This window comes from Dapis brunnea BLCC-M229 (genome assembly GCF_050015995.1).
GTDB lineage: Bacteria > Cyanobacteriota > Cyanobacteriia > Cyanobacteriales > Microcoleaceae > Trichodesmium.
On the sequence record NZ_JBNHEP010000212.1, the window covers coordinates 1 to 51327 of the forward strand.

Sequence of the window (51327 nt, forward strand, 5' to 3'; positions counted from 1 at the left end):
CTGGTATTTCCCTTCATCAAACCCAGAGTGCGATCGCTCTCACCTGAATCCTTACGGTAAACTTATCAAAAAATCCGGGTATCAAAACTACATTTGTAGATTAACAGAGCTGAGGCGAAAAGATAAAAGACATAGTAATTTTTGGGTAGGTATGTATGGTGAATTGTGGGTCATGGCTTGGGAATATTTAGTTGAACTCGTCACAGATCTGATGAATTTTAATCCTCAGAAAAAGTCGAAGTATCAAAGAGGATTAAAAGCTCTGTCGATATTAAATAATAGTTAATTATTTATACTCAAACTCTTACCATTCATCTGATTATTAAAATTTTTTAATGGACTTACATAAATGTTCTGTTGGACATTAATTGAACAATAGTTCAATATGGGTTGGTGGTGTGGGTGAGCGAAGCTCACCCACACCACCACTGAGAATGATTATTATTATCATAAAACCTGTCAATTTTTCTCCCCTGCTTATGCCCTTTAAACCCTTATCCCACAATACTTTTGAGTTGCTTGTCACCCCGTGAGCAGCATAGTTTGAGTGTGAATCTTGCAGATTTTGTATCACCTTTTATTCGTTTACCATTTGCTCTAGTTTCAATTAGAAAAACTTACTTTTGTTTGATGTATGCCAAGTTTTTTTTGCTTTAACAATTGGCATAATTTTTATGAAGATTATCTGAAGTAAGTATTCCTTATTCCCTACAAATGTTATTCCTTTTTATTGACTAATAATGTTTACTTATAGAACAATAATTATTCCCATTAAAGAGTCAAATGCTAGAGGTATTGTCAAATCAAAAAACTACTCTATAATAGGTAACAACAATTAATAATTAACAATTAATAATTAATAATTGTTAGTTGCCGATCATCTAATAATTTAGCTACATATCAGAGTTTTTCTACACTTAAAGTTCATTAATCCTTACTGCAAAATTAATTCCCTTTCTTTGAAAGGCACTCTGGCAATAATGCAAGGATTATAAGGAACTGTAATTAATTTCGGCACTATACTTATAAATTATTAATTGTTAATTATTAATTATTAATTATTCACAGGAGATATTTAATTATGCTTTTTGCTGGACTTGAAGAGGCTATTAATTCGACTACTAATTCTACTAGAGACTCCCTAGAATCTCGGATTGAAGAGCTAGAACGTCAGTTAGTTCAACTCAGAAATGAACAGGCTGCTAATGAGGAACGGCATCAGAATCAGAAGACTTTAAAGGGTGCTTTGGAGTCTGGTTTGGTTCAGATTATTAAGGCTGTTAATGCTACTAAGATTGCTGGAGAGGAAGAACTCGAATTAGGTTTTTGGCAAGAGGTGGAAAAGATTCGTTCAGGGGATTATGATTCTATTGATTTGAAGGAGTTGCCAGATGCTGATGATTTATCGGATACTCCTTACCGTCCTGATGATTCTAATGGTGGTGATGATTCTGGTTTAATTGATGTGATTACTGTTGAAGTAGAGTCGGATAGTAATGGTTCTTCTAGTGGGAATAAATCTGATGGTAATGGGTCAAAAAAAGGAGGTAATTATCAGGATTCTGTTCCTACTAATGGAGATAAATTATCTGATGAATATAGTATAGTTAAATCAAATGGTGATGGTAATAATCATCAGTCTAAGCCTAAGTCTGTAGGGGCTTATTATCTGCCTATTGAAGAACGAAATATTCAACAATTGAAAGATTTATGTAATGGGTTTGGTTTTACGAAGGAACAGCTACGAGAGTATGGTTCGCTGAAGCAACGCGATACTTATCTTAAAGCTTTAAAGTCTGTGAAAAATTTGTTGGGGGGTCAGCTAGAATAAGAGATTGATGCATTGATGATAAAGCACTCTTTTCCTGGCCAGTTGAGAGTGCTATTATTTATTATTTAATACCTTTAAATAAGTAAAAAAATTACAATCACGATTTTTTTACAATTAAAGTAGTAATCTGATAAAATACCAAGAATTTATTCTGACAAAATAATGATTTACTTGCTTCGAGAACGTGCTACTAAACAACAAATTAATGAAATGTTAGCTACTCTCAATAGTTATATTAAACTGGCAGTAGATATAGAAAAAGGTGTTTTAGCTGGCGGTGGAGAACTACACGCGGATTGTGAAGCTGTACTATTAGAAAACGGAAGTAGACAAGTAGATATTTGGGGAGCTGATTGGTATCTCGAATAATTAATAATGAATAATTAATAATTAATAATTAAAGGATTCAGATTGAAAACCTCTTTTTATAATAAATAATGAATAATTGAGGAACATAAAGCTAGGGAAATAGTCTTTTATCAATTATTAATGCTCTGGTCTAGAATTATTAATTGTTTTCCGTTTGTCATGCTTTCGCATTTTGCAGTCGCTGACATAAAAGTGTTAATTTAACTATTCTGGAGAAGTAATTATTAATTATTAATTGTTTTCCTCCGGAATGCTACGCAAACGGCTGTCGCCGACATAAAAATTGTTAATTACTAAAACAAGAGGTGGGTTATGAATCTCTAATTAATATCCCTCCTCGTCAAAACAATCGATCAATGGAAATTTAAGACCCAGTTATTAGAACGCGGGTTGCTCAAATTGTAGAACAGTTATTAGGAAATTTATGAGAAATTGGAATACTTTAAAAGACAGATATTTGAGAGATGAAATTCCTATACGCTTGGGAAATCTCGCCTCGAATTTAGCACGAATTAAATCTCGTTGTCAGTCTACAGCTAATCAAGAACTGGTAGAAAATTTGCTCAAAGAAAGTGAATTTTTTATTGAATGGACTGCACCTGATACAGAGGTGGAAGTTGCTGCTGAACTTGTTGATTTACAGATAATATTGGCACGATGGCAGTATAATTGGGAAAGTATTTGGAATGATAGTGAACTCCGGAGTGAGGTGAGTCATAAAGCTAATTTTTGGTCAGAAAAGTTGCTGAATATGTCTGGTTTATTAACAGAAAATTAGTAAGCATTCAACTATTAGCAATTGATTTTGAACCATTATAGCTAAAATTAGCTGATGATGTCCGCTTTTACCTAGACTTTTAATTCTCGCTCAACCTTAATTCTAATTCCTCCTATAAATGAAATAAACTCCGAACGCTGAGAGCATTCAGCTGACGGCTGAATGCTTACGAAAATCAGATGTTTTGGTTCTATTTTTTTGAGGTTAATAACTTTAGTAATTGAGACTTGTGTTTGAGCAAGTTAAGATATATTGTGATGAAGCAAAAAGGTGCAAACAAAGCAATAGCTAACAAAATTAAAAAATGGCTTCAAGTAATAGTTGAACTTAATCATGGAGACTTCACTTTTGCTCTGCCCATTACTCGTTTAACAAGTATCAAAAGTTTGAGCAAAAATGAAACGGCAGCAGAACAGTTTGCTCTCTATATTTCTCATTCATGTTCAGCAGAAAATGAATGAGGCTGAATGTTCTGAAGAGTTTAGTATTGAAGAATGGTCAACTCACCTTAGTTTGATGTCTGATGCTATTGCTCAAATGGAGGGTTATTTAGCAGTTCCTACTTATGAAAAAAAACAAATTCTCTGGGAATTATTGAGAGAAATTGATAGTTTACAAGGTGATGATTATCGTAATGTTCATTGGACTACTGTGCATTTTGTTCGGAGTGGTTATTTACTGAAGTTAGATTATGCTTTGCGTTGTTTCATTGAACATAATTTTCCTTACTGGGTTTATAAATTGGCTAGAGAATATGTAGAATGTTATGAACCAAGCTATGGCAGTGGATTAATTCCTGATTCTGTTCCGATGTTACTTGAAGTGGCTGATTTTTGGTGTAATTATTATTTTGATTGTTCTTTAAGTGAGAAGTTTCCTCAAGAATTTGTTGAAATTAAACAAGGAGGTTATTTCAGTTAACAGTTATTAGTTAACAGTTATCAGTTATTAAGTAGGTAGGCACGAAAAAATTAACTATTTAACAAAAAGTAAAGTAGCTCTAAAAGTTCTTCCCTTCTGCCCTCGGCATAAGTGCCTTCATATAACAATAAATTTTAACGCCTACCTACTTAGTACATCCCACTAAAGCTGGAGGCTTGAAATACTGAATTGAATATTTTTTTAATCCCTTTAAAAGGGGAAGCTTTAGACCTCCGAATTTGGTAAAATGAATGGGTAAATCGGATGTTTAGCTATTCACTGATATGTCGATTAACAAAAAAGAATTAATTAAGCGTGTCTCTCAACAAGTTAATTATGATAGTCAAGTGGTGGAAGAAGTCATTAATGCTACTTTAGATGAAATTTATCAATGTCTTAAGGAAGGAGAAAGTGTAAGGTTGCGAGATTTTGGTAGTTTTTATATACAAGTCAAGAAGGGAAAAACAAGTGTTTTTAAATTTAATCCTTCTCAAAAATTACGGAAATTATTTGGTTGGTCATCAACTTATAAGGGGGAAAATTAAATTTAATCAATAATTATTTTATTTCTAGCAATTTCTATACTGGCAAGGTACAAAATTCTTTGATTTTGGGGACATAAGAATAGGAAATATCAATTAAAATAGGTGTACTTTATTAGTATGAAAAACTGTATATATATTGGTATAATGTTATTAGCAGAAGTTCAAATTCAAGAAGCAATTTAGAAAGCAAAAACTGCTGTCTTTAGTTTACCATATATCATATTTTTTTTTCTAAATTCAGGCATTGAGTTGACAAAATAAAATATAATAAATCAAACAACTTTAGGAAAAATTACTAATGTCTGAAAATGATAAAAATCAAGAAAATATTCACTCTGCTACCAATCCTGAAGAATGTGAAAAAATGCAGCAGAAATATGGATGGAAACTCAAAGATGTTAGAATAAATAAAAAACAAGAAATTATCAAAGTTGATTGTATATTTGACAGTGAGCAAACATCATTCGAGGATTCTAGATATGACGACTGAAACTTGGATTGTATATAAAACTGAAAACCGAAATGATTATGGTTGGGAAGAGCGGATGCTTATGCCTAGAGAAAGTTTGACTAATATTCTTTGGGAAAACTGGAGCAGCGAAGAAAAACCTACCATTCCTCAAATTGGCGATAAAACTACGTTTCGCTGTCGCGATCGCACGCGCAATTATAAATCGGAATCTGAAAAAGGTTTAACCACACATGGTAGTGATGGAGACTGGGTTGTAACAAGGGTAGAACAATTTATTAGTCCAGATACGGGTAAGCAAATATTTATATGCTATTGTAAGTATGACCCAATACAACCACAATGGAGTCTGGTAAATCGTGGGGCGAACGCATCCGAGTTATTGAAATCGGAAGTAGAGGTTTAAAATTCAACTAACATAGAAACGCTCATCAATAACTCAGTCAACTATGATTCTCTTAAATGAGTTATCCGAACATCTCCAGATCGAGGACCCGGAAGAACGTCATACCATTAGTCCGGTGAGTTGGTCGCAATATGAAACATTATTGTCAACTCTGGGCGATCGCTCTTCCTACCGTATCAGTTATTTAGATTATTTAGATGGAGTTTTAGAAATTGTGGCCCCTAGTCGTCGGCACAAAAGTGGAAAAACCCGAATTGGAACGTTGGCGCGAAATTTACTTTCTGGAAACCAACACAGAATACTTTCCCACAGGTTCCACAACTTTTCGTAAATCTGAACAGTCAGCGGGAGGCGAAGCAGACGAGAGCTATTGTATTGGCACAGATAAAGAATTCCCAGATTTGGCCATTGAAGTCGTTGTCACCTCTGGTGGAATTAAGCGGAAGACGCAAGGGAACGCCCACCAAGAAGGCTGCGGGACTCGCAGTGTCAGCGCCAGTCGCTCATGGGGGAGACCCCCAAGACCGCGCTGGCTTGTCTGTGGAGCGACTGTAAGACCTAAAGGGAATAAATCTCGGAAGGCGGGTACTATGTTAGCGTTAGCGTTAGCGAAGCTCCTCTGCAAGAGGCAGCTCCTCTGTAAGAGGCAGCAGAAAGCCCCTAACAGTGATGTTAAGGAATCCCGCGCTGTCTCCTAGAGCAGCGTCGGGAGGATGTCAAACACGACATATAGCGGTACTGCGTAAGTCCCGATCTTTTTGCAACAGAACCTTAATATTTGCCATGAAATCCGAAAATTATCCGTCCAAATCAGATAATTATGTTGCGCTTCCCCTGCTTTATATTGAAGGTCAATCACCTGCAAAGATGAAGTTTGTGATGGAAGATATTGTCCAAATTATTGTTGAAGAAAGTTTGCACTTGCCAGCAATGTTCACAATTGTTATTAGAAATGATTACTTTTCAGGAGATAAAGATGAAAGAGAGTGGAAACATCAAGATTTGTTAGAAATTGGTAAAACAGTAAAAATTGGCTTTAGCGCAAGTACAACAGAATCTGAAGAGTTTAGCGAAGAAAAAAAAGACTATTTAATAGAAGGAGAAATTACAGCTATTGAAACCCATTTCACGGAACAATCACAAGCACCTATTGTGATTCGGGGTTACGATATTTCACATCGTCTATATCGAGGACAATGGAATCGTTCATTTCAAGGAATGACAGATACCGATATTGTCAAGAAGATTCTAGCTGAGGTTTTAATTGAACCGGGTCAAATTGATGAAAGTGGAATTCCCCATGAGTATGTTTTTCAAAATCATCAAACCAATATGGAATTTATGCGAGAACGAGCAGCTCGCATTGGTTTTGAACTCTTTGTTCAAGATGGTAAATTGAATTTTCGTCGCCCAACAACAACTCAACTCATTCAACTAAAATGGCTGGAGGATATACATAGTTTTCGAGTCCGAGTTACCAGCGCAGAACAAGTGAAAGAAGTTAATGTTAGAGCTTGGGACTATAAACAAAAAAAGCCAATTGTTTCGACTCAAAATTCTGAAAAGGTGTTAACAGAAACTGGTAATGGGAAAGGAAGTGGGGCAATTTCTGGATTCAAAGGAAAACCAATAAAGCCAACTGTTCATGTTATCGATCAACCGATTTCTACCCCTAAAGAAGCGGATGCGATCGCCTCTGCTTTATTTGATGAATTAGGTGGACAGTTTGTTTATGCTGATGCTCAAGCAGAAGGAAATCCTGAAATTCGACCCGGACGAAATGTGAGATTAGAAGATTTAGGGAAACACAGTGGTTCGTACTATGTAACCGAGACTCGTCATACCTACTTTGAACGGGTTTATACCACTGAATTTAGTGTTAGAGGATTACGCGGTGGTAATTTATTAACAACCCTTTCTCCCCCTACTCGTCTACAACCGGGACAAACTTTTTTAGTTGGAATTGTCACTGACAACCAAGATCCAGAAGGCTTAGGACGAGTCAAAGTTTGGTTCCCTACTCTGACACCTCAAACAGGAGAAAATGCTCACGCTAGCCACTGGGCGAGAATGGTAGCAATTGGTGCAGGAAAAGATCGAGGGTTTGACTGTTTACCAGAAATTAATGATGAAGTATTAGTTGCATTTGAACATGGAAATATTCATCGCCCTTATATTTTAGGTGGGGTTTGGAACGGTCAAGATGCGCCTCCTACAACTGTTAATGAAAGTGTTCAAGATAGTAATGTCCGGGTGCGAACCTTTAAAACAAGAACAGGTCATCAAATTCAGTTTATTGAAGAAGATCGAGGAAACAGTAAAGCTGGGATTTATATTGAGACAACAGACGGACATCAGATTCGATTAAATGATAGTGAAAAGTTTGTGGAAATTCAAACAAATGGTGGTCACGAATTACGATTAGATGATAAAAATAACTATATTGAATTGAAAACGCCTAGTCATACGATCAAGATGGATAATACAGGAATTAGCCTGGACTCAGGAAGCAATATTGATATCAAAGGAGTCAATATTAATATTAAAGGGGATGGAATAATTACTGTTGAAGGAAAATTAATTAAGTTAAATTAAAAATATTATCGCAATCGCGCAACTCCAATTTAACTAAACCATCAGGACTTACGCATTAGGAACACAATTTCGACGTTTGAGATTGCTTCGCTGTCGCTCGCAATGACAGAAATACGTTGTTTTGCGTAAGTCCTGACCATATTGTTCTATCAACGATAGATCGTAGTCATTAATAATTTCACCCATGGTTTAACCACCAATTAAGACACTCGAACAACCCCCGGCAATACTGTTAACAGAAACTGTTTCTTGAATCATATCTCCCTGACGACAAGCAGGTAAACCATTAATCAGTACCGTATTGCTACCTGTAATCACAACACCGTTTCCATGAGGAGGTGGAACTGGGGGAACTAAGAGTATTTCGCAAAAGTTCTGATCGACGGCAGCCATAATTTTGAGTGCATTGGAAATACCTTCTTGCATCTTTTTTAGAGCCTTTGCAGCGCCAAGGCCATTATTAGTATTGATTGCTGTGGTAAACTGGGCAACAGATTTCATGATTTTTGCGCTCTCCTGTGCCAGTTGAGCAGCACCTGCGGGGCCTAAGCCACGCCAAGCTGGTTTACCACCAATAAGAACATTGGAACTACCCGGACTAGGCTTAAGGATAGAACCGTGGGCTGTCATGTCTCCCGCCCGTGCAGCAGGTTTACCAACCATTTGTTGTCCTCCAATTTATCGAGAGTTTGAGAGGATGTTTTAAAAATCAAATGTGCTTACCTTGCCCTCTAAATCTCCCAATCCAGAGGGTCTTTTATCTGGCCAAAAATTGGAAGGTTAAGGGGGGCAGTTGAAATAGCAATCAAAACTTTTTAGACAACCTCTGAAGTATTGTAATCTTATTCTATAATAAAATGTTGAAAGAGAATTCCCGTTATAATCCTTGATTTAACGGTGTATAAAATCCGCATAATTACTATAGCCAAGTCATTGCGACTGGAACGGAGTGGAAGGAAGCAATCTCCGTGCATCCCTGAGATTGCTTCCTTCCGTCGCAATGACAACTGTTCAACCGGATTCTATATGAGAGTGTCAAACCCATCCCTTAACTTCTGTGTCAGTTAGAGGGCGTTCAAGTTTTGCATACTCACTTTCTGTGGCTTGCAAAAGATGTGCCATTGTTACAGGTTCTCCCAAATCTGCTGCTAAGAATGCTGCATTTAAAGCAATATTACGAATATTTCCCCCAGGAAGATTTAACTTTGCAAGTTTCCTGAAATCTAAACCTGCTGTGGGTGTTTCTTTGGGAAAAATTCGTCGCCAAATTTCTGTACGCTGAGTTACATCAGGTAACGGAAACTTCACCACAAATCTAATTCGTCGCATAAAAGCATTATCAATTGCTTCCTTTAAATTTGTGGTTAAAATTGCCAGTCCGCGATAAGCTTCCATGCGTTGCAGAAGATAGCTAACTTCTAAATTAGCATAGCGATCGCGACTATCTTTAACGTCACTCCGCTTCCCAAATAAAGCATCTGCCTCATCAAAGAGTAAAATCGCGCCTCCCGTTTCTGCCTTATCAAAAACCTGTCTCAAATTCTTTTCAGTTTCTCCAATATATTTACTGACAACAGAACTCAAATCTATTCGATATAAATCTAGACGCAATTCTCTAGCTATTACTTCTGCAGCCATTGTTTTCCCAGTTCCACTCGCTCCAGCAAATAACGCAGTAATTCCTAACCCTCGTTTCCCTTTTTGCACAAATCCCCAATGTTCATAAACTGTTATGCGTTGTTTTACATGGGTCGCAATATTTTGTAAGGTTTGTTTTTGGAGTTCAGGAAGCACCAAATCATCCCAACTAGCTACTGCTTGAATAGGTTGAGCAAGTTCATCCATTTGAGGTTGAGCGTGATCACGACAAATGTGCCAAATTTTCTGAGTAATTAGTTTATTTTGATCGGCAGATTCTAATGATAAATCAGAAGATATTAATGGGGAAATTTGTTGACTTATAGAATGAATTTCTGTTGCACTGAAATTAAACTGAGCCACCAGTCGATCAACAAAACCATCCAGATTAATTTTCTGTTCTCTGAAGGTTTGATGCCAAGTATGTCGTTGTTCTAAAGTGGTAGGTTTATTAACTTCAAACGTTATTACTTGACGATGTTGTTGAGGTTTTCTATCTTGACGACTAACAATTAAAGGACTATCAATTTCTTCAATAAAATAGGTAATGGCATTTTCTTGACTAATATCTATTGAAGTTACTTGATTAACTTCTAAAAATAGAGTTGCTTGACTTAATCTTGCCTCCCTTCGCCAGAGTTTAATTAGTTGATAGAGTTCATTCAAATTAGTGGGAATAACCTGTGATGAAATTTTGTATAGCTTGAGTTCTAACTGATAACAAACTGTAGCAGCTATCGCTATTTTGGCGCTTGTTTCATTACCATACAGTTGAATTATTGGTAAGTGTAATCCCTGCTTTATATGTATATCTAAATCATCTCCTTCCTTCTCAAATTTACTTAATTCTGGATAATTTCGAGTTACTTTTTTCCTAAAAAGTGAGGAGACAGAATCCAGGTTTTGCGACTTGAATAGATTATCTGTAGGGTTCAAGCTATAATTCCAAACAGAAATAATTTGGTTAACAATTTCCTGATGAGAATTAACTAAAGTTCCATTAGTTACGACAGGTTTAATAATGCTAATTAGTCGTTCATCTAACTGATTTGTTCCGACTAGAAAATGAAAAATTCGTTCATCAATTTTTAAAGGACTAAGGGTTAAGGATAACCCAGGTTCTACTTGTATTAATTTCCAGTATCGTAGCGGAGATTCTGGGGCGAATGCACCTGTATCAACTCTTTCAAAAATACTTTGAGCTAGACTAAAAGTGGGAAAATTATATTGGGGATTAACCTGAGCACCTGCACATTCAGAAGGCCAAAGAGGATCGAGTTCCATACCAACACAAAGTAATATAATTTCTCGCTCAAACTGAGATAGATTAAATCTATGACAAAGATAATTAAGAGTTGAGCATTCAGATAAGTGAGTTGAATTAGATTGTGATTTATCCGTTGTATTTAATTGTATGTTAGATTTACCTTGTAATTGATTAGCTCGTTCTTGTAGTTTTTGGCGAATTGGTTCTAACTGTGCCAATAAAGTTGAGTAGATATCCATAGAATTTTCAAAAGGAATAGAAGTCATGGAATGTGAATTAACGGCCCTGAATATCGGTTATTCTCAACAGTTAAAAAACTTTCTGCACCGTCAATTTGAACTCGAACTAGGTAATCGCCATTTTTTATTTTGGGGAGTGAAAACTGAATAGAATGAGAAGCTTGACGACGTTTTTTTCCAGGCAAAATCAAAGACTCTAAATTTTCACTTGACAGACTATTTAAAAGCAAAAATAATCGTTGAGTAGGTTCAACTATCAAGTCTACATAAATGGTTAATTTGCCTGAATAAAAATCGTCTCCCAAATTTTCTAAATCTTCTAAATCACCAATTTTTATCTCTGGACAAAGAATAAAAGGTAAGGCGTTAGATTCAATAACACGTTGAGGTTCTGACGTAGAATCAATTGATTTTAAATGAACAATTTGTAGCCCTTGTACTCCAGCTTTAAGCGGCTCCCGTTCTTGAGATGAAAGTGTGGAAAAATCTAGTTTTACTTCCGTATCACTAACAACTTGAGGAGTAACTCTAGCTTTTCCAATTTGTACTCTGACATTTTCATTTAAAAGTTGTTTCCCTTGAATAGTTAAAGTCTTCGTAATTATAATAGATTGCTTATTGCCGTCTGAACTTTCAAATTTGTCAATTGAGGGACGATTAAGCACCGTAGAAAATTTACGAGAACGCACTGGTAAAGATGCTTTACCCATTTTTTCCCCTTCTATTAAAACCGCAGTAGCTTTGAAGGCAAAAGAAAGAATATAAGGAATTTGAAAAAAAATAGACCAGATGCGGGAAAGCTCTTCTGAATTCATTTGAATTGGAACAAATTGTACCATTTGTACCTGTTCATCTAAAGTTGAGTCTGCTAAAAATCGGAAGGATGAACTTTCTGTAACACTGCGAATCATTTCAGGCGTTAATATAGGCTGATCGACAACAGTTTGGATGGCACTTCCTAATAAACGCTGCGGTTCTAATTCCTGTTCATTACCATAAAAACTTAATAAATAAAATAAATCAAGTCCCGCTTGAGCGTGTTTAATTAAATTTTCTTTGGGACGACGGGTGCGTAGATCTGTATTACGCCAGGCTGGACTAGGGCTAGCTTGATAAAGAAATATATTAACCCCTACATCAGGCATTCCACTCCCTGAGTTATCTGGTCGCAAGGTTGTAACTTGAGCACCTGGAACATCATCCACGACTCCCGTCTGTAACATTCGTTGCAGAACTGCGGTAACAGTGGCAATAGCAAGATGGTTGCTCATAAATTATAGGGAGTATTTAAGAAGTTTGTATCCAATTTCTGTATCCAATTTTGTAAACAATCAAGATTTAATCTCTTGACAACCTTTAATATTAAGATTTTTTACAAAGTTTGCTGCAATTAAGTTTTACTTTAAAATAAACTTAAGATACTAATTTTTTGAAAAAAATTTTAGCTGAATTGCCAAGAAGCGTCACGCCATAATCTTTGATTTGGTGTGAGATGAATCGCCGGCAAATTAAATAGGTTCGATGCCCATTCAATTCGCCAATATCCCAGCAGAAGCTTTCGCCTTGATTGAAAAACTTGTATGATTATCTTGCAATACCCCGGAAATTTTTCACCATGCGTACTGCCTACCAATATAAATTAAAGCCCAATAAGGAACAAATAGCCACAATAGAAATGTGGTTAAAATTGTTGCGTCGGCAGTACAACTATCGGTTGGGTGAAAGGTTCTCATGGTGGTCAGAAAACCGTTGTCCAGTTAACGCTTGCCCGTTGGTGATGCCAATTCCTCAACTAAGAGATAATCCAAATTATTACTCTCAAAAACGAGATTTGGTCAATACCAAAGACAAGTTTCCTGAGTACAAACTAATTCATTCTCAGGTGTTACAAGATTGCATAAAACGGGTAAAACTTGCCTTTGATAGATGGTTTAAAGCAGACAAAAATGGACATAAATTAGGAAAACCAAGGTTTAAGGGAAAAGGACGTTATCATAGTTTTACTTATCCTCAAATCAAACAAAACTGCATAGAAGAAAATCAAATTAATTTGCCCAAAATTGGAAAGGTAAAGCTAATTCAGCATCGTCCAATACCAGAAGGGTTGACAATTAAAACTGTGACGATTAGTCGTAAAGCTGATGGTTATTATGTAACCTTATCCCTAGAAGACAAATCAGTTCCAGCTTCGAGTTGTGAAGTTGAACCTACATTAAAAAATACTCTGGGAATCGATATGGGACTAAAGGAATTTTTAGTAACAAGTGAAGGAGAGTATGTGCCTATTCCTCAATACTATCTAAAATCTCAGAAGCGATTAAAAACTCTACAAAAACGTTTATCTCGAAAGAAAAAAGGAAGTAAAAGATGGCTCAAGGCTGTCAAAGCTGTTGCCAAACAACATAAAAAAATAGCTGATCGACGTAAAGATTTTCATTTTAAAACAGCCAATGAATTGTTATCAAAAGCGGATATTATTGCCCACGAAAACTTAAACATTAAAGGGCTAGCAAAGACTCGTTTGAGTAAATCAATTAACGATGCTGGATGGGGTCAATTCCTGTCTATTTTAACTATCAAAGCCGAAAATGCTGGACAGAAGACTATAGCAGTAAACCCCAAAAATACCAGCCAAGATTGCTCAAATTGTGGTGAAAAAGTCAAGAAAGAATTAAGCATACGAACCCATTCTTGTCCGCACTGCGGCATAGTAATAGACCGCGATGTAAACGCGGCGATAAATATAAAAAATAGGGCGGCAGGGCATTCCGTTCTTAAAGCTCGTGGAGCCCGATGCAATGGCAGGGCTGCGAAACGAGAAGCCTACACTATAGCGCCAGCTTAGTGTGGGAGTATGTCACACGATATTAAATCAAGTTATAGCAATTTTCAATTGCTTTAGGTGGAGGTTAGAATTTTGAGTCGAATAAGCTAAACTGTTCGACATTTAACATTAGAATTGTGAATTTTCCATCTTCTGCTCTTCCTTTGCTGTTTTGGGTATTCCAATCTGAATGCTAGACAGCTTAGTTCAAAAATAATGTCAGATTAGATAAGGACAATATTAGATATGGCTCGCCTAGACTACTCTGCGCCTGGTGTATATGTTGAAGAAATTGAGCGTGGCAGTCGCCCCATTCAAGGGGTCAGCCTGAGCGTTGCTGGATTTGTAGGGTTTACAGAAGATATACGGGGGGATGCACAACTATTTGAACCGCAACTAATTACCGACTGGAGTCAGTATTTAGAGTGTTTTGGTAAGCCTGGTTCAGATGGATTTACTGACTTTGGAGCTTATCTACCATTTGCTGTTAGGGGATGGTTTGAAAATGGTGGGGGTCGTTGCTGGGTGGTGAGTCTTGGCACTCAGTTGCCTTTACCTGCTAGTAAAAAAACTGCAACAGAGGAAAGGCCAGCTCTAACTGAAGTAAAAACAGTAAGTCAGAAGCCGTCATTATCCTTTAGTATTAAGCCCGATGAACAGGAAAATGGCCGGATTAATGTTCTTGTGCAACCTGATGAGCCGTTACCAAACGATGACCCAGATGAGGAACCCTTCGACACCGGAGAATACTTCAAGCTGACCCTGATACAGGGTGACAATATATTAAAGGAAGTGAGAACCGTTGAGGGACAAGAACAGGAAGTTGATGCGGTTTATCGTCATCTCTCCATGAGTACCGAACCAGAAGCAGGAGTTTTTGTAGAAACGGCTTTACAAGAATCACAATATATCAATGTTGAAGTGCTTTCTTCTGAAGGTATGGCCTTGTCTCGCCGCCCTGCTAATGGTTCCTACGAAGTTAGTCCTCCTCCAGAGGTTTATCCTGTTGACCAGCTTTACCGCAAGACCTATGGGGCGCGTAAAGGTAAAACCGGAATTCAAGGCTTGTATGAAATTGATGAAGTGGCAATGGTAGCCTGCCCAGACATGATGTTAGCCTATCAACGGGGAATGCTTAACCTAGAACAAGTTCACGGTATCATGGAAATGATGCTCATAGGCTGTGAAAATGCGGCTCCTAGTCCACCCTATCGTATGGCGGTGTTAGATGCTCCTCCAGTTAAGGTCAGACGGGGAGACGATCCTGTTTTACCAGAACAGAATAAGCCCCAGGATGTGAAAGATTGGTTAGATCAATTTGGCCGTCGTTCTCAATTTGCTGCTCTCTATTATCCTTGGATTCGGGTTCCTAATCCTAGAGATAATGGAAAAGGCATTTATGTCCCACCCTCTGGTCACATGATGGGGATTTGGTGTCAAACGGATGAAAGTCGTGGGGTTTATAAAGCACCCGCCAACGTAGTCCCCAAAGGCGTAATTGATATGGCCTACGACACCAATTTCCGGGAACAGGAAATGTTGAACCCCTTGGGAATTAACTGTATTCGTCGTTTCCCTAACCGTGGGATTCGGGTATGGGGGGCACGGACATTGGTAGAACCCGATAATATTCTCTGGCGCTACATCAGTGTAAGACGACTGATGAGCTATATTGAGAAGTCAATTGAATTGGGAACCCAATGGGTCGTTTTTGAACCCAACGATGAAGACTTGTGGGCGCGAGTCCGGCGTACTGTCAGCAACTTCCTAGAACGCATTTGGCGAGAAGGGGCCTTATTTGGTGGTTCACCGGAAGAGGCATTTTACGTCAAGTGTGATGGCGAACTGAACTCAGAAGATACCATGCGTATGGGTATGCTTTATATTGAGGTGGGTGTAAGACCAGTGCGTCCAGCAGAGTTTGTGGTGATTCGCATTAGTCAATGGGCACCGAACCAATAAAATACAGGTTGCTAATTAGTTATCAAAAGATTCAATCATTTTTTCTACGTTAAAAGGAGTTGAAGCATTATGGGTGAATTGCTGACTGCCTGTAAGTTTTACTTTGAAGCTGATGGCATTACAGAAAAACAAATTCTAGAGGTTGCAGGTTTGTCGGTTGAGTCTCCTGTCGCTGGAGATGGGGGTGTATTGGGTTCTACCAAACAAGGTAAAAAAACCCGTCAAGCTACACCGACTAACGAAAAATTTAGCAATGTCACAGTGAAGTTAGTGGCAACCACTGATAAAGACCTCTATACCTGGTACAAAGACTGCAACACAAATGATGGAGGAACTTCATCCTGGGATAGCAATCGAAAAGCAGCTTCTGTTAGTGCTTATGACCAAGGGGGAAATATTCAAGCCCGCTGGGAAATTGTCAATGCCTATCCCTGCAAATATGAAGGTCCCAGTTTTTCTGCTGGAGATACGAACATGGCAAATGAAAGCTTGGAAATAGTTCACGAGGGAGTCAAGCGAGTTCAGTAGAATGCCGAAAAACAACACTCAAGGATTAAACGGGGCTGTGGGTAAACTTCCGGAAATGCTAACAGCTTCCCGTTTTTATTTAGAACTCAAATTAGATGACAGTGAAGAACCTGTAGATGGAATATTTCTGGAATGTAAAGGATTTAAACGTTCTCAGGAAGTTGTTGAATTTTGTGAGGTTACGCCCCAACAATGGGGTAGTAAGCCTGCTAAAGTGGGCCGAATTGTTCGGACAAAAATTCCCGGTCATGCCAAGACGGAGAACATTGTTTTACGACGAGGTATGACTAATTCACTAACCCTTTGGAAGTGGTTTAATGCTGTGGAAGAGGGGAACTGGGGCCAACAATTGCGGGATGGTTCTCTCGTCATCTACGATCAAGCAGGTAATGAACAAGCTCGGTTTGAATTTAGAGGTGCATGGCCAACTCGTTATAGTGCAATGGATGTCAGTGCAAATAGTAGCGAGATTGAAATTGAAGAACTAGAATTAGCGGTTGAAATCTTGAGGCGAACCCAATAATTTCTGATGTGGCAAACCGAGTTTGAATTTACTTTACCGAAGGGATATTTAGATTCTGATGGCAATGTTCATCGGATTGGAATCATGCGTTTAGCAAAAGCAATTGATGAAATTGTACCTCTGCGCGATCCCCGTGTGAAGTTAAACCCTGCTTATGCAACAGTGATAATTTTATCAAGGGTTGTGACTCGTCTTGGTGCATTAGATGAGATTAATCCTGTGATTATTGAAAATTTATATGCTTGTGATTTAGACTATTTAATTAATTTTTATCGTAATATTAACGATTTAGAAGAAAATAATTTAAGTGCTGAAAAAGAAGATTGACACTCTGCAATTTTATGATAACTTCTTCAAACATACCCCCAACAGAATTTAACTTTACACTCCCAAAAGGATTAATTGATGAGGAAGGAAATATTCATCGTCAAGGCATAATGCGGTTAGCCACGGCCAAAGATGAAATGGTTGTTCAGAAAAATACTCGCGCTCAAACTGAACCTATATATAGTGTTTTAGTCCGCTTGTCGAGAGTGATTACTCTGTTAGGGACTTTATCCTCCTTAACACCAGAAATATTAGAAAATTTATTTACAGTGGATCTGGCTTATTTGCGGGAGTTTTATAATCGGATTAATCAACAAAATCACGCTTATTTTGGAGTTCAATGTCCTCAATGTAATCATGATTTTAGAGTTGATTTAGCACTATCGGGGGAGTCATAAGCTACCCCTCAGAACAACTCCGTGAGGAGGTAGCTTATATTGCTTTTCATTTTCATTGGTCTTTAGAAAATATTTTGAATTTAGAACATTCCAGTCGTCGAGAGTGGGTTAGAGAAATTAAAAGAATTAGTAAAACTAGAGAAACTCAAATTTAGTACCAACTTGTGCTTATTAGCCCAGATTAAAAAAGATGCACAAATCTTGAAAATGATTATTTTACATAACTAAAGGCTTTGATATGAGTCAAATTAAGGCTCTAGAAAAACCCTTAAATTTCGGTTTCTGGGCTAATAATTGAAGCTGACTCCCTGTTTGAAAAGATTTGTCATACAGGACTTACTCAGTACCACTATAATATAGCGTAAATTTTGTCATTATTTTAAGATGGAGCCACTATAATTAGTGCCGTTACGTAAGCACTGTTCATCTTATCATTCCCACACTTTCGCAAAGGCACTACCCAATATTCCAATGCTGCAATTCTTGTCTAGCAATATTTTGAACTATATCTATACCTTTTGAGAAAAATATTTTTGACAAACTTGGGAATATTTTCTGCGGAGCAACCGTTAATAGTAATAAGAGAGTTGAAGCATGAAGCACTTAAATGCCTAAATGTAGCGGCCAGCAATAATAAAGCCCCGGTGAATTGCTGGGGGAATTTTTTGAGTTAAAAATCTCAATGATTGCGAGTCGCTATAGTTAATTTCTGTAAAATCCGTTATCAAACGAAGTTATCCCGTAGGGAAAGCTATTTGCTTCATGTCAAGACCTGGAAGGCTAGATATATCTACTTTTCAGTAGCTTTGACTAGCCAACGAGTCGCACTAAAGTATAATCACCATGAAACGCACTATAAAAACAACTTGGCAATCAGCAACTAGACTGCTGGCGATCGCCACTCTCACGATACTATTGGCACTGGGACTGACATTATTCACATCAGGCAAGCCTGCGTTTGCTGCCCCAGTGGATGATCTCAATAACGTTGACTGGGCATCAATTCGAGGCTATACCAGTCAGCAGTTTAACAACTATTTCGATCAGAAAAAAGCCGAAGGCTACCGTGTGATTGACATTGAAGTAGACGAGATTAATGGTCAACCTCGTTATTCAGCAATTTTTCAATTCAACCCCGACAAACGTGGCTGGGCAAGCTTGCGGAATCTGAATCACCAGCAATTTTCCCAAGAATGGCAGAATTACGAAGCCAAAAGCTATCGTCTAATCGACCAGGAAGCTTACATGCTCAACGGTCAACGACGTTATGCTGGTGTTTGGGTTGAAAACAAAGAGAATGTTGGTTGGGTTTCCTATCGCAATGTCGATAGCGCTGAATTTTCCAACCGGTTCAAGACTTACACAGAGCAGGGTTACCGCATGGTGGATATCGAGGCGTATCCCAGTGAGGCTAAGACTTTGTATGCTGCCATCTGGGTTAAAGATGAACAGCTTCTACCGTGGGCAGTACATCGGGACATGACCCAGGCACAATACAAGTCGAAATTTGACTCGTTTAAGAATCAGGGCTACCGGGTAATGGATCTTGAGTCTTATCAACAAAATGGTCAGCAACGGTATGCTGCCATTTGGGTGAAAAACACCAATGGCAGAGGTTGGGCTGCCCGTCGGGACATGACAGCCAATGTATTTGGCAACTGGTGGAAAACCTATAAGGACGAAGGATATCGACTGGTTGACTTTGAAGCCTACCCAACGGCTCAGGGTACTCGCTACGCAGGTGTCTGGCGGCAGAACGGCGATCGCCTCAGTTGGTCTGGCAAAAAAGCGGTGGATAATGCGATCGAGGTATACAAAGATGCAAATAAGTTGCCTGGAATTAGTGTAGTGATTGCCCGCAATGGCAAGATCCTTTATTCCCGTGGGTTTGGCTTTGCCGATATTGAGAAGCAGAAGGTTGCCCACGCCGGTACGGTCTACCGACTGGCATCGGTTAGCAAACCGATTACTTCATTGTTGACGATGCGTTTGGTGGATCTGGAGAAAATTTCCCTTGATGAAGCTACTCGCACCTATGTCCCCAGCCTGCCAAATCATCATACCCATGAGGTCGATCAACTGATGCGCCACCGTTCGGGCATTCGGCACTACAAGGGTACCGATGGAGATAGTTGTGACGTTACAATTCCAAATAATCCGGCTTGGAAAGACTCTAGCGACACCCAATATCCAACTGCCACACAGGCGGCTAGTCTATTTGAGGATGATCCGCTGATGTTTTCACCGGGTTCTAAGTTTTGCTACAGCACCCATGCGTACACCGTGCTAGGGGCTGCTCTTGAAGGTGCTGCAAAAATGTCATTTCCAGCGTTGGTCAACCGCGAACTGACCCAACGGTTGAATTTGCCGACGCTACGACCGGAATTCCGCAATCAATCTAACCCTGAGCGCGCTAACATATACAAACTCTCCAATGGCAAGAATGTGCTGTCCTCTCGCGACAACCTGAGTTGGAAATATCCCGGCGGTGGACTTGAGTCCTCTGCGATGGATCTGGCTCGTCTTGGGATGAAGGTCTTTGATGGATCGGTAATCTCAGCCCAGTCACTTAATACTATCTGGCCGGAAAGTACATTCTTCCATGGTGGTGCTCAGAATGGCGCGAAGTCTTACTGGCAAATCGATTTCAATGACAAGACCGTGATTGCTGTCCTCTCCAATCAAAACAGGGGAAAACCTAAATACCTAACCGATACCCTCCGTAGCATTGTGAATAATAACTAGGAAACCTGATAGTTTCGGTTGTGACATACTCCCACACTTACTCGCAAGAGAAGTGTGGGCTTCTGGTCAGTGTGGGTTTAACAAGCTATACGATCCTTCTATTTGGCGTAAAACTAGAGAAGATACTGTTACTTCAATTGGATTTGGGATTTGGGTTCATACTCGCAAAGAAAATACTGCTGCACAAAGGGCTGGGTTGGCGTTGGCGGAGCCTAGCGGCAGCTATATCGCTCCTTGGAATTGGAACGACCTAATTACTTATCCCACACTTTGCTGATGCACTACCGATCTTTCTTGTAAATCCTAGGAAGTCCCTTAGCATCTGTGAAATTAACATTCTCTATAGCAACTTTATTGAAGTTAATTCCTTTTAGGTTTGCATGACTGAAGTTGGCATAGTTAACATTTGCATGACTCAAATCTACATAACTTAAATTCGCATGGCTTAAATTTGCATAACCAAGGTCAGTATATCCTAAATCAGCATAACTCAATTCTGCATGACTTAAATTCGCAATAAATAAATTGGCTCGTCGCAGTTTAGCATAGGTCAAATTTGCACTATCTAGTTTTGCCCCCTTCAGGTTTGCACCTTCTAAATTAGTTTTTACCAGTTTAGTTTTGCTGAAGTTAACATTCTCTAAATTAGCACCTGCTAAATTTTGACCGCTCAAATCCTGTGTCCAAACTTTTGAATGATTGACAATTTGCCAAACTAGATACCATTTTGGATCGACTAATTCTTCATTTAATTGAGTATTTCTGAGGTCAGCTCCTGCTAATTTTGCTTGGCGTAAGTCAGCATTTTGTAGATTTGTATCTCGCAGGTCAACATCTCGTAAATCAGCTTTTCGGAGGTCAGCATTCATCAAATTTGCCCCTCTGAGGTTTGCTCCTCTAAGTTTTGCTTTCCTTAAATCAACATTCTGAAGAAATAAACCCTGAAGATCCGTGTCTTTCAAATCACAACCACGACATTCTCTTTTTTGCTGTAATTTCTTTACTACTTTAGGAAGTTGGGAGGAGACGGGTATTGCTAAACCAAATACCAGCCACGGAATTATTATAATCACAGCCATTATTTTGCAAATTTTGTCAAGATTCTGTTTCATTAATCAGTTTGAAATTTATAATTTTTATTCTAAAGTTTCTTTGGGTTATTGAACGTTGGATAAATCACCTAACGACCTGCATTTTCAGAAGCCAAATCAGGCTTTACCTAACAAATAATTTAAAGCTTTGAAGGATTTTTTTTTAGTAAACTACCAAGTTATTTCTATGGGAATCATTCCCAAATTTTCAGAAAATATTATAATTCAATTTTTACAGCCTGTACTTGTTCTGTTAACTGGTCAATCTCTTGTTCTAAATTTTTCCAATTTACAGCTCCCTGAAATGAATTTGGGAAAGATTGTAATTGTTTTTCAAAGTTCAATAAATCTTTTAATAGTTCTAGTTTTTGAGTGTTATCATAAGAGCTATTAAGAACTTTATTTTGCATATCCTTTAACTCTAAATCAAGATTTAATCTTTTTTGTTTAACTCGCACTTCTTGTTCGGCTATTTCAATTTTATGCCGCATAGCTAGAAAATTTTCTCGCCATTTATTCAAGGATGAAATTAAATCTTGAATCGTTTTTGATGGTCTAGCACTGCCTTGAGTAACTTCAATAATTCGACTTAATTGTTCTTGAACTTTCTTTAATGTATCAATTTGATTAACGGCTGTAGCACGGGGTTCTAACTGTTGTTGAATTTCTACTTGGAAACCATTGCAGTTTTGCCCAATTTCTGTCATTACTTGAGCAATTGATAAAATCGACTCAACTGTCTCTTGGGACAAACGACTATCACCCAGTTCAGTTAGTTCCTCAGTTTGCTTATAAATTGCGTGAAAGTGCTGTGATTTGTCAATTTGATTCATGGCCACTCCCAAAATTTTTAGCTTGAGTTAACAAAAAGACTTTTTCTGACCCTAGATATAGCTTAATATAGTCAGCATTAGTAATTAGCAATTAATGACAATTAAAGACCAAAATGCCCCTGGCAAACAACAATCAACCTCAAGATTATATCGGATCGGGCATCGCCTTTCCCGGTCAAACCAGTGTTACTGGAGAAGTATTGCTCAGTTCATCCACTCGTAATATTGAAGAATCTATTTGGATTATTCTCACTACCGATATTGGAGAGCGAGTTTATCGTCCTGATTTTGGTTCTCGCCTCTCAGAATTGGTGTTTGCACCTCTGAACCGTGAAACCCTTTTACTTCTGCGTCTCTACGTCGAAGAAGCTTTAGAAATGTGGGAACCGCGTATTATTCTCAAAGAGGTCCGAACAAACCCAGATCCGATTAGAGGAATGGTAGAATTAGAAGTTATCTATCAACCTAAAAACAGTTTTGAAAGTCGTAGTTTTGTTTATCCATTTTACCTAGAAGCAAGTAGTTAATAACCTAAAGTAATTTGGAATATTTCGAGTAATTTTAAAATTAACTACAACACATTAACTGCAAAATGACACTACTAATAAATTTAGTTTTGTATATCCAAAATATAGCCATGATTACCGAAAAAATTTGGTTTAAAGCCTCCCCTTTTAAGGGAATAATATAATGAATAATGAATAATTACCTCTTCTTATAACGGATAGGATTGGCGCTCTTGGAATTTTTTTCTTCTTTCTCCATGAATGGAGAGGCTTTATACCTTTATTTTTCGGTAAATATCAGTTTAATGAAAGTAATTATTTTTTCTAAAATATAATCAATAAAGTCATTTTTTTTCTGAGTTGTATATATTTTTAATCAACTCATTATTAACGTTTTATATTAACAATTATGGTGAACTTCAATTTCTTACCTAATTTACCCAAACCAAATCTTGACGATCGCAAATTTGAAGACTTAGTACAAGAATGTTTGCTGCGCATTCCTCGCTATTGTCCAGAATGGACGAACCATAATCCAAGCGATCCAGGCATTACAATGATTGAACTGTTTTCCTGGTTAACAGACCAGATGTTGTATCGATTCAATCAAGTTCCGCTACGCAATTATATTGTATTTCTGGAAATGTTGGGAATTCGTTTACAACCTCCAGCAGCAGCGCGAACACTGATAACCTTTGAACTAACAAAAGCACAGAATATCCCCTTTTCCATTCCTGCTGGGACAGAAGTTTCAACAGAACGCACAGAAACTGAAGAATCTATTATTTTTAGCACAGATAGGAATTTATTAATCGGAATTCCTCGGATCGAATGTTTTTTGAAAGCCAGAGAATATCATAATCATGGAAACCTCAGTAACGATAGTTTAGAAGCTATTTTCCCTCGGACACGATCGCTTTGGAGTCAGCAAGAAGATGGAGAATGGCTAAGTACAATTCGCACCCCAGTTTTCGAGCAACAACCCCAACGAGGTAATTGTTTTTATCTTGTGATTAAACCGAAAGCAACAGGAGAAGAAAATTCCATTGAAGGTAATATTCTCGCCATCACCTTTAAAGGACAAGCTGCTGCTGCCACTGGCATCGATCCGAAAAATCCACCCCGATGTTGGGAAGCTTGGAATGGTCAAGAATGGGTTTCCGTTTTGCGACAGGAAAATGACGATCGCACTCATGGATTTAGTTTTACAGAAATTGCTCAACAAGGCCCAAACCCAGAACAAGGAGCAGATGTGATTTTGCATCTTCCTGGCGATTGGCCAGAGGATAATTTAGGCACCCAATATCAAGGTCATTGGATTCGTTGTATTTATCGACAATTGCAGGATAATGACCCCCAAGAATACGGTTATAGTAGTTCTCCTTTGATTTTTGGTTTGTCGATCCGGGCTATTGGTGGGGCAGTTCCCGCTACTCAATGTGTTTGGGTTAAGGATGAACTACTGGGGGTGAGTAACGGTAAACCAGGTCAAGTCTTTGAATTGCAAGGAACACCAGTTCTCGAACGCTCCAGTACAGAGTATATCGAAATTCAGCCCCCCGGCGATCGCCAACCCCGCGAACCTTGGACAGAAGTATCAGATTTCGCAGATTCTAGAGCAAGCGATCGCCATTACATTATTGATTCTCAAACGGGTCTTGTTCAATTTGGCCCCCTAATCCGCGAACCAACTCAACTCCGGCGACAAACTGAGGTACGAACTCGTTTTCAAACTAGCGATCGCCTCCGGACTCAGCTTAACGGGACAGAAACTGCTGTGAATGCCCTTCCTCCAATGGATGTTGAGACAGAAGCCAATCCTCAAGAGCGTCAATATGGTCAAGTACCACCACCAGGAGCAGAAATTTATCTGAAAGCTTACCGTACTGGAGGAGGAACTCAAGGTAATGTTGAGGCAGAAATGCTGACAGTATTGCGTTCAGCAATTCCCTACGTTAAGCAGGTAATAAATTATGAAGCAGCGACGGGAGGCACGGAACCGGAGTCTCTAGAAAAGGCAATTTTGCGAGTTCCGGGACTATTGCGCTCTAGTCAACGGGCCATTACTCGCAATGATTTTGAATACCATGCAATGCGAGTTCCCGATGTAGATGTGGCTCGCGCTCATTGTTTGGATGCGAACATAGAAATGGATAAACAGTGGACAGAGCCAGATGCTATTAAACCTGGTCAGGTGTGTATTTTAACAATACCACAGGCAGATATTCAAGATTTGAGTCGGGGTTTATCTCCCCAGGAATTAAAGCTAAATGATGAGGTACGAACAAAAATTAAAGATTATTTGAACGAGCGCAAACCTTTAGGAGTACAAATTCTGCTGCGGGAACCGAAATATATTGGGGTTAAAGTGAAAGCAATGATTATTGTGGGCCAGGATGCGGATAAAGGATATGTTAGCTCTCAATTTCTGAAACGATTATATCGGTTTCTCAACCCCATTACAGGGGGAACTGAAGGTCAAGGTTGGCCATTAGGACATCCGGTTTATCCATCTGATGTAATTGCCTATTGTCAACAATTTTATCAACAAATTCCCCATGTGCGTTATTTAAAAGCGGTAGAGCTGAGGGGAATTCGTCAACAAGATCGAGAAAACTGGAGTGTTGCACCTATTCCCGAACCAGTGATTTATCCGAGTGAATTTGGAGTGGTCTGTTCTTGGGATAATCAAGCTGAAAATGAGGAACGGAGAACCGCTCATGAGATAGAATTAATACTTGATAATTGACGGATTATTGGGCGTTGCTGAATTAAGGGATGAATCTAAAGGGAACAGGCACATCCCAAAATTTAAGGTAGTGAATTAGCAGTCTAATAGAATGTTTGAGCATCTCTATTGACGAGCGAATAGCATAGTGTCTTGCGATGTAAGCGAGCTAGATAATGTCTTATATCAAGTCTCATTAATTAGCCATAATAAAAATCTTTTCTCTGATAAATTTCTCCCTGTTCCCTCAATTTTTTATTGTGGGTATTCAAAGAGACATGATATTAGACGTGTATTTTCTCCCTCAACTCTGGTCATGTAGGTCTTGCTCACAATCTGATCACCCCATACGAATATATAGGGGGTAAACTTTTAACCCATCAGTAACATAGAAGAAGCAATGCCATAATTTCACAATCTGCCACAAAGGTTCAAAAGTCTTGGCACTATGGTCTCCTACCACCCAAGCTAAAATACCTGGTTGAAAGTGGTTAACTGCTGTCCAAACCCAGATTTTGTTTTTTTTGACCCGACAAAAGTTTGTAGCTCGTCAAGTTCCCCAACTGAGGGAATATCCTCCGGGTCATAGGCATCTGGTAACTGTTGTCCCACTGCCATTACCCATCGGATAATCGTGGTATGGTGAATTCCTGTAACCCTCTCTATAGCTCGAAAACCCATACCATTGACATACATTCTGAGACAGATAATACGAGTATCATCACTGTATCCTGGTTGAATTTGGGGATTGGATACAAACTGACGACCACAATTAACACAGATGTGGCGCGTGCTTCCCACGTCTATGACCAATATACACGAATATGAGTAGATTTGCAGTCTGGACATTCCATGATTTGCTCCCTTAGTTATTCCTCTGTCAAACCATATTATTCATCCCGCAAATATGCAACGCCAAAAATTGTGGATATTATTTTATCCTCATTTCTAAGGTACAGAATTGGGCTTTTTTGTCTCCTCAAATGTTAAGTAATATTTCGCCAAGAGTATCCAAAAGAGGAAAATAGGCTAGAAATAGCAGGGTATGGCACAAAAAATTCCCACAAGTTACAGATGAGTAAGTCCAACTCCAAGCCTAAGTATAAGTTGACATCCTCCCCGGCCTAAAGGCACAGGGATTCCTACCGAGCCGTAACTCCTCGGCGAGTTGACACTTCATCGACTACAGCTACCTTGACGGTAGTCTTACGCTTGCCTCCATGTCCGCGAGAGAGTCTCGGAATGCCCTCCCGCGACTTATCAATAATTTTTATAGGCGCTTATTTTTGCCCTCAAGTTTAAGCTGCTCATTGACCTGAAAGCTTCCCTTGTTCTACTCTCAACTGAAGGAGTTTCAACAAACATCTTCTTTTCTACAGTATTTATGATACAAGGCGGGTATATAACCAATTTCATTATAACATACTATAGTAAAGTCGCCCGCTTATGGGCGAGGTTTTAAACCCAATTTTTCGGTAAAAATTTGTTTTGAATATAATACCTCTTTTAAGAACAGAGGTAGTCTGACATTATTTGAGATGGTAAATCAGAAAGCTACAAAGTAGAAATCTAGTCAACGCCTTCAGTGGAGAGTTATCATAATTGCTCTTAGTGCAAAAAAGTTTCAAATCAACCTTATTTAGAATAATATGATAGATTTTGTTAGATTAGAACTTGAATCGCAATATATTAAATTTCAGCCTGGTTCACCTGGTTATTTCAAAGCCTATGTCACAAACTACAGCCAAGATTTTTATAGTTTTTATCTAGATATAATGATACCTGGACTCGATCCAGAATCTAAGATAAAATGGTACAGCACAAAGCCTGAAGTTGCTACCAAGAAACCTCCAGGTGCAACAACTGAATTTACAGTCAATATTCATCGTTCTCCTCGTTCCGGTTATGAAAATCAATTAAAATTAACCGTTAGAGCAATTGCTATAGAAAATCCACAACTTTTCGCTACAGAAACGCTGACTTTAAAGTTGGAAGCACCCATAAAACCTCTATTATTAGAGATTCTCCATCCTAAAGTTCAAGGATATCCCGACGAAATTATTGAAATTCCTGTTAAGGTCTCAAATTTAAGTCAAGATGTAATGGCAGTAAATTTGACGTTTCAAGGAGAAGAGAAGTTCGATCCAAACTGGATCATTGATGGAACCAAAAAACAAATTACAGAACTTAATCCAGGTGAACCCCAATTTGTGACTTTTGAGTGTAAACCACCTGAAAAAGGGAAAGCTTTGAGTCAAACTTACAGCTTTAGAATCATGGCTCAAGCTGATAGAGTGATTCAACCTGAACCGGAAGTTTCGGGAAAACTTGAAGTTTTACCGAAGGGAATTATCAATTGGGAGTGTTACCCTACTGAGCAGGTTTTATCGGGTATTAGATTGAACAACAGCGTCAATTATCAAATTCAACTCGATAATTATAGTAACATGATTCAAGATATTAATTTTGATATCGTTGAAAGAACCAAACAGCCTCATCATCTTACTATTTTATCAGAGCAAGGACAAGAACAAGAACTCTTTGTCGAATATGACGGACAGCAATCTCGCTATCTTTATACTGGGTTTAATTTTTATACAATCTATCCAGAAGAATCAGCTATACAAAAATTGAAAGTGAGTCAAGTTCAGTCTTGGTTGGGGATGGGAAATAAACTTCAATTCAACCTGAAACCTTATTTATTAAATCAAGATAGAGAAAATAATACCTCAGTATTTATCAAGCCTGAAGCTCAAACAATTACTCTAGATGTTAAGCCTATTATTCCATTTTGGTTGCAATTATTAGTCTTACTGCTAATGCTTTTGTTTGGAGCATTGTGGTGGTTACTCACACCAAAAAATCATCATACTGAGCCAGTGAATTCTGTTGCTTTTGACGGTAAAGCTAATACCGTGATTAGTGGTTCGAGCGATCGGAGTATTCGCTATTGGCAAGTGGAGGGAAATCAACTTGAACCTCCACAAGTCATTACTGATAACAATGAAAAAGCGGTTCGTGTTGTTCGTTTTTTGCCGGAAGATAATCAACAAGTTGCTGCCGGTTTAGAGACCGGAGAAATTAATCTTTGGAATGTTACGAATCAACAGAGACAAGGAACCCTTTATATTGATGAAAATAAAAATGACCGTGTTTTTGGCTTAGAGTTTACTAAAGATTCTAGTTATTTATTAAGTGGACATGGGAGTGGAATGGTGCGAGTCTGGGATTTAGAGGCAATTGACTCTGGCTTGAATTCATCAGAGATACCAACTCGTAAGCAAAAAAAAGACTCTGGACTTGAACCTCTTGCTGAAACTTATGACCTTTATAAAGATAACCAGAGAATTGGTCGAGAATTAATTTTTAAACAACCTTTTGCATTACTAACTCTAGCTGTCAGCGAACGTCGAAATCAACCTCGATTAGTCTTTTTTGCAGGTCAGTATAATAAGTTAGCAATTTGGGAAAATTGGGAAACCTGGCAGAAATGGGAAGAATTTGACGCAGATTACTATTATTACAATTATTATGATTTCACAAGTTATAATGATTTTCTACAACAACAAAAACAACAATTAAAAACCAGGAATAAGCTGTATTATCTCCCTTATAGTTGGGAAAATAAACCCGGTAAATTGATTAACCAATATAATTATATTACCAGTCTAGCAACTCATGAAGAAATTAATAATACTAGCCTCCCAAATCTATTAGCTAGTGCAGACACAGAGGGATATATTACGTTGTGGAACCTTGATAAAATTCGTCAATGTATTGAACAGTCGCCAGGAAGGGGTGAGACTCTGAATTGTTCAGCAGTTCGTATAGACCAGTGGGAAAATGGTCATAAAGGCCAACCAGTTCGGACAGTTGCATTAAGTCAAAATGGCTGCTATCTTGCGAGTACTGGAGATGATGGACGAGTTATGTTATGGTCACTCAATCCCAATGGAGAACGAGTTACCAAAAAGGGAAAAGTTGTAGCTCAATTTCCAGACACTAGACTCAATAGTGTCGATATTAAAACCTTTAACGAAGAAATTCGCCTGACATTTGATGGAGAAAATCATTATGTAAATATCAAAAAAATTAAGATTAAAAATGAAGACTGTATGAATGAACGAAAACCTCGGTAGTGAGTCTAATTTAACTGGAGATATTCAGGATGCAATCAACCCGGACACCCATTTTTATACAGGAAGAGTCTCAAAAAAGCCTCAAGATTTTACGAGGTTTAACCGAGAAATATCGCTTAAAAGTTACCAATTATGATAGCCAAGAATTAAATATTGTCCTTTGGATCAAAGCAAACGATCCTCGTTCAAAGCCGATAGAAAGATGGTGTACAATTATAGATGAGCGATCGTCGATTAATAATCGTCTCCGACTGAAGCCAGAGGAGTCTCAATCAATTGATCTTCAATTTGAAGTTCCCCAGCAAGCCTCGCCAGGAACTTACCACTACACCGTATTTGCTGAAGCACCTGAACAATATCCCGATCAAGTTTTTCGTCGTCCTCAACAACTTCGGGTTCGTTTAGAGCGGGAAACAGAGTCAGACTATGAACCTGAATTTATCCTTCCTTCTACTAATCCAAATAAACCTCATGAACTTCAAGCGGGAGAAAAAGTAGAGATTCCAATTCAAGTAAAAAATCGCTCAAAATTAGTGGATCGATTTTATATTATTTGTCCGGATCTAGACGAAGATTGGTATGATGTTCGTTATCCTGAAGTTAATACAAATCTACCTGGATTAATTCGCGAGACAGATGGACTTGAACTTAACCCGGAAGACCCTCCAGGAGAAATTCAGTTAATATTGCATCCGCCTAAATATACTCCTGCTGGAAATTACTTTCCTACCATTCAACTTATTTCAAAAAATAATGAGTCTCAGCTTATTATTCGAGTCTTTTATTTATTAATTTTACCAGAATATAATTTACAATGTACGCTTCAACCGGCTAAAAATAAAGTCAAAAAAGGTCAAGCTGATTTTGATATTAAATTAACTAACGAAGGGAATACCAGACGCGATTTGACTTTAGCGACAAACTTTATACAGCAAGAAAAGCTTTGGAATTATGTTCTATCACCGCAGTCAGATGTACGAATTTTTCCGAGTAAAAGCAAGACTATTAATTTACAAGTTCAGCGGAAAGGTTGGCGATGGCGACGTTTAATTCCCAGACCAGCTTTGGAACTTCCGTTTGATGTTGAGTTAGAGGATGTTCAAAATTTACCGTTAGAGGAACCCTCACTAGAAGGAATTTTAGTTTGGGATAAAAGTCCTTGGTGGCATTTATGGTTATTGATTTTATTGGCATTAAGTCTTTTGTTAGGAACGGGATTAGCAATTTGGTGGAAATTCTTCAAAATGCCACCTTTGCCTAAAATTAGTGAATTTAGCACAATTAATCAATTATCAAAATATCAAGAAGGTGTACCGATTCAAATTAAGTGGAAAATTCGTCATCCTCAAGAGTTAGAAAAAGTTGTTTTTACTAGGATTGATAGCCAAGGAAGTAGTGACTTAAAAAGCTATCCATTTGAGAATAAAAAACTTAATTTACCAGAATTAGTTAATAAAAATCCTGAATGCAAATTGATTGAAGATCGCCATAGTAATCTGTTTGAAAGAAATATTAATAAGGTATTGAGAAAGTCTTCATTAACTACTGAAAGTGACAGCCAGAATCAAAAAGAATGCAAAATTGAAGCTCAGAACAAGAGTCAATGTGCTCTTGAGTGTACTCTGACTCAAGAGATTCTTCCTCCTGATAAATATATTTTTGAAATAGAAGCTTTTCCCAAATCTATCGATCGCCTATTTAGAAAACGTTCATCAAAAAAGGCTTCTGATTCTAGTAAGACTGATACAATTGAAGTTACTGCTAAACCTCAACCTATATTATCTCAAATTAATAAGATAGCTTCTTCTAAATCAACTTATTCAAGAATTCAACAAGAAGAAATTATTCTGCAATTTGATATTACAAATCAGAGTCAATTAAATCAAATTGAAATTATTACTCAAGATGGCGATCGAGTTACCAGAGCTGCTTCTTATTATATTCTAAAAAATGGTCAAATTCAGCCGAAAGATGTCAAAAATCTTTGGGGTGAATTGGTTTGTCCAAAAGTTGCAGATAAATCCAAGGAATTAAGTTGTCAATGGCGCTTAAATACTCGCTTGATTGAACCGGGAAATTATACATTCAAAGTAGCAGTTTACTCTTTATCAAACCTAAAAGAAGCTTCAGATTCTCAAGCATTACAAAATACTATCGTTGTTCAGCCGGCACCTTTACCTGAAATTGGGCAATTTACAGCATCAAAAGCGGTTTATGAAGAAGCTAAAAAAGAACCGATTATTCTGCAATTTGATATTAAAAATCGTAGTCAATTAACTCAATTTGAAATTATTACTCAGGATAATAATCAAGTTACAAAATCTGCTTCTTATTCTTATATTCAAGATTTAGAAAAGGCTCAAATTCTGTCAAAAGATACCAGAAATCTTTTGGGTAAGTTGGATTGTAAAGTTGCAGATAACCCCGAAAATTTAAGTTGTCAGTGGAGCTTAAATACTGGCTTGATTGAACCAGGAAATTATACATTCAAAGTAGCGGTTTACTCTTTATCAAATCCGAAAGATCCTTCAGATTCTCAAACATTACAAAATACTATTGTTGTGCAACCAGAACCTTTACCTGAAATTAAGCAATTTACAGTATCAAAAGAGGTTTATGAAGAAGCTCAAAAAGAGCCGATAAAATTAAATTGGGTAATTCAAAATCCTAACCAAATTAAATTATTCATTATCACAGCTCAAGATCGAAACGGTTCTAGTCAAGAGATTCAAAGATATCAATATCCTAGTCAAGTTGGCTCATTTTGTTCAATTTCTCAAGCGGTTGACTATCTACTGATTTGTAGAGATGTGCCAATGAAAAACTTTCCCCCTGGAGAACATACATTTCAGCTTGAAGTTATTCCTAAAAAAGCAGAAGAAAATGTCAAGTTTACTAAAACTTCACCTCCAGTTAAAGTAACGCCAATACCAATAAAGATTGAATTTAAAGTTAACGATCGATTGATTACTAAACCTGTTGTAAATTATCCACCTATTGCCATTAGTTCACCCGTATTTATTCAATTAGGATGGAAAGTAGAAGGTGGAGAGGGAATTCAAGTTGAATTACAACCTCTTGCTGATGTTGTAGAAAAGGAAGGTTCAATGACTTATATGATTAGCCAAGCTCCATTTTCTGAAACAATTACTTTGCAAGTTACTAATAGTTTAGGAGAACAAGAAAGTCGCTCTGTTATGATTCAAACTTATCAGTCTAGTAGTTCTAGTCAGTCTAGTAGTCCAAGTCAATTTGCTTTGCCCAAAACAGGAGAATTGGAAACACCTGATTCAGGTGTTGTTCAACCTGTACCGACTCAACCAGGCTCTTTAGAACCCATAGAAATTCCGCCGAAATCGGATTAAATATGGACGTTATGTTACAAACAAGAAAAGAGTCAACAATTAATAATTAATAATTAATAATTAATAATTAACAATTACCTCTCCTTGAAAAGAAGAGGATTGACTCATTGGATATGGTGAGGAGACCTGTTCTTGAAGACCTGCTCTGAAGTGCGCCATCCCACCCTACGGGAAGCTCCGAAGATCGACCGCTTGTTTCTCCTTTAAAGCCTCTCCTTTAAATCTTAATTATTCGGTGATTTTAAAAATAAAAAAAAATTATTAAGCCAACCATTAAATTAAATTAAATGAATTACGTTTAATGTACTTTAGTAAAAGCAAAATATAAATATAAGAGATGAAATTATTATTATTGTGGATTAGTATTATTGGTGTTGGACTTGGGTTTTTTATTCAAACTGCAGTTCCAGCGATGGGTGAATCGAAACTGGCAGAAAGCTCAGTTTCAGAAGCTCAAAAGGATGCAGTATCTCAGCTTCCAGACTTTGATTATAATAATGTGAAATTTTGGCAAGAACTCTGTACTACTCTCGAACAAGCTAAACAATATTCCGAAGCTGTAGCCGCTTGTCAAAAAGCGATTGAACTGAAGCCGAAGCGAAAAAATTTAGAAATTTGGATGAGTTTAGGCAATTCATTACAACAGTTAAAACAGTATCCCCAAGCCTTAGTTTCTTATAATTATCTATTGCAGCGAGAACCTAAATATTCTCAAGTTTTAGTGCAGCAATGTCAAATATTTTTAGCATTAGAGCAATACGAAAAAGCCCTCAATACTTGTGAACAGGCAATTCAAATTGATGGAATTTGGGGTCGTAGTAGTCCTGCTGAAGCGTGGAAACATCGAGCAATTGCTTTGGGGAAATTGGGAAAATTAGAAGTAGCTGAACTGGAAGGGTTAGGACAACAGGATGTGGCAAAAGCGCGTGAAATTAAACGCGTTGAAGATGTGATTAATTCTTATAGTCAAGCCTTAAAAATCACCCCTAATTCTTCCTTTTTTCTGACTAAAAAATGTGGTTTATTGATTGAAATAGAACGCTATACAGAAGCTCTTGAAAATTGTGAATTAGCGATCGCTGTGAACGAAAATTGGGAAACTACTACTCCAGCTCAAGCTTTAGAACATTTGTTGGTAGCGCGTCAAGAAGTAACCACATCCGATCCCCTTCTGGTTATTAATTCAGCAGAAGAAGCAGAAGAAATAGTCAAACAACTTCAAAATTTAGTCCGTTTTTATGAAAAAATTTTAGCGGATAATCCTGAGAATGCCAAAGCTTGGACGAAACAAGGCATTGCTCTACAAACTTTGGGACAGACTGAACGAGCGTTAACTTCCTATAGTCGCGCAGTTCAGATTCAACCTAACTATTCTCTAGCTTTGGTGAACCAGTGTGAAGTGCTGAATCAACTAGAACAATATGAACCCGCATTAAAAGCCTGTAAAGCAGCTCTGGAGGGCGATCGAGATTGGGGGGATACTCGTCCGGCCAAGGCTTGGAAGCAGAGAAGTACTGCTTTGGCTGGCTTAGAACGTTATAATGATGCTTTAGGCTCTGCAGACCGCGCTATTGAATTGGATGAAGACTACGCGGAAGCCTGGAACAACCGAGGTATGATATTATGGCATTTGGGTCAACTTCAGCAGGCACAACAACAGTATGAACTTGCGGAACTCAACTACAAACAGGGGCTTCAGTCTACTCATCGGGCTATTAAAATTAATCCTACCTATATTCGGGGTTGGTATAACCACGGTCGCATTCTCAGCGAGTACGGTCAGCTATTGAGTTTGCAGCGACAGAATGGATATAAAACTGAGAAAACCATGAATGTATTGGTATATAAAGCCTCAGTGGAAGCTTATCAGCAGGCATTAGGAGGTAATTTTACACCCAAGGATAATCTGTTCAAGGCCGATATTTTGGTGAATCAGGCTGTTGTTTTATGGCGGTTGCGAGATCCTCAATTGTTGGCACTTGCTCTAGAAGCAACTCAAGAAGCTGTTCAATTAAACCCCAAGTCTTTTGAGGCTTGGCATAACCGAGGGTTGATTTTACTTGAACTCAGGCAATATCAAGCTGCTTTGAATGCTTACACTCAAGCAGACGATCTGAGTCCTGAAAATGTTGGCGTGATTACGGGAAAAGGAATTGCCCTTTCTCGGTTGGGTCGCTATCAGGATGCTTTGGCGAATTTTGAACAAGCATTGAAACTCAATCCTGAGTATACCATAGCCCGCAAAGAGCGAGAAATTGTCTTACAAAATTTAACTACCCCGACGAGAAGTTCCGCGCTGTAATTTTTAACTTCCCCGACGGGATGAAAGTCGGTTCCAGTGTATCAGGACTTACGCAAAATACCAGGTCGTACACCACCTGTAGGGGTTAACGGCCGTTAACCCCTACTAGATAGCGGTGCGACCCCGCGTCGGCGTAAGACGCAAGGGAACGCGCACCAAGAGATTGTGGTTCTGCGTAAGTCCAGTGTATATTATTATAAGCAGGAGCGATCGCTATGAGATTATCAGATTTAGTAAACACAGTCAAACTCAGAGGAAGAGAAATTTTTACTTTCATTAACTATCCTGTTAATAGTTTTTTTCGGGTTGCTAGGCGTCAAGCACAGCAAATGTATGAACGAGCAGAATTTGGAGGAAACGAACGCAAAGATTCCCAAAAGCAAGATAGGCAAATTTTTCCACCTTTACCCAATTTTTTTCAAGACAAAAATCAAGACAAAAACCAAGTCGCATCGCCAAGTCAAGCTAGACCAAAACCCATAATTCCCGCAGAAACAGGAGGAATACAAACTTCCATTCAACCTACAATTTTAGACCAACCCATTTTTAGGGAACGTTCTCGACGACGACGCAAAGACCACAAAACTCAAAAAGTTCTCCTTCCAGATTATGAAATTCGGGATAGTTTTGGTCGCAGGTATAAAATTGGTCAGTGTCTGAGTCATTCAGCTCAAGTTCGTCAATATGAAGCCACTCCTACTGCACAGCAAAAGCAACAAGTATTGATTCAAGAATTTTTAACTCGAAGTCCATCCGATCGTTTACCTGAAGTTACCTATCAAAATGTAAAAGTTAAAGAATTTCGTTTACTAATTCCCATTGATGTTATTCAAGATTTCTATGAGGATAACGAACAAGATATCCGTTGGTATTTGATTCTTGAAAAAATTCCCAACAGTCTGACTTTACGACAATATTTGAATCAACGACATGAACCTTTAACGCCAGTTCAATTTAGTAAAATTCTGCAACAAATATTGCAAACTTTGGAGTTCTTACACAACTGTTATGAAATTCGTCCTTTTCAAAAGAACTTTAAAGGAATAGGTCATGGTAACCTCAATTTAGATAGTTTATTAGTTGTTTCTTTAAATTATAATAAAAAAGATAATGAAGAAGAAGAAGTGAGAATTTATGTAAGTCGTCTAGCACTATGGGAAAAATTAATAGAGACTTCAAACCCAGAATTATATCATCCATCTCTCTCCAAAAAAGCCGTTGAAAAAGACCTTAAAGATTTAGGTAAAATCAGCTATTTTTTATTGGGTGGAATTGAAGAAAATCCAGCTCAAGATTTAGAATGGCATGAATATTGTCATCCTCAAATCAAAAATTTCACCGTGCAATTATATTCAGGTTCCTTTAAAAGTGCAGCTCAAGCTCATCGAGAATTATTAAAGTTATCTTTAAACGATCCAGTAGATTCACCCCAAAGCATTTTTGATGATAATACAGATGTTGAAACCCCTCAACGTTCTTGGATTATTCCGATTATTCCAATCTTGGTGGCGTTAATGGCTTTTGGTACTTTTTTTGGGGGAGTATTGTATTTTTTATATCGTTTACAAACACCAAAAACAGAGGAAAAGATTATTCAGGAAGAACCAAAAATCAAGTCAATTGAGCAAGTAAATATTCCTCCATCTTTAAGTAATAAAAGAATCAGGTATGGAGCGGATAAAAGATGGAATATTACTTTGAAAACTCCAATAGGCTATGGTAGAAATCAACAGTTTTCTAAGCATTTGAATCTTCTCTCTCAAAATTCATTTAATTCACAGTCTCCAAATTCGTTTAATTTCAGTCGGACCGAAAGTAACAAAGAAACAAAAGAAGAAAAAAAAGAGCGTTTAGAAAAGACAATTATATCTAGTTTAAACAACTCTAAATTTATTGTAACTTCCCTATTTAACGATGAACTTCAGCTTTTAAAAAGTAGCGATCACTTAGAAATAGAAATTATTGCCTATGATGGTTTATTCGCTTATGTAGCTTTCAGTGATTTTCAGCGAGAAGGAAGTTTGCCTAAACTACTGTCTGGTCAAATTTCTCTCAAATCCCTCAAAAAACTCTATTCTAATCCACCCTTAACGCTAGAAGAGTTAGGAGTTTCTGATTCTGCCAATAATCAAAAAAATGTCAAAAGAAGTCTAATTTGTTATGAAACTCAAGAAGAAGTTTCTCTTGTATGTCCATTATTTGAAAACTTAGTTTTGAAAAATGCGCAGGAAAGAAGCAACTTTCTAAATCTTATTAATAAAGATCAAAATACTTCCATACAAACAGGATATAGTAAAGGAACGGCAAGAGCTTTAGCAGAATTTGAACAAGGCGGTCAAGTTGTGATTGGGATTGATTTATTTAGTAAAGTGTTTAATCAGTGTTCAGTCTATCCTTTAGCAATTGTTGGAGAAGGGAAACTGAAAGCAGTTCAACCAATTATGCAAAATAATGGTAAACCAATCACACCAGCAACAGATTTATGTATGGATAAAGGAAGCTACAAACCAAACCCTAAGATATTTAAACAAGGAGATTATCCATTAGGATATTCGATTGCTGTGATTTATTTAAAAGAAGGAAATAAAGATTCACCAGGTCGAGTGTTTTCTGATATAATGAAAACTAATGAAGGGCAACATCTATTACATTCGGCTGGATTAATTCCCATTCAATTGTCAAAATAAAGTTAGGATAAATCTTAATCAAAATGTCAGAAAAAGATTTAGAAGGTAAATTAATTGAAAAGATAATCAACGATCCAATTTTACTACGAAAACTCTGTGATAGAATTTATAAACTAATGGAAGAAGATATTCGTAATCAACAGGAACGTATTTGTAATTATCGGAGAATTTTATAATGAAAAAAAATCGTCAAGAACCTTCAGCCTATGAACTAAATTATGTCACAGCGAATAGCTTTTATTTAGAAATTGATAGTCAAATTTTAGCCTGTTTTAGTGAATGTTCTGGCTTAGGCGTTAATATTAAGCGAGAAACTTATCAAGAAGGAGGTGTTAACGATCAACAACGGATTATTTTAGGACAAGCCGAATTCACAGATATTACATTAAAACGAGGAATAACTGATGATTTAACTTTCTTAAATTGGATTGAGAAAATTTTACGAGATTCTCAAAAAATTCGTTTGAATATCACCCTGCTTCTATTTAATCAAGCTGGAGAAACGATGCAGTCTTGGACATTAATTGGTTCAGTTCCGGTTAGTTGGAAAGTATCGCCTTTTCAAGCAGATTCTAATGCTGTTGCTATAGAGGAATTAACTTTAGCTTATGAAGGTTTAACCATTTATAAAAAAGATACTTTAGAATCATACAAACGAGAATTCGAGCCAGCAAATCCACTTAATCGGAGTAGTTTAGGTTACTTTGCTAGTGATTTAGCAGATGTTGGTAGACAACATCTAAATCAAGCTAGTAGAACTCTTTCTAATTCTAGGAATTCATTAGGACAAGAAGTCAGAAATACGATGAACAATCTGGAAACTGAATACGATCAATTAAAACAACAAGGAATGGATTATGCTAAAGGAAAAGCTGCGCGAGAAATTGATAATTTAAAGCGAAAAGCATCAAGAGAACGAGATAATTTCGACCGCTTTTTATAAACGTTTTTTATAAAATTTAATTAATTAAGAGGCTGATTAATTATGTCTACATCTTCTCTAGGTTTAAAAAAATCTTTGTGTCCCCCGAAAAACCTGGGACAAAAGCGGATGTTGAAAGTTCGATCGCCTCTGATTCAAGCTTCTCAGTTAATGTTACCTCAAACTTTAGAAGAATCTGATGATTTTTTCACTTTTGCACAGGATTTTTCTCGTTCAGATTATCCTGAAAAACCAACTTCTATAACCAGTCAATTTATCGAAGACAATTTTGAGTCAGAATCTGATTCAGAAAATCAGATTAACCAGAATATAGCTGAAGTAAAAGAAGAACTTCAAACATATCCTTCAGCAGAAAAAAATATCCAAAATAATCCTCTTTCAGAACTTCATCCTCGCTTCGGTAAACAAATTATTCAAACTCAGTCACGCATTTTAACAACTGCTGCTGATAAAATGCTTTTTCCTCAGAGTCCTCAATTCTCAGACGATAAATTAAAAAAAAATCAATCAGATAATTTATCTATTGTTCAAGCGAAATGGGAAGGCGATATTTATAAACCTGTTTCCGAGCAAACATCTGTTTCTCAAGTAGATACTTCAAGCGATAAAAATCAGGCAATATCTTATTCAGTTATTCCTCAAATTACTGAAAATCAAGAAATTACAACCAATTCACCCGTAGTAGAAGAAAATAATATAAATAGACCCTCTTATTCTGAGGTTCAGCTTCATCCTTCAGACTCTACTATTACCCCCCAACAGTTAATTCCAGAGAAATCTAGTGATTTACTTCAAGAAAAATCCACAGTAAAATCACCAGAAATTACTCCTAAAATTTCAGATGAAACTATTGAAACTCAAGAGTTAACCCCAGAGCCAACTATTAACTTAGTTGAAGAAAAATCTACAGTTCAATTGCCAGATATAGCTCCTAAAGTTTCATCTGAAACTATTGAAGCCCAACAGTTAATCCCAGAAAAATATATTGATTTAGTTCAAGAAAAATCCATAGTTCAATCACCAGAAATCACACCCAAAATTTCAGATGAAACTATTGAAACCCAAGAGTTAATCCCAGAACAACCTATTAATTTATTTCCGAAAACTTCAACCATTCCAGCTTCTGAAAAAAATTTAGAAGAAGCGAATATAGCTTCAGACGAAACTCTTGAAACTCAAAAGTTAATTCCAGAGCAACCTAGTGATTTACTTCAAGAAAAATCCACAGTAAGATTGCCAGAAACTGCCCCACGAGCTTCAGATGAAACTATTAAACCCCAAGAGTTAATCCCAGAGAAACCTGGTGACTTAGTTCAAGAAAAATCCACAGTAAGATCGCCAGAAACTGCCCCACGAGCTTCAGATGAAAATATTGAAATCCAAGAATTAATTCCAGAAACACCTATTGATTTAGTTCCGAAAACTTCAACCATTCCCGTTTCGGAAAAAAATCTAGAAGAAACAAAAACAGCTTCAGATAAAACTATTGAACCCCAACAGTTAATTCCAGAACAACCTATTGATTTGGTTCAAGAAAAATCAACAATTCAATCTCCAGAAATAGCCAAAACATTTTCAGATGAAACTATTGAAAGCCAACAGTTAATCCCAGAAGCACCTATTGATTTAGTTCAAGAAGAATCAACAATTCAACCTCTAGAGATAAGCCCTAAAGCTCCAAACCAAACTATTAAAACTCAAGAGTTAATTCCAGAAAAAGCTATTGATTTAGTTCAAGAAAAATCCGTAATTCAATCGCCAGAGATAATTCCCAAAGCTTCAGATAAAACTATTGAACCTGAAGAATTATCCCTAGAACAACCTACTGACTTATTTCAGGAAAAATCAACGGCAAAATCACCAGAAATATTCCCCCAAGCTCTAGATAAAACTATTAAAACTCAAGAATTAACCCCAGAAAAAACTATTGATTTAGTTCAAGAAAAATCTATAATTCAATCGCCAGAGATAAGCACCAAAGTTTCAGATGAAGTTATTAAACCCCAAGAATTAATTCCAGAAAAACCTATTGATTTAGTTCCGAAGACTTCAACCATTCCCGTTTCGGAAAAAATTATAGAAGAAACAAAAACAGCTTCAGATAAAACTATTGAACCCCAAGAGTTAATTCCAGAACCACCTATTGATTCGATTCAAGAAAAATTCACAGTTCAATCACCAGAAATAGCTAAAACACCTTCAGATGAAACTATTGAATCTCAACAGTTAATTCCAGAAAAACCTATTAATTTAGTTCCCAAAACTTCAACCATTCCAGCTTCTGAAAAAATTGTAGAAGAAACGAATATAGCTTCAGATGAAATTATTGAAACTCAGGAGTTAATCCCAAAAAACTCTATTGATTCAGTTCAACAAAAATTTACAGTCCAATCGCCAGAAATCACACCCAAAGTTTCAGATGAAACTATTGAATTCCAACAGTTAATCCCAGAGATGTCTGTTGATTCAGTTCAAGAAAATTTGACAGCTCAATTACCAGAAATAGAAAAAACAGCTTCAGATGAAACTATTGAACTTCAAGAGTTAATCCCAGATTCACCTATTGATTTACTTGAAGAAAAATCTACATTTCAATCACTAAAAACAGAAAAAAAAGTTTCAGATGAGACTATTGAAACTCAACAGTTAATACAAGAACAACCTATTAATTTAGTTCCGAAAACTTCAACCATTCCAGATTCTGAAAAAAATGTAGAAGAAACGAATATAGCTTCAGATGAAACTATTGAAACTCAGAAGTTAATCCCAGAAAAATCTATTGATTTAGTTCAACAGAAATCTACAGTCCAATCGCCAGAAACAGCCCCAAAAGTTTCAGATGGAATTTTTGAAATCCCAGAGTTACCCGGTGACTTAGTTCAAGAAAAATCAACAATTAAATTACCAGAAACATCCTCCAAAGTTTTAGATGAAACTATTGAAAATCAAGACTTAATCCCACAGCTACCTATTGATTTAGTTCAAGAAAATTTGACAGTTAAATTACCAGAAACAGAAAAAAAAGCTTCAGATGACACTATTGAACCTCAACAATTAATACAAGAACAACCTATTAATTTATTTCCGAAAAATTCAACTATTCCAGCTTCTGAAAAAATTCTAGAAGAAACGAATATAGCTTCAGATGAAACTATTGAACCTCAAGAGTTAATACAAGAAAAACCTATTGATTCAGTTCAAGAAAAATCCACAATTCAATCACCAGAAATTACCCCCAAAGCTTTAGATGAAACTATTGAAACCCAACAGTTAATACAAGAACAATCTATTGATTCAGTTGCGAATACCTCAACTTTTCCAACTTCTGAAAAAAATCTAGAAGAAACAAAAATAGCTTCAGATGAAACGGTTGAAAACCAAGAGTTAATCCCAGAGTTAGCAGGTGATTTAGTTCAAGAAAAATCAACAGTAAAAATCCCAGAAATCACACCCAAAGTTTCAGATGATACTATTGAAAATCAACAGTTAATCCCAGAAATACTTATTGATTCAGTTCAAGAAAATTCGACAGTTCAATCACCAGAAATTACCTCCAAAGCTTTAGATGAAACTGTTGAAACCAAAGAGTTAATCCCAGAAAAACCTACTGACTTAGTTGAAGAAAAATCAGTTCAATCACCAGAAATAACTCCAGCAGCTTCAGATGAAACTATTGAAAATAAACAATTAGTTCCAGAGCTATCTATTGATTTAGTTCAAGAAAAATCCATAGTCCAATCGCCAGAAACAGTCCCCAAAGTTTCAGATGAAACTATTAAACCTCAGCAGTTAACCCCAGACCTCGCTATTGATTCAGTTCAAGAAAAATCCACAGTTCAGTCACCAGACATCACACCAAAAACTTTAGATAAAATTATTAAACATCAACAGTTAATCCCAGAAAAATCTATCAATTTATTTCCGAAAACTCCAACCATTCTAACTTCTGAAAAAAATCTAGAAGAAACAAAAACAGCTTTAGATGAAACTATTGAACCTCAACAGTTAATCTCAGAACAACCTATTGACTTAGTTCAAGAAAAATTTACAGTAAAATCACCAGAAATCACACCAAAAGCTTTAGATGAAACTGTTGAAACTCAAGAGTTAATCCCAGAACAACCTACTGACTTAGTTGAAGAAAAATCAGTTCAATTACCAGAAATAACTCCACTAGCTTCTGATGAAACTTTTGAAGATCAAGAGTTAATCCCAGAACAACCTATCAATTTAGTCTCGAAAACTTCAACCATTCCAATTTCTGAAAAATTTCAAGAAGAAACGAATATAGCTTCAGAGGAAACTCTTGAAATTCAACAGTTAATTCCAGAGCTACCTATTGATTCAGTCCAAGAAAAATCAACTGTTCAATCACCAGAATTTACACCCAAAGTTTCAGACGAAACTATTGAAACTAAAGAGCTAATCCCAGAGCAATCTCGTGACTTAGTTCAAGAAAATTTGACATTTCAATCCCCAGAAACAGAAAAAACAGTTTCAGATGAGATTATTGAATCCCAACAATTAATACAAGAACCACCTATTAATTTAGTTCCTAAAAATTCAATTGTTCCAGCTTCTGAAAAAAATTTAGAAGAAACAAATATAGCTTCAGATGAAATTATTGAACATCAAGGGTTAATCCCAGAACCACCTCTTGATTTACTTCAAGAAAAATCTATAGTTCAATCGCCAGAAACAACTCCCAATGCTTCAGATGAAATTATTGAAAGCCAAGAGTTAATTTCAGAAGAAAATATTGATTTAGTTCAAGAAAAATCCATAGCTAAATCCCCAGAAACAGCTCCAAAAGTTTTAGATGAAACTATTGAAACTCAGCAGTTAATCCCAGAAGTGCCTATTAATTTAGTTGAAGAAAAATCCAGGGTAAAATCTCCAGAAATAACCTCCAAATCTTTAGATAAAACTATTGAATCCCAAGAGTTAATCACAGAAAAAACTGGTGATTTAGTTCAACAAAAATCAACAGTTCAATTCCCAGAAAAATCCAAAACTACTACAGAAAATTTACCTTTACCACAATCAGAAATTACTGATGCTATTCCTCAAGAAATAACAGAGAATCAAGTCTCTCAAATTCAACCTCGCTTAAATCCTGAAAATTTAACTAACCTAAATCCCTTTCAATCTCATTCTCCTTTAGCTCAACAATCAGACTTTATTCAATCCCAACTGATGAATGAATTTTTTGAAAGTTTATCAACTTCGGAAACATCAACTGACATAGGTTCTTTTCAACCTTCTAAAAACCAAGCAACTCCTCAAATTCCAGAAGTTTGGTCAAATCAATTTCAGTTAATAGATGAAAGTGTTCCAGTAATAGATAACAGACAAGAAACTTGGTCAAATATAACAGAATTTCTAAATTACGATCGCTTTAATCCATCATCTAATTCTCAGTTGCCTCTGGAAATTTCTGAATTAATTACAATAGGAAAAGAACAATCTATTCCCGAACTTCCAACATCTATTTCAAGTTCTTCAGCAAAAGTGGAGAAAGTGATTGGAGAAGATGGAGAAATTACTGTAATTGATGAGGAACAGTTGGAAATGTTGGCGCGAAAAGTTTATAATTTATTAAGACAACAACTTGAATTAGAACGAGAACGTCATGATTTTAAAACAGGTGGCTCTTTGCCGTGGTTGGATACTATTAGTCAAACCGCTCCTATCAAAACACCAGGGTTTTCTTCAAGTCTAAATCGTCCCGGACAACTTCAATCACAAACTGGGGCAACGGTTTCTTTCGTTAATTATAAATTACAAACTCTTACTCGAAAAGTTTATCAACTCTTACAATTAAAAATAGAGATAGAAAGAGAACGTTTAGGACCTTACTACAGAGGTAACTTACCGTGGTAAATATATTAGGACTTACGCAGTACAACGTATTTTCGTCATTGCGACCGACAGGGAAGCAATCTCAAATCCTAGTTTTTCCTACCTCATGCGTAAGTCCTGTATATATTATAATTAATTTTTTTAAGGAGAATATTATGGCACAGCTTGTTAAGGCTATTTTGAAATGTCAGGATAATGCGCCGGATATTATATTTATGTTTAATCCCAAAGAATTAGTATTTGAAAGAGTTGTACAAATTGCAGATAATCCTGGCTCAAGAGATAATAATACTGGAGTTCCTAAAGTGAGCTTTTCTCATACTAAACCCTACCAAGTAACAATTAATAATATTTTATTTGATACTTATGAATCTGGATTAAATGTTGTGACAATTTTTATCGATCCTTTTCGGAAAGCTGTAGAATTTGCCCAGGGAAAAGAATCTCCACCTATTTATAAATTTATTTGGGGAGATCAAGTTTATCTTCGGAGTTGCTTTATTGAACGACTTAATTATAAACTTACGATGTTTCTTAGTGATGGAACTCCTGTTAGAGCTGTAATTGATAGTTTAATACTTAAAGAAACAGAGCATAGTAAACCTTCAAGGTCACTTGGTTATGATGGTACAAAAAATCAAGTTTCTGATACTCTTCATCAAGTTCGTCGTGAAATTGATAGTTTAGATAACCGCAAAAAAACTAGAAATAATCGTAAGCTTCCCATAGGAATTAATCCAGATAGAAATAGGATAAATAATTATTTTTAATTTTGGTTTTGTTGCAAAAAAGAAGGATTAGTGTATAGTTAAAACTTTAATATTTGAAATGTTTTCAAATAAATTCTATGACAGTCAATTTACCTATTAAATTAGAAAACCTTCCTAGAAATTTACCCTTAGATGGCGCTGTCCGGATTGATTTAGTCGAAGGTGTACTAATTTTTCGTGCTTCTAGTTTTGTGCTTGAACGAATTGAAATACTACTTAGCAAACAAAAAGAAACTGCACTCACAGAGGAGGAAGAAACAGAATTGGATGGATATGAAGAATTAGATGATTATTTAAGCTTGGTTAATCGTATGATTCGTAGAAGATAAGATGTCCAAATAATTTCCAGCATTGGTTCATCATTTGCGTTCACACTTAATTAGGAGATCGTTACCTTCTCAACCTGTGATTTCCTCAGCTTTCTGTTTTGTCCAATCCCAACCTTCAGAAACTGCTTCTGTGGTTTTGTCCCAATTATCTGAGGCCAAATCTGTCGCTTGATTCCAAGTCTCTGATGCTGTGTTTGCTGCATCTGAAGCCGTCTCAGAAGCTACATTAGCTAAATCATTCCAAGTTTTAGAATCTCTAATACGCTGAAATTTTTGTTTACTGGTTTCACCTTTTATACCACCTGCTATTGACTCACCAGCTCCTCCAAAAATAGCTCCAGCACCTTGCTTAACGCTTTGAATTGTTAGCTGTTTCAGAGCTTGTTTCTTCAACCAAGCTTTTGCTCCGTTACCCTTAACCAGTGTATTCGCTGCATATTCCCCAACTAATGTTGCAGGGCCTTTGAGTACACTTTTCACCAAAGGATTCTCAAATCCTTGATGAATATTCTCTAGATTTTTACCAACCTGACCAACTTTATTTTTAATAGTTTTGCCTGCTTTAGGAATAAACTTACTAGTACTAGCTGCTTTAGCCCCCTTACCAGCCAAACCCATAGCATCACCAATACCGGGAATAGCAGCTACTCCTGATAAAGCTGCATTTGACCAATTTCCACTAGCAGCATAAAGTCCAGCATTTGTTAGGTCTGCAACTGGACCTATTATTGGGAACAAACCTGCTACATCAAGAGTAGTATGAATTTTTTCTTTGTTTTCTCTATAAAAGTCTTGTCCTGCATCCCAAGTATCTGAAGTGAAGTCCGATATACCATTCCAGGTGTCTGATGTTGTATCTGTAACATTACTCCAAACATCTGAAGCAGTATTCTTAGTTGTATTCCAAGTATCTGAGGCAAAATCTCTAGCTTGATTCCAAGTATCTGATGCTGTATCTGTGGTTTTATCCCAAGTATCTGAGGCCAAATCTGTAGCTTGATTCCAGGTATCTGATGCTGTGTTTGCTACATCTGAAGCCGTATCAGTTACGTTACTCCAAACATCTGAAGCTGTATCTGTGGTTGCATCCCAGGTCTCTGAGGCAAAATCTGAGGCTGTGTCCCAAGCATTGGAAGTGGTATCTGTCACACTAGAAGCTACATCAGATACCCAGTCAAATAGTCCTTCACTACTGTCACTATCTGATTCTTTTTCATTCTCGTCGTTATCCCAGAAAAAGCCCTGTATTCTTAGTCCTGAACTGCCTGTTTGCTGAATTTTATGCGCCAACTCATGCGCCGTCAACGCATCTTTCCCAGGAGCCTTACCCTTACCATAATAAACATCATTCCCATGAGTAAACGCCTGCGCCCCAAGCTGCTGATTCATTTGTACCGCAGCACTTCCCGTATGCACCCGCACATCAGAAAAATCTGCTCCAAACCGAGGTTCCATGAAGCCTCTCACCTCATCAGAGAGAGGATGACCACCACCTTTTTCTCCTGATAACTGACTTTCTAAACCTTGACTCCCGCCGTCTTGCTGTTGCGTTTCACTAATTTGACGTTGAACCACAGGAGTAATACCATCCACCACAGGCTTTTCCTGTAGGGTTTCTTCTTTTTCCCCTATTTCCTGCCGTTGAACGTTCTGAACTGTTGGTTCAGGCATGGACATTACTTTGGCTGCCATATTGTCGGCTTCCTGCTCGTATTTATCCCCTGGTTGTCCAATAGTCAGTTTAGTCTGTACTCCTGCTTGCTCCTGCTCAGAGTCCTGAGATTTCAGTTGAACAGTTGCCTCAGACTGCATTTGCAGGTTTTTATCTTCTTCTTCCTCTGCCAGTTCATCCCTTTGTAGAATAGGCTCAGACTGCATCTGAAGATTTTCTTCCTCCACCTCTGGCATAATTTCCCGTTGAACAGTCAGTTCAGACTTAGTTTGAAGCTTTTCGTCTTCTTGCTGCTTCAACCTCTGAGCTTCAGCCATTTGAACTTTCATCATCCGTTGTAGCGGTGTATCGACTCGTGCAGCTCTTTGTCTAATCAATGTTTGAAGGTCAGGCTGTTCCGGCTGTCGTTGAACAGACTCATTTGCCTTCATCTGGAGGCTTTCTTCTTCCGTCTCTGAGGTTTGTCTTTGAACAGTTTGAGGTTGAGCTGGAGTCCCATACAGATGAGGATTTGCAGCTTGGTATCGTGCCGCCCGTTCTCGCATCGTTTGTATATCTTGGGGCTGTGGCAGACTTCTAGGAGTTGCTAAAAAAGGACGGCTAGCAAATGGACTTTTTTGTCCAGCATGGGTGTTGGTATCAAGTCCACCTATTTTCTTAGGCTTGACAAAATCATGACTCATGGTTGTTTCAGTTATCAGTTATCAGTTATCAGTTAGCAGTACCTCCTGTAATAGGGAGGCTTGAAACCTTAATTTCTTTGGTGGATATGTTGCGGTTAGACTATAATAGTTATTTAGCAGCGTACCATGATTCAACCTAGTTACTGCATAATCTTTACAAAAGTTTGTTGAATTTACTGCTGAAGTTTGGGTTTTGTTGCCAACTTTATGGACTAGATCGGGACTTACGCATAACCATCACAGATAGTAGGGGTGAACGGCCGTTCACCCCTACAAATGGTGTATAATTTTTTTTGCATAAGTCCTGTAGATGATGTAATGTACCCATTATTGGATAAATATAGCAGTTGCCATTACTGGCGCGAACATTCTCAAATATAGTTACAGCAAGAATGTACGGACGGATGGCCATTCGCCCCCACTTCTGACTTCAGCTATAATTCCTTTCTCAGGCCATTGTTTATAATGCCAGAAAACCCTAGTAAATAATCTGGCCAAATCTTGATAATAGTTCCATGATTTATAAAAAATTCTGCATTTCAAACCTCCCTATTGCAGGAGGTACTCACAACTGATAACTGATAACTTAAATGACAGAACAATCTTTTCCTAAACCTTCACCTAATCCTTTAGATCGTCTTCATGTTACAGACGGTTTAATGATCAATGCTCAAAGGTGGCGTTTAGCTCATCACTATTCTCGCAGACGGCAAAATTTACATTATCAATCCCTAAACCAACCCGGAATTGTTTGTGGGTTAGGGGTACATCCAACTCAAGCACCTCCTGGCGTCCAGTCAAAATTTCAAACGGGATGGTTAATGATAAAACCAGGAATTGCAATTGATGGTGAGGGAAATCCAATTATTATCGATCGCCCCATGGAATTTAGGATTAACGATCCTAAACCTTCCAAACTTGAACCCATTCTTGTCTATTTAGTAGTCAGTTATGTCGATCCAGAAGAACTTAGCTTGAGAAATGATAATGATGTTGTTCGAGAAACATTTCGGATCGATCAGAAAACTGACCCCCCTAGTCATCTAGAAGTGGAAGTCTGTCGCATCAACTTGCAACCAGGGAATGTTGAAATTAACAAACCCAATGATGTTTTATTTCCTCAAGTTAACGATATAGATTTACGCTATCGAATTCTAGCGCGAATGCGGCCTCAAATTCTGATTGAAACAGCAATGTTATCCCCTAAAGCTTCTGGAGGAATGATGTCAGAAGCGGAAGGAAAATATTGCCAAGATAATCTTGCTTTTCTGATGCGTTCGGTAGAGTCACTTGACTCCAGAATGCAAGGCATTTCAGAAATTCAACAAATACGCCTTAATCCCAACGAAATTCTTGATTTCGATCTACTATATTTAACTGAACAACAAACTTTTGAGTTGGGGAATGAGCAGATAGAAATATTAGAAAAATATCTAAAAAGTGGGGGAACTGTATTAATTGAAATTCCAATAGATAACGATATTAATCAAAATTATAAAGATTTGACAGATTGGGCCACAGAAGAATTTAATCTTAATTTTATTAATTGGGAACAACTCCTTCCCGAGCATTTACTAAAAGTTCATCCATTTCTCTTCGCAATACCTCCTGATATTAACAATGAATCCATTCAACTTTTTGTAGGAGGCGGAATGATTATAATTATTGGCCATTTATCACAAGCCTGGGGAATCAACGAACATATGCTACCCCGCAATGAAATTAGAACTGCACAAGAATTTGGAATTAACCTACTTTATTTTGCTTGGTATAGACGACATCAAACTCAATTGTTAGAGAAATTATCCAGCGAATAATCTGTTAGTATATTCATCTAAAATTCCTGTACAATATTTAATTCATAGGTACAAAAAGCAGGTTTATATTCCTCAATAATTTCTCGCACTAATGACTCATCAATTTGATTCGGAAACTCAACTTTTAGACGAACAATAAAGTGATAAGCACGTCCTCCACCAAGCATTGAATCCCGATTAACACAAGCTTCTCCTAATACAAATCCTTTCTGAAAATCTTCCCACAAACTAATATGTTTTTCCGCTTCAGGGAGGTTTTCATCAAGGGGTAAACCTGTAAGCAGATGTAGATAGAATCGTAAACCTTTACGAGTTCCATGCCAACGGTAAAGGGTGACTGCATTGCGAATCAAACGACGCTGAATTTGAATTGGCCAGCGAGAATCCATTTTCCAACCTACCCACTGGGCCAGAAAGGGAAGCAGTGCTTCAGGTGTGGTTAGAGGGTCAAGATAGGCCCATAAATTATCGGTAGTTTGGACAGCCGGATCGTAGGTTTCTTCTAGGATTTTCAAGAAACGACTTAGGAAATCCGCTTCACGATAAATAACGGGTAAAAACTCAAGATATTCAATGCGGGGACGAATTTTTAAGTCAAAAACTTGATAGCCAATTAATTTTTCATTTGGATTGTTTTTGTAAGCTAAAATTTGAGCCGAATAATTAATTTCTAGTTTGTCATTTTCTGAGTTTATAGCTTGTTGATTTTCAAAGAAGTTTTGCGGAAAGTTAAACTCTATTTCAATATCTTGTCGGTATTGAGGGTTAATTGTTAATTGATGGCTAAATCCTTGAACTACTTCTGATTGAGTTGAACCATTATTAATAGTTTCTTGATAAAATTGACACCAATGGGGAGAAATTGCTGGTTGAAATTCAAGTTGTAAATAAAGAGTTAGATGTTCTTCAGACTGATTTTCTAACCGCAGCAAAATTTCACTTGGTTCTCCCGGAGAAACTTGTAGTTCTATTTTGCTTGTATCTACACTTTGACCGCGAGATATAGCAAACTTTCCCATACTTGTATTATCGGTAAGCTGCATCGCAGTCAATTGCAGGTTAAGAGTTGGAGGAGAGTTTGCTTGAGTCATTTCAGTTATCAGTTATCAATTACCAGTACCTCCTGGAATAGGGAGACTTGAAATACTGAATTTTCTTTTTTTTATCCCCTTCAGGACTTATATCAAGTCACATTAAATAACCTTAATATAGAGTAAGCAGAAAAGACAAGGAAT

The 51327-nt window shown here is 37.3% G+C and carries 40 protein-coding genes and 3 pseudogenes; 33 read left to right on the plus strand and 10 right to left on the minus strand.

The window, feature by feature from the left end:
* The 12 genes and pseudogenes from ACP6PM_RS23665 to ACP6PM_RS23720 form a co-directional block, all read left to right on the plus strand.
* Window positions 1–286: pseudogene (locus ACP6PM_RS23665) on the plus strand (hypothetical protein); the annotation flags it as partial.
* 795 nt (window positions 287–1081) lie between these two features.
* Entirely contained in the window at window positions 1082–1831 is a 750-nt protein-coding gene (locus ACP6PM_RS23670) for a hypothetical protein (RefSeq protein ID WP_426588986.1), read from the plus strand.
* Between the two features lie 162 nt (window positions 1832–1993).
* Window positions 1994–2200: a DUF5674 family protein gene (locus ACP6PM_RS23675; RefSeq protein ID WP_426588988.1), complete on the plus strand. Its 207-nt coding sequence runs from the start codon at window positions 1994–1996 to the stop codon at window positions 2198–2200.
* A gap of 305 nt (window positions 2201–2505) precedes the next feature.
* Entirely contained in the window at window positions 2506–2568 is a 63-nt protein-coding gene (locus ACP6PM_RS23680; protein ID WP_426589054.1) for a hypothetical protein, read from the plus strand.
* Between the two features lie 56 nt (window positions 2569–2624).
* Window positions 2625–2978: a hypothetical protein gene (locus ACP6PM_RS23685; protein WP_426588989.1), complete on the plus strand. Its 354-nt coding sequence runs from the start codon at window positions 2625–2627 to the stop codon at window positions 2976–2978.
* Between the two features lie 254 nt (window positions 2979–3232).
* Window positions 3233–3439 carry a hypothetical protein gene (locus tag ACP6PM_RS23690; RefSeq protein ID WP_426588991.1) on the plus strand — a complete coding sequence of 69 codons (207 nt, stop codon included), beginning with the start codon at window positions 3233–3235 and terminating at the stop codon, window positions 3437–3439.
* Window positions 3432–3899, plus strand: coding sequence for a hypothetical protein (locus tag ACP6PM_RS23695; protein ID WP_426588993.1), 468 nt, complete (start codon window positions 3432–3434; stop codon window positions 3897–3899). The genes ACP6PM_RS23690 and ACP6PM_RS23695 overlap by 8 nt, the downstream gene beginning before the upstream one ends.
* A 284-nt stretch (window positions 3900–4183) precedes the next feature.
* Entirely contained in the window at window positions 4184–4444 is a 261-nt protein-coding gene (locus tag ACP6PM_RS23700; RefSeq protein WP_426588995.1) for an HU family DNA-binding protein, read from the plus strand.
* Between the two features lie 298 nt (window positions 4445–4742).
* Window positions 4743–4934, plus strand: coding sequence for a hypothetical protein (locus tag ACP6PM_RS23705; RefSeq protein ID WP_426588997.1), 192 nt, complete (start codon window positions 4743–4745; stop codon window positions 4932–4934).
* Complete coding sequence (locus ACP6PM_RS23710; RefSeq protein WP_426588999.1) at window positions 4924–5319, plus strand: hypothetical protein; 396 nt, start codon at window positions 4924–4926, stop codon at window positions 5317–5319. Before ACP6PM_RS23705 ends, ACP6PM_RS23710 begins: the two co-directional genes overlap by 11 nt.
* A 43-nt stretch (window positions 5320–5362) precedes the next feature.
* Complete coding sequence (locus tag ACP6PM_RS23715) at window positions 5363–5650, plus strand: hypothetical protein (protein ID WP_426589001.1); 288 nt, start codon at window positions 5363–5365, stop codon at window positions 5648–5650.
* Between the two features lie 452 nt (window positions 5651–6102).
* On the plus strand, window positions 6103–7914 hold the full coding sequence (locus ACP6PM_RS23720; RefSeq protein ID WP_426589003.1) for a VgrG-related protein: 1812 nt from the start codon (window positions 6103–6105) through the stop codon (window positions 7912–7914).
* 189 nt (window positions 7915–8103) lie between these two features.
* Here the strand turns inward: ACP6PM_RS23720 and ACP6PM_RS23725 are convergent, their stop codons facing one another.
* The 3 genes from ACP6PM_RS23725 to ACP6PM_RS23735 form a co-directional block, all read right to left on the minus strand.
* Window positions 8104–8577: a PAAR domain-containing protein gene (locus ACP6PM_RS23725; RefSeq protein WP_426589005.1), complete on the minus strand. Its 474-nt coding sequence runs from the start codon at window positions 8575–8577 to the stop codon at window positions 8104–8106.
* Window positions 8578–8949: 372 nt separating this feature from the next.
* Window positions 8950–11058, minus strand: a complete 2109-nt coding sequence (locus tag ACP6PM_RS23730; RefSeq protein ID WP_426589007.1) for an ATP-binding protein — start codon at window positions 11056–11058, stop codon at window positions 8950–8952.
* 23 nt (window positions 11059–11081) lie between these two features.
* Window positions 11082–12329, minus strand: a complete 1248-nt coding sequence (locus ACP6PM_RS23735; RefSeq protein WP_426589009.1) for a Pvc16 family protein — start codon at window positions 12327–12329, stop codon at window positions 11082–11084.
* Window positions 12330–12673: 344 nt separating this feature from the next.
* Between ACP6PM_RS23735 and ACP6PM_RS23740 the strand changes: the two genes are divergently transcribed.
* The 9 genes from ACP6PM_RS23740 to ACP6PM_RS23780 all read left to right on the plus strand — a co-directional run bounded on the left by ACP6PM_RS23740 (window position 12674) and on the right by ACP6PM_RS23780 (window position 20642).
* Window positions 12674–13903, plus strand: coding sequence for an RNA-guided endonuclease InsQ/TnpB family protein (locus tag ACP6PM_RS23740; protein WP_426589011.1), 1230 nt, complete (start codon window positions 12674–12676; stop codon window positions 13901–13903).
* Window positions 13904–14128: 225 nt separating this feature from the next.
* Window positions 14129–15844 (plus strand): phage tail sheath family protein, encoded by a 1716-nt coding sequence (locus ACP6PM_RS23745; protein ID WP_426589013.1) that lies wholly within the window; start codon window positions 14129–14131, stop codon window positions 15842–15844.
* 69 nt (window positions 15845–15913) lie between these two features.
* A complete protein-coding gene (locus ACP6PM_RS23750; RefSeq protein ID WP_094677986.1) occupies window positions 15914–16372 on the plus strand; it encodes a phage tail protein in 459 nt (152 codons plus the stop codon).
* 1 nt (window position 16373) lies between these two features.
* Window positions 16374–16895, plus strand: a complete 522-nt coding sequence (locus tag ACP6PM_RS23755; protein ID WP_426589015.1) for a phage tail protein — start codon at window positions 16374–16376, stop codon at window positions 16893–16895.
* A gap of 6 nt (window positions 16896–16901) precedes the next feature.
* Window positions 16902–17222 carry a hypothetical protein gene (locus tag ACP6PM_RS23760; protein WP_426589017.1) on the plus strand — a complete coding sequence of 107 codons (321 nt, stop codon included), beginning with the start codon at window positions 16902–16904 and terminating at the stop codon, window positions 17220–17222.
* 14 nt (window positions 17223–17236) lie between these two features.
* Window positions 17237–17620: a phage tail assembly protein gene (locus ACP6PM_RS23765; protein WP_426589019.1), complete on the plus strand. Its 384-nt coding sequence runs from the start codon at window positions 17237–17239 to the stop codon at window positions 17618–17620.
* Window positions 17617–17775 (plus strand): DUF6760 family protein, encoded by a 159-nt coding sequence (locus ACP6PM_RS23770; protein ID WP_426589056.1) that lies wholly within the window; start codon window positions 17617–17619, stop codon window positions 17773–17775. Before ACP6PM_RS23765 ends, ACP6PM_RS23770 begins: the two co-directional genes overlap by 4 nt.
* A gap of 688 nt (window positions 17776–18463) precedes the next feature.
* Window positions 18464–20365 carry a serine hydrolase gene (locus ACP6PM_RS23775; protein ID WP_426589020.1) on the plus strand — a complete coding sequence of 634 codons (1902 nt, stop codon included), beginning with the start codon at window positions 18464–18466 and terminating at the stop codon, window positions 20363–20365.
* A gap of 52 nt (window positions 20366–20417) precedes the next feature.
* Window positions 20418–20642 carry a hypothetical protein gene (locus tag ACP6PM_RS23780; protein WP_426589058.1) on the plus strand — a complete coding sequence of 75 codons (225 nt, stop codon included), beginning with the start codon at window positions 20418–20420 and terminating at the stop codon, window positions 20640–20642.
* A 4-nt stretch (window positions 20643–20646) separates the two neighbouring features.
* Here ACP6PM_RS23780 and ACP6PM_RS23785 read toward each other — a convergent pair whose 3' ends face one another.
* Complete coding sequence (locus tag ACP6PM_RS23785; RefSeq protein ID WP_426589022.1) at window positions 20647–21444, minus strand: pentapeptide repeat-containing protein; 798 nt, start codon at window positions 21442–21444, stop codon at window positions 20647–20649.
* Between the two features lie 230 nt (window positions 21445–21674).
* The gene (locus ACP6PM_RS23790; protein ID WP_426589024.1) at window positions 21675–22289 is read right to left on the minus strand and encodes a hypothetical protein; all 615 of its coding nucleotides are present in this window, start codon (window positions 22287–22289) and stop codon (window positions 21675–21677) included.
* A gap of 113 nt (window positions 22290–22402) precedes the next feature.
* Between ACP6PM_RS23790 and ACP6PM_RS23795 the strand changes: the two genes are divergently transcribed.
* Both ACP6PM_RS23795 and ACP6PM_RS23800 read left to right on the plus strand, forming a co-directional pair.
* Window positions 22403–22816 (plus strand): GPW/gp25 family protein, encoded by a 414-nt coding sequence (locus tag ACP6PM_RS23795; protein ID WP_426589025.1) that lies wholly within the window; start codon window positions 22403–22405, stop codon window positions 22814–22816.
* Between the two features lie 388 nt (window positions 22817–23204).
* On the plus strand, window positions 23205–25544 hold the full coding sequence (locus ACP6PM_RS23800) for a putative baseplate assembly protein (RefSeq protein ID WP_426589027.1): 2340 nt from the start codon (window positions 23205–23207) through the stop codon (window positions 25542–25544).
* A gap of 22 nt (window positions 25545–25566) precedes the next feature.
* Here the strand turns inward: ACP6PM_RS23800 and ACP6PM_RS23805 are convergent.
* Window positions 25567–25705, minus strand: a pseudogene (locus ACP6PM_RS23805) (IS1 family transposase); the annotation flags it as partial.
* A 103-nt stretch (window positions 25706–25808) separates the two neighbouring features.
* Window positions 25809–26377, minus strand: a pseudogene (locus ACP6PM_RS23810) (IS1 family transposase); the annotation flags it as partial.
* A gap of 795 nt (window positions 26378–27172) precedes the next feature.
* Here ACP6PM_RS23810 and ACP6PM_RS23815 point away from each other — a divergent pair.
* The 9 genes from ACP6PM_RS23815 (at window position 27173) to ACP6PM_RS23855 (ending at window position 45920) form a co-directional block, all read left to right on the plus strand.
* Window positions 27173–29662, plus strand: coding sequence for a hypothetical protein (locus ACP6PM_RS23815; RefSeq protein ID WP_426589029.1), 2490 nt, complete (start codon window positions 27173–27175; stop codon window positions 29660–29662).
* A 29-nt stretch (window positions 29663–29691) separates the two neighbouring features.
* Window positions 29692–33027: a COG1470 family protein gene (locus ACP6PM_RS23820; protein WP_426589030.1), complete on the plus strand. Its 3336-nt coding sequence runs from the start codon at window positions 29692–29694 to the stop codon at window positions 33025–33027.
* Between the two features lie 337 nt (window positions 33028–33364).
* Window positions 33365–35329 (plus strand): tetratricopeptide repeat protein, encoded by a 1965-nt coding sequence (locus ACP6PM_RS23825; protein ID WP_426589032.1) that lies wholly within the window; start codon window positions 33365–33367, stop codon window positions 35327–35329.
* 215 nt (window positions 35330–35544) lie between these two features.
* The gene (locus ACP6PM_RS23830) at window positions 35545–38016 is read left to right on the plus strand and encodes a protein kinase family protein (RefSeq protein WP_426589034.1); all 2472 of its coding nucleotides are present in this window, start codon (window positions 35545–35547) and stop codon (window positions 38014–38016) included.
* Between the two features lie 23 nt (window positions 38017–38039).
* A complete protein-coding gene (locus ACP6PM_RS23835) occupies window positions 38040–38192 on the plus strand; it encodes a hypothetical protein (protein ID WP_426589036.1) in 153 nt (50 codons plus the stop codon).
* Window positions 38192–38959, plus strand: a complete 768-nt coding sequence (locus ACP6PM_RS23840) for a phage tail protein (protein WP_426589038.1) — start codon at window positions 38192–38194, stop codon at window positions 38957–38959. Before ACP6PM_RS23835 ends, ACP6PM_RS23840 begins: the two co-directional genes overlap by 1 nt.
* Before the next feature lie 42 nt (window positions 38960–39001).
* On the plus strand, window positions 39002–44842 hold the full coding sequence (locus ACP6PM_RS23845; RefSeq protein ID WP_426589040.1) for a hypothetical protein: 5841 nt from the start codon (window positions 39002–39004) through the stop codon (window positions 44840–44842).
* Between the two features lie 134 nt (window positions 44843–44976).
* Window positions 44977–45591, plus strand: a complete 615-nt coding sequence (locus ACP6PM_RS23850; RefSeq protein ID WP_426589042.1) for a CIS tube protein — start codon at window positions 44977–44979, stop codon at window positions 45589–45591.
* Between the two features lie 77 nt (window positions 45592–45668).
* Window positions 45669–45920 carry a hypothetical protein gene (locus tag ACP6PM_RS23855; protein WP_426589044.1) on the plus strand — a complete coding sequence of 84 codons (252 nt, stop codon included), beginning with the start codon at window positions 45669–45671 and terminating at the stop codon, window positions 45918–45920.
* Between the two features lie 69 nt (window positions 45921–45989).
* Here ACP6PM_RS23855 and ACP6PM_RS23860 read toward each other — a convergent pair whose 3' ends face one another.
* Together ACP6PM_RS23860 and ACP6PM_RS23865 are read right to left on the minus strand one after the other, a co-directional pair.
* Entirely contained in the window at window positions 45990–48275 is a 2286-nt protein-coding gene (locus ACP6PM_RS23860) for an eCIS core domain-containing protein (RefSeq protein WP_426589046.1), read from the minus strand.
* 205 nt (window positions 48276–48480) lie between these two features.
* Window positions 48481–48687 carry a hypothetical protein gene (locus tag ACP6PM_RS23865; RefSeq protein WP_426589048.1) on the minus strand — a complete coding sequence of 69 codons (207 nt, stop codon included), beginning with the start codon at window positions 48685–48687 and terminating at the stop codon, window positions 48481–48483.
* A 178-nt stretch (window positions 48688–48865) separates the two neighbouring features.
* Between ACP6PM_RS23865 and ACP6PM_RS23870 the strand changes: the two genes are divergently transcribed.
* Complete coding sequence (locus ACP6PM_RS23870) at window positions 48866–50092, plus strand: DUF4159 domain-containing protein (protein ID WP_426589050.1); 1227 nt, start codon at window positions 48866–48868, stop codon at window positions 50090–50092.
* Between the two features lie 17 nt (window positions 50093–50109).
* Here ACP6PM_RS23870 and ACP6PM_RS23875 read toward each other — a convergent pair whose 3' ends face one another.
* Window positions 50110–51183 (minus strand): phage tail protein, encoded by a 1074-nt coding sequence (locus tag ACP6PM_RS23875; protein WP_426589052.1) that lies wholly within the window; start codon window positions 51181–51183, stop codon window positions 50110–50112.
* Window positions 51184–51327: the final 144 nt, after the last annotated feature.

Coding starts and splice junctions, on each gene's coding strand:
- ACP6PM_RS23670 (WP_426588986.1), top strand. CDS start 1,082: ATGCTTTTTGCTGGACTTGAAGAGGCTATTAATTCGACTACTAATTCT.
- ACP6PM_RS23675 (WP_426588988.1), top strand. CDS start 1,994: ATGATTTACTTGCTTCGAGAACGTGCTACTAAACAACAAATTAATGAA.
- ACP6PM_RS23685 (WP_426588989.1), top strand. CDS start 2,625: ATGAGAAATTGGAATACTTTAAAAGACAGATATTTGAGAGATGAAATT.
- ACP6PM_RS23695 (WP_426588993.1), top strand. CDS start 3,432: ATGAATGAGGCTGAATGTTCTGAAGAGTTTAGTATTGAAGAATGGTCA.
- ACP6PM_RS23700 (WP_426588995.1), top strand. CDS start 4,184: ATGTCGATTAACAAAAAAGAATTAATTAAGCGTGTCTCTCAACAAGTT.
- ACP6PM_RS23705 (WP_426588997.1), top strand. CDS start 4,743: ATGTCTGAAAATGATAAAAATCAAGAAAATATTCACTCTGCTACCAAT.
- ACP6PM_RS23710 (WP_426588999.1), top strand. CDS start 4,924: ATGACGACTGAAACTTGGATTGTATATAAAACTGAAAACCGAAATGAT.
- ACP6PM_RS23715 (WP_426589001.1), top strand. CDS start 5,363: ATGATTCTCTTAAATGAGTTATCCGAACATCTCCAGATCGAGGACCCG.
- ACP6PM_RS23720 (WP_426589003.1), top strand. CDS start 6,103: ATGAAATCCGAAAATTATCCGTCCAAATCAGATAATTATGTTGCGCTT.
- ACP6PM_RS23725 (WP_426589005.1), bottom strand. CDS start 8,577: ATGGTTGGTAAACCTGCTGCACGGGCGGGAGACATGACAGCCCACGGT.
- ACP6PM_RS23730 (WP_426589007.1), bottom strand. CDS start 11,058: ATGGATATCTACTCAACTTTATTGGCACAGTTAGAACCAATTCGCCAA.
- ACP6PM_RS23735 (WP_426589009.1), bottom strand. CDS start 12,329: ATGAGCAACCATCTTGCTATTGCCACTGTTACCGCAGTTCTGCAACGA.
- ACP6PM_RS23740 (WP_426589011.1), top strand. CDS start 12,674: ATGCGTACTGCCTACCAATATAAATTAAAGCCCAATAAGGAACAAATA.
- ACP6PM_RS23745 (WP_426589013.1), top strand. CDS start 14,129: ATGGCTCGCCTAGACTACTCTGCGCCTGGTGTATATGTTGAAGAAATT.
- ACP6PM_RS23750 (WP_094677986.1), top strand. CDS start 15,914: ATGGGTGAATTGCTGACTGCCTGTAAGTTTTACTTTGAAGCTGATGGC.
- ACP6PM_RS23755 (WP_426589015.1), top strand. CDS start 16,374: ATGCCGAAAAACAACACTCAAGGATTAAACGGGGCTGTGGGTAAACTT.
- ACP6PM_RS23760 (WP_426589017.1), top strand. CDS start 16,902: ATGTGGCAAACCGAGTTTGAATTTACTTTACCGAAGGGATATTTAGAT.
- ACP6PM_RS23765 (WP_426589019.1), top strand. CDS start 17,237: ATGATAACTTCTTCAAACATACCCCCAACAGAATTTAACTTTACACTC.
- ACP6PM_RS23775 (WP_426589020.1), top strand. CDS start 18,464: ATGAAACGCACTATAAAAACAACTTGGCAATCAGCAACTAGACTGCTG.
- ACP6PM_RS23785 (WP_426589022.1), bottom strand. CDS start 21,444: ATGGCTGTGATTATAATAATTCCGTGGCTGGTATTTGGTTTAGCAATA.
- ACP6PM_RS23790 (WP_426589024.1), bottom strand. CDS start 22,289: ATGAATCAAATTGACAAATCACAGCACTTTCACGCAATTTATAAGCAA.
- ACP6PM_RS23795 (WP_426589025.1), top strand. CDS start 22,403: ATGCCCCTGGCAAACAACAATCAACCTCAAGATTATATCGGATCGGGC.
- ACP6PM_RS23800 (WP_426589027.1), top strand. CDS start 23,205: ATGGTGAACTTCAATTTCTTACCTAATTTACCCAAACCAAATCTTGAC.
- ACP6PM_RS23815 (WP_426589029.1), top strand. CDS start 27,173: ATGATAGATTTTGTTAGATTAGAACTTGAATCGCAATATATTAAATTT.
- ACP6PM_RS23820 (WP_426589030.1), top strand. CDS start 29,692: ATGCAATCAACCCGGACACCCATTTTTATACAGGAAGAGTCTCAAAAA.
- ACP6PM_RS23825 (WP_426589032.1), top strand. CDS start 33,365: ATGAAATTATTATTATTGTGGATTAGTATTATTGGTGTTGGACTTGGG.
- ACP6PM_RS23830 (WP_426589034.1), top strand. CDS start 35,545: ATGAGATTATCAGATTTAGTAAACACAGTCAAACTCAGAGGAAGAGAA.
- ACP6PM_RS23835 (WP_426589036.1), top strand. CDS start 38,040: ATGTCAGAAAAAGATTTAGAAGGTAAATTAATTGAAAAGATAATCAAC.
- ACP6PM_RS23840 (WP_426589038.1), top strand. CDS start 38,192: ATGAAAAAAAATCGTCAAGAACCTTCAGCCTATGAACTAAATTATGTC.
- ACP6PM_RS23845 (WP_426589040.1), top strand. CDS start 39,002: ATGTCTACATCTTCTCTAGGTTTAAAAAAATCTTTGTGTCCCCCGAAA.
- ACP6PM_RS23850 (WP_426589042.1), top strand. CDS start 44,977: ATGGCACAGCTTGTTAAGGCTATTTTGAAATGTCAGGATAATGCGCCG.
- ACP6PM_RS23855 (WP_426589044.1), top strand. CDS start 45,669: ATGACAGTCAATTTACCTATTAAATTAGAAAACCTTCCTAGAAATTTA.
- ACP6PM_RS23860 (WP_426589046.1), bottom strand. CDS start 48,275: ATGAGTCATGATTTTGTCAAGCCTAAGAAAATAGGTGGACTTGATACC.
- ACP6PM_RS23865 (WP_426589048.1), bottom strand. CDS start 48,687: ATGGCCATCCGTCCGTACATTCTTGCTGTAACTATATTTGAGAATGTT.
- ACP6PM_RS23870 (WP_426589050.1), top strand. CDS start 48,866: ATGACAGAACAATCTTTTCCTAAACCTTCACCTAATCCTTTAGATCGT.
- ACP6PM_RS23875 (WP_426589052.1), bottom strand. CDS start 51,183: ATGACTCAAGCAAACTCTCCTCCAACTCTTAACCTGCAATTGACTGCG.